This is a genomic window from Pseudanabaena sp. PCC 9330 (genome assembly GCF_055795045.1).
On sequence record NZ_JAYFES010000070.1, the window covers coordinates 1 to 57,671 of the forward strand.

The following is a 57,671-nucleotide window of genomic DNA, read 5'->3' on the forward strand; positions in this document are numbered from 1 at the left end:
AAAATCGTTAGGACATGACCGATACCCCTGAAGCGATGGCTATACGCCATTGCGCCGCCCCAGTTCTCAACCGAAGCCGAGGCGTATGTCCTAAGCGAAATGGCCATCGCTATATATTCTTTTCTGGAAATCACCTTAGGCTGGATGAATGACGCGATCAACCAACGACCAGAGGCTAATGGAACAAATTCGAGCGGTAGTTTGTGGGGTGGTGCAGGGGGTTGGGTTTCGCTATCACACCTGCCAGATCGCCCAACAGCTGGGGGTAAAGGGTTTTGTACGCAACCAGCCAGATGGCACTGTTGAAATTGTGGCTGTGGGCACCAGTGACCAGCTGAAAGCTTTGCTGCAATGGGCTAATCAGGGGCCAGCGGGTGCCCGAGTCGACCAGGTAAAGGTTGAACCCCATAGCGGGTCAGCTCATTTTGATGGGTTCACTATTGAGCGATAACAGCCCTGGTTTAACAGGAAGAAGTTTAGGCAAGGGGGGTGGGGTCGAGGGGGGCCAACAAATTCGAGCGGTAGTTTATGTGGTTGTGCAGGGGGTTGGGTTTCGCTATCACACCCGCCAGATCGCCCAATGCAGTGTCTGGCGATTTTTGATCGGGACTATGGGCAAAATTCCTAGCACAGAATTGTTATTCCAGATACACTAAAGCTCGAAATCGTTCGTCATCCCGCATACAGTCAAAATCTGGGTTGTACTTAGCTTCCCTTCGACTAAGACGAGGTGCAAGCTCAATCGATTTTTGCAGGTTACTAATTGCTTGTTCAAACTCACCTCGCAGTGCGTAATAGCAGGCTTTGGCATAGTAGCCGCCCTCATGCTTAGGGTCTTGCTGAATTGCTTGGTCACAGTCAGCAAGGGCTTCGGCATAGCGCCCTGCCCTCGCCAGAACAATGCCGCGATTCGCTTTACATAGAGATTCTTCAGGATTTAAATGGATTACTTGGTCAATCGCAGCGATCGCTTTATCAAACTCTTTCAAGAAGCTCAGTGTTAATGCTTGAGAATTCAGTGCATTGGAATCTTCAGGAGTAATTTCAAGCGCTCGATCGCAAGCCGCAAGCGCTTCACTATACCGCTTCAGCATTTGTAAGGCAACCCCACAACTACTCCACGCATCAACAGATTTAGGATCGAGGTCAAGTGCTTTTTGAAAGCTTTCCAATGCTTCCTCATAGCGCTCTAGACGAAAGAGTACAGTGCCTCGAATTATCGACGCATCAACAGATTCATGGCCGAGGTCAAGTGCTTTTTGAAAGCTTTCCAATGCTTCCTCATAGCGCTCTAGACGAAAGAGTACAGCACCTCGCTTTATCCACGAATCAACAGACTTAGGGTTGAGGTCAAGTGCTTTTTGAAAACTATCTAGTGCTTCCTCATGACGCTCTAGATTGCCGAGTACAGCACCTTTATTTATCCAAATATTAACAGATTTAGGGTCGAATTCAAGTGCTTTTTGGAAACTTTTCAGTGCTTCTTCATAACGCTCTAGATTGCTAAGTGCAACACCATTTTCAAAAAAAGCCTGTGGATTATTTTCCCATAACTCTAGGGCTGTCTCACAACAATTCAGTGCATCTTGATAGCGTTCTACACCGTTCAGTAAATTACCAAGATTTAAAGAAAGACTGTGCAGTAGTTTTGAACGGCATTGAGTCGTTAGCTGTTCAGCCTGGCTTTTTGCTTGCAAAAGTGAATCAATTTTTTCCCTGGATCGATTACATCGTAGAGAATTATAGATCAGTCCTATACATTTGCCAAAGCCATCTGGCACATTACCTATCTGCTCCAGCAAAACTTGCAAAGCATCCTCAATATCCTGCGAACGTGCTTCAATTGCCTCTTCTGATAAATCATCCTCACCTTCAAACTTAAGCTTGTAGCTTTTTGGAGGTTGATCTAGGAAAAACCAGCCGAATCCGAGCGCGATCGCAGCATCCTTGAAAAATTTATCTGTTGTATTAGGGAGTAGATTTTGGCTTTCTCCACTCATTTCTGCATAAATAAAAGTAAAGGGTGCCATAAATATGTCCGGCTCACGCAGATACGCTGCGATCAAAACCTGCTCAACATATAGGTGAAGTCCTTTTCTGCCTTTACCAAACAGACTGTAATAAAGAAACTCAGCGATTAGCCTCCGCCACTCCTCATCTTCATATGAATCGGGTAAAGGAATATGAGGCTCAACCAGATCATCTGCTTGCTGCTTGAAGTAATCCGCGAGGAGTGCATTGGTTTTACGAAACTGATTTTGGTCGTCCTGAAAATAGGACTGCCGAAAGACATCTCGCGCCACATCATCTAAACGATAATGTTCTTTGCTAAATTCAACGAAATCTGAGCGTTTCAACCACTCAAAATAATCTTCTGGGGTGTCATTCGCCTGCTGTAAGCCGGGAATGTTGCACTCCAGCAAATGCCGTATCATTGCCAGATCAAACCAGCGGCAACACGCCACGACCTGCAAAATCTTGCGCTGCTGGGAATCGGTGCCCTGCAAAAGGAGTTCAGCGATCGCCTGATTCCCTTTAGAAAAGTCAGGTTCTTTACCGTCCTCTCGTTGTTTCCTTACCCAGTCCAGATAATAGGGTAATCCCTGGGTTGCTTTGTATATCTTGGCGCGTGTTCCCCCATTTTGGATGCCAATTTGCTTGAGGTAGTTTTCTGTATCGTTTTTGCTGAACCGTTGGAGTTGTGTTATGTGAAGTAACGTCCGATCCTGGTTGAGCTTGCGCCAACCTTCATCGGCTTGCAGCGATCGCCGCCCTACCACCACCAGTCGTACTGGAGAAGAAGCGAGCGGCGTATCTTCCACCAAATACTGCCATAGCCATTGATTTAAGTACGCCTGCGCTTTTTCATAGGTATCTAAAATCAGCACAAGCGATTGCGCTCTATGTTGTGCAACTTGCATTAAGCTCTCAGCAAATGCCTGCGTCAGCTGAGAAACAGGTTCCAGCATGAGTGCCTGTAGCTCAGGCTGGTCTTTGGTTGCAGGGTGATTCCGCACTCGCTGCTGAATCCATTCTTTCAAGCCTTCGGCATCCTCACTGACTGCCCCTGAAGGCGCAAATTCAGCTCCATAAAATTTTGGGTGATTTGAAGTCGATGCAAAGCTGGCTGTCCCTAACCAGATAAATCGTTCAAACCAGCTAGTGATCTTCCTCGCGTCTTCACTACTGGTTTCTTTACCATCTACTGAACGATGACTCAATTCAAAAAGAGTGTTCTCAAAAAGTTGCTCTCGTTGAGTAAACGCACCGGTGTTCGTTTCGGTACCCAAAAGATCCCTCGCCTGCTGATGAATCTTCCGCATGAGCTTTAGCGGTGTTTCGATATCAGGCGTTTTTGCAAAACAAACCTCCAGAAAATCAACGTTGCCTGTATGAGCTTCTCGCAATCGACCCAGCAAGGTCGTTTTACCCACTCCGCCAATGCCGCAAATATTAAATAGTAAGGTTTGTCCGTCAGGTTGTTGTAGTACGCTCTCAAAGCGGTCTAAGAGCCTTTTCGCCTCATCCCGCTCGATATAACGCTCATCTGGAACACGCGATCGCATCGGAGACTGACGCGTTAATTCCCTAGATTGAGCAGCTTGCCTTACCTCTTTTTCCTGCTGAATCTCATTGACGACTGAACGGATACCCCTTGCAACTTCGACATAGGCTTCATCCCGATTGTCCCATTTAGTAATTGGTTTGCTAGGTTCTGGCAATCCTTGTAAAGTTTGTAGCGGTGTTCCTTCCAGAGCCTCCAGATCGAGCGGTCTGAGAAAAATAGGAATGATGCGAACTTCTCCAGCATCATGACGTTTTCTCGCCTGCTCCAGTTCGGTGCAGTAGCAAAAATCTGAATCGACAAAGCTGGGGCTGACCAGCAGCAAAACAATATCTGCCGAGTTCAGTTGACTGTCAAGCTCCTTACGCCAATCTGTACCGGGGTCAATCTTGCGATCGTGCCACGTTTCAATCTTATTTTGACGTTCTAGCGGCTTTAAGTGTTTTGCCAACTCATCACGTAAACTTTCATCTTCGTGAGAGTAGGAAAAAAATACCTTGACTTTGACATCAGTCATCTAGCAATCAACCCAGAACCTTTGACACCGTAGCCTCTATTTTGAATCATTTTATTCTCAGGCATCACCTTAGCTTTACAGTGCCCATGCCTAGAAGCGAATGCTCCTAAGGACTCCAAGGCACTGGTCTGCTAACAGGAGATAGATGGCTAAAAGCCTCTCTAGGCAAGCACTTTTAGGATTCTAGGGGTAATTGCCTCAAACTACTGTGCATAGGGGTTTCAGAGCTTTATCATCGATTAAGAGACCAGTGCCTCCGTTGCTGCCACGGCATCTTGCCCGGCGATCGCCACCTGAATATCAGCCATAGGAGATATGCCAAAGTTTGGTCAATTCTAACAAGCGGATTAGCGACAGTCATCAGGTGAAGGGCGATCGCGCCCCCTACAGCGGTTTCGAGTAGCCCAGGGCATCCTTCACCCGTGCCAGCGTGGCATTGGCCACTTCCCCGGCCCGCTCGCGCCCCGTTCTCAAAATGCTCTCTAGATAGGTGCGATCGCCCATCAGCTCATCAAACCTTGTCTGAATGGGGGCCAGGTGGGCCACCGCCGTATCGGCCAGCAGGGGCTTAAACTGACCCCAGCCCATCTCTTTGCACTCTGCCGCCACCGCTTCTTTAGTTTGCCCCGACAGCAGCATATACAGAGTCAGCAGATTGTGGCACTCGGGTCGGGCCGGGTCGTCAAACCACAGGCCCCGCTCGGGGTCGGTCTTGGCCCGCTTGATCTTTTTGACGATCGCATCGGGGGTATCGGTCAGATCAATCCGGCTTTGCTCCGACGGGTCAGACTTCGACATTTTTTTGGTGCCATCGGTGAGGCTCATCACCCTGGCCCCCTCAGCGCGAATCATCGGCTCCGGCACCTTGAGCACCGGCTGTTCTTCGCTGCCATACTGAAAGTTGAGCCGAGCCGCAATGTCGCGGGTCAGCTCTAGGTGCTGCTTTTGGTCTTCGCCCACGGGCACCAGGTCAGGCTCGTAGAGCAAAATATCGGCGGCTTGCAGCACCGGATAGTCGAGCAGGCCAATGCTGACATTCTCTCCCTGCTTGACCGCCTTCTCTTTAAATTGAATCATCCGCTCTAGCCAGTTGAGCGGAGTGATGCAGTTAAACAACCAGGCCAGCTCGCTGTGGGCGCTCAGGTGAGACTGCACAAAGATGGTCGCCTTGTCGGGGTCGATGCCGCAGGCCAGGTAGGTGGCCGCCACTTTGTAGGTGTCTTCTGCCAGGCGAGTCGGGTCGTGGGGCACCGTGATGGCGTGCAGATCGGCCATAAACAGGTAGGCGTCGTAGGCCTCTTGCAGGTCAACCCAGTTGCGAATGGCCCCCAGATAGTTGCCCAGGTGCAGGTTGCCCGTCGGCTGAATGCCCGAAAGAATGCGCTGTTTGGCCATGGTTTAGTAAATAGGGAGGCAGCTAAAAGGGGTGATGGCTAGGCCAGATCTGGTAAAGCCCCTTAAGAATCTACCCTAATCTCTGCCCGCCGCCGCCTGCAAAAATCAGCCATCAGCAGGATATCCTTGTCGGCAGGGGCTAAATTGTTTAGATTTGTAACAGTTAATCATAACGTTGTTTCTCCCAGGCAAGTTGCCATGAGCCAGCCCACCGATCTGTCGAGCCGTTTGCAAGCTGCCATCAGCCTGGGTCGGCAGGTGCAGCAGCACCCCGAAGCCCACCAGGCGTTTCAGGGGGTGCTGGGGGAGATCAAAGCCGAAAGCCCGATCGCGGCTGACCTGCTAGAGCAGCTTTGGGGAGAGTACATCGGCACCCAGCGCTCGTCGCAGTTTTGGGAGCAGCTGTCTGAGGTAGAAAAAAATCTGTCCAGTCGCCTCAGCGAGAGCCACATTCAGCTCAAGCAAAACTATCTGCGGCTGATGCAAGAACAGTAGGCTGGGTCGGGGTCGGCGATAATAGCTTCGGCTTCTCTGACCCCGCTTACCCATGCTGAACTACGTGCGATCGCGCCTGTTGCCCTACCTGCGTACTACAATCTTTCCCTCCAAGCCAGCTCAGCTGTTGGTGCAAACCTGGCTCAAGTGGGATCGTGACAACGTTCCCGGTATGGCGGCAGCGCTGTCGTACTACGCTTTGTTTTCACTGTTTCCGCTGCTGCTGGTGGTGCTCAGCGTGGTGGGGGCGCTGGTCGGCCCCGACAGCGACGCTTTTGCCTCCATTCAGGAGGTGATCGTGCGCTATCTGCCGTCAGAGGCCCACGATCTGATCCGCGAGACCATGATTTCGCTCAATGAAAATAGCGTGGGGGCAGGGCTGATCGGCTTTGGCATTTTGCTGTTTGCCGCCAGCACTATTTTTGCCATTTTGAAGCGATCGGTGAATAAAATCTGGGAGTCGCCCAGCCGGGTGAGCGAGGCCGGGTCGCCCACTCGCATGGTGCTGTTTTTTGTCGTCAACAAGCTGTCGGCCTTTTTGCTGGTGCTCGCCACCGCCCTGCTGCTGCTGGCCTCGCTGCTGTCAAATATTGTGATTAAGATCATCCTCCGCTTGGTTAACACCTTTCAGGAGACCTTTGCCTTTGTCGATATCGATGCCGATGCGCTGAGCCAGGGCCTCCAGGCGGGCTGGTCATTTGTGGCTCTGGGCCTGGCGATCGCCGGGCTGTTTCGCATTCTCCCGTCGATTCAGCTCTCGTGGCGCGACATTTGGCCCGGTGCCCTGCTCACCACCCTACTGCTGGCGGGGCTGCAATGGCTGGTGAGCAACAGCGTGATTAGCCTCGGCAGTCGCTTTGTCTCCTACGGCGTCATCGGCAGCGTGATGATCTTGATGCTGTGGATTTTTCTCGCCTGTCAGATTTTCTTCGCGGGCTGTGAGTTTTCCTTTGTCTATGCCCATATGTTTGGCACCAAGCGCCGCGCCGCCCGCTTTGGCGAGATGGGACAATAAACTGTCGTCAGCGAGGTATTTTCTAGGTCAGAAATCACCTAAGCTGATGCGTTACCCTGGCGCGATCGCGCAGCTTGCGAATAATTAGAGCTTCATACTGAGTTCTATGGCAACCTATGGCAAATCTTCAAGGCGTGCTGATCAGTCTATGGCTAGGGGCTTTGTCAGCTTGTGCGGCGCAGTCTCCGGCCAACAGCCCGGCCTCTAATCTGTCGGCTCAGCAGCGGTTTGGCGATCGCCCCGGCATTACCGTTCTCGCCGCTGTCCCCGATGCCCCAGTGCAGGGGCAAACCCTGTACGTGCCGGTCTATTCTGAAGTGTTTGACTCTGAGTCAAACCGCGCCTTTCAGCTGGCGGCCACCCTCAGCCTGCGCAACACCGACCGCACCCAGCCCATCGTCATCGACACCATTGACTACTACAACTCGGGCGGCGATCGCATCGTCGCCTACCTCGACCAGCCGATTCAGCTGGGGCCGCTGGCCTCGACCGAGGTTGTGGTCAATCGCGGCAACATTGCTGGCGGCTCGGGGGCAAATTTTATTGTCGAGTGGCAGGCGGCTACCTCGGTCAGCGAGCCTATCATTGAAGCCGTGATGATCAGCACCGCCTCTCAGCAGGGCGTGTCGTTTGTCACCACGGGCCGAGCCATCGAAACCCTGCGCCCCTAGCTCTCACCCCGCTGCATCCTTTACTCTCCTTTTCTCCCACCGCCATGGCCACCATTCACCCCTCCATCGACTTTCGCTCTGACACGGTGACCTGGCCGACCCCTGCCATGGTTGAGGCCATGGCCCAGGCGGAGCTGGGCGACGATGTCTACGGCGAAGACCCCACCGTCAACGAGCTCGAAGCCCTCGCCGCCAGTCTTTTGGGTAAGGAGGCGGGCCTCTTTGTCACCAGCGGCACCCAGGGCAATCTGATTGCCGCCCTCACCCACGCCCAGCGCGGAGACGAGGCCATTCTCGGCGAAGACGCCCACACCTTTTGCTGGGAGGCCGGGGGCATTGCCGTGCTGGGCGGCATTACCCCCCGCCCGCTGCCCACCGACAGCCGGGGCCGCATGCATCTCGACCAGATTGAGGGGGCGATTCGCAGCGACAACCCCCACCTGCCCAAGAGCCGCCTGATTTTGCTAGAAAATAGCTCTGGCGGCAACCATGGCGCGGCGATCGAGCCGGAGTATTTTGAATCGGTGAAGGCGATCGCCCAAACCCACGATCTCAACGTTCACCTCGATGGGGCGCGGCTATTCAACGCGGCCACAGCCTTAGATCTAGACCCCACCGCCATTACCACCCACGTCGATTCGGTGAGCGTGTGTCTCAGCAAGGGCCTGTGCGCCCCAGTGGGCTCAATGCTGGTGGGCAGCGAAGCCTTCATTCACCAAGCGCGTCGTTACCGCAAGCTGCTGGGGGGCGGCATGCGCCAGGCGGGCGGGCTAGCCGCCGCTGGCATTCTTGCCCTCAAGACTATGACCCAGCGGCTACAAACCGACCACGACAATGCCCAGGCCTTGGCCCAGGGGCTAGCGACGATTCCCGGCGTCGAAATTGACCCGGCCGTGGTCGAAACCAACATGGTATTTTTTGCGCTGGCGGCAGAGGTCGCCATCTCCCCAGAGCAGTTGATCAAAACCCTGCGGGTAGACCACGGGTTGTATATTGGCGGCTACGGCAATCGCACCCTGCGAGCGGTGACCCACTACTGGATCGAGCCATCCCAAGTAGAGCGGTTGGTAGCCGCCATTCGCGCCATCGTGGCAGGGCGGTAGAGGGCGGTCTACCCCTCCACCCATTGCACTACATCCCACAGCTGGATACACTTAGCCCATTCAACTGACCCCAATTTTTCTAATGTTATGGAATGGCACGTGACCGACGCCCAGAGCCTGCGAGTCATTGACTCTGAAATCGGCGACCACAGCTTTTCGCCTTCGGAATATGAGATTGTGCGCCGGGTCATCTACGCCACCGCCGATTTTGACTTTAAAGACTGCATTCACTTCTCCGATCAGGCGCTACAGTCGGGGGCCGCAGCCCTGGCCGCTCGCACTACCATCATTGTCGATGTGCCCATGGTGCAGGTGGGCATTACTCCAGTCATTCAAAACACCTTTGCCAACCCCGTCTACTGCAGCATGGATGCCCTGACGCGGCCCCAGAAGGGCAAAAGCCAAGCCACCTGGGGCATTGAGACCCTGGCCCAGCGATACCCCGAGGGTATTTTTGTGATTGGGGCCTCGGAGGCTGCCCTGACTGCCCTGGTCGATCTGATCGATGCTGAGAAGGTGCGTCCGGCCCTGGTGGTCGCTACGCCAGCGGGGTTTATCAACACCGCCGTGGTCAAAGAGCGTCTGCAAGACACCCTGGTGCCCAACGTGCGCATCAATGGTCGCAAGGGCAGTGCCGTGGTGGCGGCGGCGATTGTCAATGGGCTGGCTGACCTGGCTTGGCAGGCCTACGGCAAAGAGAGCCCCTGACCACAGCGTGCCCGCCGTACCGAGCGATAAACGATCGGGCTAGCTTATTCAAACAGCCGTCTGAAGCCAAAAATGCTGTTGATAATGCTGGTAAATGGGTTGAGTAAGGTGCTGGTGGTGTCGCCGAAGACGGTCAGCCCTGAGCGGTCAACGACAATCACGTCGCGATCGCTCAAAATCGGGTTACTGGCTGAGCCAACATCTTGGGCAAAGTCGACCGTAATCTGCTGCTTGATGGCGGTGCCGTCGGGGGCCAGGCGAATCAGATCGACGGTGTTGATATTGGCCCGGCGACGGTCAAAGCCGCCAGCATTGAGCAGTACCTCGTTGAGGGAGGTGTTGAGGGCCACCTGGAGGGGGCCAGGACGGGCGACCTCTCCGGCGACAAAGACATTGATCGAGTCAGGGGCAAAGTTGGCGGCGGCTAGGTCGTTGGCCTCTTGGGGCGTCATCGCCGTTGCCGTGGGGATAAAGATTTCATCGCCCCCTTGCAGCACGATGTCTTTGCTTAGATCGCCTGACTGAATTAGCTCCCACAGGTTGTAGCGGATGGTCTGCACCTGGTTATAGCCCGTCGGGCGGCGTAGGGCCACCTCGCCAATATTGGCCCGAGCGGTAATGCCCCCCGCCTGAGAGATCGCCTCGGTCAAGGTGGGAAAGCGAGCATCAAAGGCGTTGGGGTTGTTGGTGTCGCTTGCCTGTTGCACCGTATAGGAGCCGGGTCGGTTGACTTCGCCGGAAATGGCAATGCGCACCGGGCGCAGGTTAACCGGCGACACCGAAACGATGGGCTGGCGCAAAAACACGCCGTAGCGAGTGGCGATCGCCGCCTCGGTCTCGCGCAGGGTCAACCCCTGCACTAGCACTGCCCCCACCCTGGGCAGATTGATCGCGCCATCTTGCAGCACGATCGCCTCAGTGCTGTACTCTTCGGCACCAAAGACCTCGATGGCAATTACGTCGCCCGTGCCCAGGCGATAGGTGGCGTCTAGGCTTTGGGGAACAGCCGATCGCAGCGGCAAACCCATGGTGGTACTAGGGGTCGCCGGGGCAGTCTGCGTGACCTGCTGCATCGATTGCGCTTGGGCCGGTGGGGCAGCAGATGGGGCGATCGCCCCCAAACCCACCACCAACCCTAGCCCCACAGACCTGAGCCAGTAGCGCTGTACGCCCAACGTAGAAATCATAAAACCAACCATAAATGAGCGACTTGCTGTGCTATCTCTCGGCCCTTTGCCTGGGTCTTGCCTTTACTAACGAAGGCCAAACGCTGGCATCCGGACTGTTTGCCTGCACCCCAGGAGTCAAGGCCCTGGCTGATTGACACAACGCCGAAAAGTCTTGATCTCTCGTAGGTTGGGTGGCGCGATCGCAGAACCCAACCAGCCCGAAATTCTCGGCGGGTGTTGGGTTCCGCTTTGCTGCACCCAACCTACTTTGGAGATGTGTCAGGCACTCAGACCAAGACCTGGGTCATCGGCAACCCAAACTAGAAGGGGTACCCCTTGCAAGAACTAATCAGGCCGAGATAAGTTCCTCAGGAGCTTTTCGGTAGCTTGCATCAAAACTTTAAGAACCTGTAAATGTCGTCCTTAAATTCACGGATAAAAGCGGCTGGTTTCCGGGCTAACTCTACGATGTCACTACAAGAAGGTGTGCCTCACTCTGCTGTTTTAGCGTCTACCCTCAGTCATCTACTGCATCCACCCCCGTCACCCTATCGTCAAAAATTGGTCAAACATCAGCAGCCGACTGCATCTACAAGTGGCCATTTAACTGCCTGAGACAACTGGCGTTTAGGCGGCTACCACCGCCATATTTTTCGCTGCTGGGAACTTTCTACTAACCTCGGCGGTCTTTAGGGTTCAGGTCACACGCCTGTCGCTACTAAAGTTCTCAACTCAGCGTTAGACCGCTGCATTTTTCACTAAGTCACTAACCATTCGCGTTGCGATCGCCCCCTGGCCGTCGCGCTGCGTTGTCCCTCCAGGTCAATTGGTGCTCTACCCACACGTGCCTTAAGCCCCAACACCTGCCTAGGAGAAAGCGCTGCGATGAAAATTGCGCTAGTCCATGACTACCTCACCCAGCGGGGTGGGGCAGAACGAGTGTTTGAATTGCTCTGCAGACGGTTTCCCGATGCCGATATTTTTACGTCGCTCTACGACCCCGAGCGCACCATCGATCTGCGCGATCGCATTGTCAATACCACCGCCCTCCAGGCCATCCCTGGCGCGTCCCGGCACTTTCGCATGTTTGCGCCGCTCTATTTCCCGGCCTTTCGGCTGCTAGAGCTAGACGAGTACGACCTGGTATTTAGCAGCACCACCAGCTTTGCCAAGGCGGTGCGCACCCGCGAAGATGCTCTGCACATCTGCTTTTGCCACAACATCACCCGCTTTTTGTGGGATACCCAAACCTACCTGCGGGGTTACAAGGAATATCAAATGCTCTCGCCTCTGCTAGAGCCGATCTTTCACCAGATGCGGCGACTCGACCTGCACTATGCCAGCGAACCCGATATGTATGTGGCCAACTCCAGCACCGTGGCCGAGCGCATCCAGCGCATCTACGATCGCCCCGCTTCCTTCATCAACTACCCCATCGACGGTAGCCAATTTAAATTTTCTGACAAGAAAGAAAACTTCTACCTCGTTTCTTGCCGGTTACTCAGCTACAAGCGCGTAGACATAATCGTCGAAGCCTTTAACTGGCTAGGTTGGCCCCTGGTGATCATGGGCGACGGCCCCGAACGAGAACGATTGGAGGAACTGGCCTTGGACAACATCACCTTTATTGGCCATGTCAGCGATGAAGAGCGTACAAGCCTGTTTTCCCAGGCCCGCATGGTGATTGTCGCCGCCCTCGAAGACTACGGTCTGGTGCCCATTGAGGCCAACTTTAGCGGCACTCCGGTGGTGTCGTTTGGGGCGGGGGGGGTGCTCGACACTCAGATTCCGGGTGTTACCGGCGTTTTCTTTGAGCGCCAGACCCCCGACGCGGTGCAGGCCGCCCTGCTCAAAGCCCAAGACTATGCGTGGGACTACCACCGCATTCATCAGCATGCGATCGACAACTTCACCCAGACGGCTTTTTTTCGCAAGCTAGACGAGTTTCTGAACGTCACAGTTGGAGCACCCATGGCCGCTGCACTCGGCCTCCGTTGTGAACCCGTACCTCAGAGATAATCATGGTATCGACATCTACCCTAACGACCACGACCGACCAAGAGTTTGGCTACGGCCAGCTGTTTCAAATTTTGCTGCGCCGCTGGCCCTGGTTTGTGGGCGCACTAGGCCTGTCTATGGCCGGTGCCGTCTACGTCAACCTGCAGCAGCAACCCGAATACCAAAGCAACATGCAGCTTTTGGTAGAGCCTAATTTTAGAACCGACTGGCGCGTGCCAGACTTTTCGGCATCAGAGCGACCGCCTGGAGCCAACGATGGTGACTTTGCCACCCAACTCGCTCTCATGCGCAGCGACCAGTTTTTGGCAGAAGCCTCTAATCGCTTAAAAGACAGCTACCCAGAGTTAACCCCGGCGGCTATTAAAGCTAGTTTTTCCATCAATCGTTTGGCTGAAGATGATATCAACACCCGCATCTTTCAGGCCACCTTTGTGTCTGATAACCCTCTCAAAACCCAGCGCTTGCTCGAAACCCTGCAAGATATCTACACCGAATACAACGTCTTACAGCAGCAAAGCCGTCTCCAGCGAGGGTTAGAGCATATCGACGATCAACTGACAAACACCCAGCAAAACCTGCGTGAATCGCAGAGTGCTCTGGAGCAGTTTCGTCGGGGTGAAGACCTGATTGACCCTGGCCTGCAGGGACAGGTCGTGCTCGACCAGTTAAATCAATTAAGCAGTGAAAAACAACAGCTGCTGAAGGATCTGTCTGAGCTTGAAAGCCGCTATGCCGCCTTAGACAGCCAGCTACAGATTAGCCCCCAAAACCGCCTGGTAGCCTCTCGCCTAAGTGAGTCACAACGAGTTCAGGGTCTGGTAACCACAATGCAGCAAACAGGTCTGGCCCTAGCCGAGCGGCGGATTCTATTTACTGACCAAGACCCCACGGTGCAGGTATTGGCAGCGCAGCAGCAAAATGAGCTGGATCTGCTGCGCCGCGAAGTGGCCTCGGTGCTGCGTCAGCCGGTCAATGAACTGAGCCCTGAGATCGTCTCTTATATTCAGCTGAGCAATATCGATCGCACCCTGGTGGCGCAGCTAGTGGAGTTAGATGCCTCGCTGGCGGGGTTAGAGGCCAAGGCTGCCAGCCTAGAGGCAATTGAACAGGAACTTCAGAGCGAGCTAAGTCGATTCCCTGGCTTAATTGCTGAGTACGATCGCCTTCAGCCCGGTATAGAAATTGACCGCGCCACCCTAGAGCGCCTGCTGACCCAGCGAGAGCAGCTCGTTTCTGAACTAGCTAGGGGCGGATTTACCTGGGAGGTGGTGCAAGCCCCTGGTCAGGGCTACCAAACTGGCCCCAACCCAACTCAAAATCTACTGCTGGGAGCAGTGGCAGGTATCTTTTTGGGCGGCCTGCTGGTGTTTGTGCGAGAAGCCACCGACAATGTGCTGCACACCTCTGACGACCTGAAGCGCCAGGTGCCCCTGCCGCTGCTGGGCATCTTACCCCAGCAGAGCACTGGGCGCTTTAACCTGAGTGCGGCCCGGCGCGACGGCGCGATGGCCCCGATGCTGCACCCTGAGCTGGCCGAGTCGGCGCTGATTCAAACGGTGTCTAGCCCCGCCTTTCGCGAAGCCATGGATATGATCAGCAATAACCTACAGCTGCGGTCTACCGGGCCGGGCAGTAAAGTGTTTGCCATTACCTCTGGGCTGTCGGGCGAGGGCAAAACCACTGCGGCCTTGGGGTTGGCGCTAAGTCTGACCCGTATGAACCAGCGGGTGCTGCTCATTGATGCCGACCTAAGGCGATCGGGTTTGCAAGCAGAGCTGGGTCTAGACAGCGAAGGCGGTCTATCAGCCCTGCTGAAAGGGTTACCTGTGGCTAGTCGGCCCCACCGGCTCGATCTGGGCTATACCCATCTAGATGTGCTGCCTGCTGGCCCGGTGCCCGATGACCCCATACCGCTGCTAAGCTCGCCTCGGTTTAGCAAGCTGATTGCTAAAAGTCGGGAGATTTACGACGTAATTTTGGTGGATACGCCGCCAGTGCTGGGTATGGCGGACGCGGTCAAGGTGGGCTCTGTATGTGACGGCACGGTGGTGGTCACCCGGCTCGATCGCATTACCCAAAAAGAGCTGACCGAGATGCTGTCGCTGCTGGCCCCGATCAAGGTGCTGGGCATGATTGCTAACGGTGCTAAAGATAGCCCCACCCGCTACGGGAACTACCCCACACCGGCCTATGCCCCAAGCCCCATTCGGGCCTAGGGCTTGGAGTACAGAGGCTTGGAGCCTGACTAATTTACCGTCTAATTGGTAAGTTCTCACACCCCCTTGGAAACTGATTATGACTATTACTAACAACCAAACTCTAGCTAGCACGAAGGTGGCGATCGCCCCAGTTGTTCCCCCCTTGATTAACCCTGATCTGCCCTGCGTGCTGCGCTGGCGGCAGAGCCAGCTATGGGTCAGCTCTGTGGTGCGCGGGCGCGACATGCCGCTGCCAGCCCTGGCTAGCCCCGAGTGGTTTAAAGCCTGTCTGGGCAAGTCTAAAGCTAGGGTGGTGTGCATTGACCCGGCCCTGGGCACTGAGGTGATTAGCTGTTGGGCCAGAGCCTGCGAAGAGGCTGACAAGTCGCTGTATTTGCGCATTCCGGCTAGCCCTCACTCGCCGGCTAAGCAAAAGCCGCTGGCCTGGGCGGTCAAGCGAGGGTGCGATCGCATTGCTGCCCTACTACTACTGTTAGCCCTAAGCCCCATCATGGTGCTAATTGCCGGGTTGATCAAACTACAAGACTGTGGCCCTATTTTGGTGACCCAGTGGCGGGTGGGTGAGCGGGGGCGACTGTTTCAGATGTTTAACTTTCGCACTACTGTTGCCGACAGGCAAGCACCGCTACCCCAGTCAGGCATCAAAGCTCCAGATAGTAGGCCGGTGCTAACGGCGCTAGGTAAGGTGCTAAAGCAAAGCCACTTAGATAAGCTGCCCTTACTGGTCAACGTACTGCGGGGGGAGCTGAGTTTGGTGGGGCCTCACCCCTGGGCTATTTACGAAACTCTACTGCTACCCCAAAAAATGCGCACGCGGCTGCACACGCTGCCAGGCATTACAGGTACGCTGCAAAATTTTGCTCACTTTCCTATAGCTAACCCCAGGCTGGTGCAGCGGGTTACGCTGCAAGATTTGCACTATCTGGGGCATTGGTCACTGTGGAAAGATTTACAACAGCTGACGACTGCCACCCTAAGAATGTTAGATCACACCCTGTAGGCAGAATGTCATTAGGTGTGAAAGCAAGCGTAGTCACTCTGGTCATTATAGGAAAAGGGCTTGTGAAACTTGCATAATTAATGTGCCAAATCCCCTCCTGGGGGGCTCCGCCCCCTCAGCCCTCCTCGCCTGAATATAGGCGAGGAGGAGGCCAAATAAGGCTTTCTTTCCAGCGCTCCTGCTGTCAAGGCGAGAGCAGGGGTAGAAGAATGAGGAATACAAACCCGAGTCCCACAGCCCCGATTCAAAACCAATACCTCGTAGGGAGCATTGCACTGCAATGCTCCTACAAACCGGGGGTATACAGATAGGGTTTGGTATAAAAAGCCTAGTCAGCAAGGGTTTCAGGATTTATATATATACAGCGATCTGGGAGGGGCAAGGGTTGGCTAGCCTACCCTGCGAGATCCACCCATTCCTCCGAAGACGAGATGGCAAATATCGGTTTATTTAGACTTTATTTAGACAATGTTCACAAGCCCTTTATTCTCAAGATTACCCTTGAGTGAGGTGTACCTTACAAATTTTGAAGCCTCGATTAAAATCTCAAAAAACAGACTACTCTAATTGATTTTTGTTCTGATTCAATCTATCCTTTGCGAATATTAAAATTAGCAGATACCATCAGAGGAGTTGCATTTTGTCCATCAAAAACTGGCTACGCAGAATCTTTAAAGCCACCCATTTCTGGAAAGATAATGCTCTGATTTTGCGAGAGCTAAAATTTTTTCCACAGGTTGTGGCTTTAGCAATTATCTTTCCGCTGGTAGCGGCATTGTTTGAGGGGTTTGGCATTGGCTTTTTGCTGGGCTTTATGCAAAATCTGGTAAACCCAGGGGGAGAGCCCTTTCAAACCGGTGTTGAGTGGTTTGATGTAGTTGTACTTGGTGTGCAAGAGCCAGAACTAACCCGGCTGTACCGCATTTCAGGTCTCATTTTGCTCTCAACGTGGGTGCGGGCCGTATTTAACTATCTAGCAGCCATCTACCAGAGGAAGGCTGAAGTAAGCTTAGTAACATGTCTATATAAACGGATTTTTGAGCAGCTTCAGGCTCTCAGTCTTAAGTATTTTAGCCAAGCCAAAACAGGCGAAATTATTAATACCCTAACGTCGGAAGTTGGTCAACTACAAGTGGCTGTAGGTACCTTCGGATTTATTTTCTCTAAAGGCTCGGTTGTTTTAATCTACGCTGGGGTCGCCCTATGGCTTTCTTGGCCGCTGACGGTGATGGCTATACTGCTGTTTAGTTTAACCATTGCGGGCCTCTCAACTTTAAATAAGCGCATTCGTGAGGCGAGTTTTCCAGTATCGCGAGCACGAGGGCGGCTGACGTCGAGGGCTAATGAGTTTGTCAGCGGCATTCGCACGGTGCAGGCGTTTGCGGCCCAAGACTTTGAGCGACAGCGGTTTTACCTGGCCAGCGATGACTATGCCGATACGGCCATTGCGGTAGCCAAGCGCAATGCCGCTGTCAGGCCCCTGGCAGAGGCGCTTGGCTCTACCATTTTAGTTGGCATGATTATTGTGGGAATGGCGGTATTTGTGGCCAATGGCACCTTAGAGGTAGCTGCGCTGCTGACTTACCTATTTGTGCTGTTTCGCATGGTGCCTGCCATTCAAGAGCTGAATGGGTGTGCAGCTACCCTGAGCGCTATTCAAGGATCTATTCAAAATATTCAAACGCTGGTGCGTACAGACGATAAGCCCTATTTGCCCAATGGGCGTAGGCCATTTAATGGGTTACAGCAGGCGATTGAGTTTAGGGCCGTTGACTTTGACTACGACCCAGCTACGCCAATTTTGCGAGATATAACTCTAGCGATTGAGAAGGGCACCACAGTGGCTCTGGTAGGCGCATCTGGGGCAGGTAAAAGTACGCTAGCAGACTTGATTGCTCGGTTTTATGACCCCACCCAGGGTGACATTTTATTTGATGGGGTTAGTTTGCGGGAGTATGACATTGCTGCGGTGCGGCGACGTATGGCAATTGTCAGCCAAGACACGTTTATTTTTAACGCTTCGGTGCGCGACAACATTGCCTACGGGTTGCCAGAGGCGACGGATGATGAGGTGTGGCGAGCAGCAGATCTGGCTAATGCAAAAGACTTTATCAAAGAGATGCCGGAGGGATTTGACACAGTTTTAGGAGACCGGGGTGTAAGGCTCTCGGGTGGGCAGCGACAGCGCATTGCCATTGCTAGAGCACTGCTAAGAAACCCTGAGATTTTGATCTTAGATGAGGCAACTTCTGCTCTTGACTCGGTGTCTGAAAAGCTGATTCAGGAGTCGTTAGAGAAGCTAGCAGTGGGCAAAACAGTCATTGCGATCGCTCATCGACTATCAACGATTGCGAATGCTGACAAGGTGATTGTGATGGATCAAGGTCAAATTCTAGAGCAGGGCACCTATCAGCAACTGTTGTCACAACATGGAAAGCTTTGGAAATACCACCAAATGCAAAATAGCGTGAGTTAGAAGCTAGGATTTACTCTAGAAATTGAACGGTACTACTCAAATATTTAGGTGGTTAATATGTCAACATATCTAGTTACAGGCGGGACAGGGTTTATTGGCTCAAATTTTATTATCAAAGCGCGGCAGCGAGGGTGGGCTAATATTATCAATCTAGATAAACTCACCTATGCCAGCCATCCCCAAACCTTAGCTCTGCTTTCAAATGACTCTGGCTATCAGTTTGTGAAGGGAGATATTGGTGATAATGATGTTGTCAGTAAAGTGTTGGAACAATATCAGCCCGATGCAGTCTTAAACTTTGCAGCCGAGAGTCATGTTGATCGATCGATTTTAAGCCCAGGTGATTTTGTTCAAACAAACTTGGTTGGTACTTTTAATCTTTTAGAAACGAGTAGAGCCTACTGGGAGGAGCTTTCTTCAGACAAAAAAAAACTGTTCCGCTTTTTGCATGTTTCAACCGATGAGGTATATGGGTCGCTGGGGCCAACTGATTCAGCTTTTCGAGAAGATACGCCCTATGCACCTAATAGCCCCTACGCTGCTTCTAAAGCTGGTTCTGATCATTTAGTTCGGGCTTATCATCACACCTATGGTTTGCCCACACTGACGACCAACTGTTCTAATAACTATGGGCCTCGGCAATTTCCTGAGAAACTAATTCCTCTAGTTATTTTAAATGCCTTGGAGGGTAAATCCCTACCTATCTATGGCGATGGGCAAAATGTGCGAGATTGGCTCTATGTAGAAGACCACTGCGATGCCATATATCAAGTATTGTTGCAGAGTCGCATTGGTGAAACCTACAACGTCGGTGGCCGTAATGAGCTGACTAATTTGATCGTTGTCGAACAGATTTGTACAATTTTAGATGACCTTGCACCCAAGCCTGCTATCAAGCATTCATCGCTGATCACGTTTGTAAAAGATCGCCTTGGGCACGATCGCCGCTATGCCATTGATTGCAGCAAAATCGAGAGAGACTTGGGCTGGCAGCCCCAAGAAACTTTTGAAAGCGGGCTGCTCAAAACGGTGCAGTGGTACCTATCAAACTCTGACTGGGTTGAGCAGGTTCGTTCAGGCACATACCAAACATGGATTAAGCAAAACTACAGCGATCGCCCAGTTACAGTCTGACGCTAAGCCCGATCAAAGCACCGCAGCACTATAAAAGGATTCAACCATGAAAGGAATTATCTTGGCAGGCGGCACCGGTAGTCGGCTTTATCCGTTGACTCAGGTGCTCAGTAAACAGCTAATGCCCATCTATGACAAGCCGATGATCTACTATCCGCTGTCTACGCTGATGCTGGCTGGCATTCGAGAGATTTTAGTGATCTCGACCCCGGCTCATTTGCCTTTGTTTCAACAGGCGCTGGGCGATGGCAGTCAGTGGGGGCTAGAGTTTAGCTATATTGAGCAGCCCAAACCCGAAGGGCTAGCCCAGGCCTTTATCTTAGGTAGAGACTTTATTGCCGACGAATCGGTTTGCCTGGTGCTGGGTGACAATCTCTTTTATGGCCATGGTTTTGTCGATGTTTTAACTAAAGCGGCGCAGCTTCAGGAAGGGGCTTTAATCTTTGGCTACCGGGTTGCAGAGCCGCAGCATTATGGGGTGGTTGAGTTTGACGCTAGCGGTCGAGCGATTAGCCTAGAAGAAAAACCCATTCAGCCTAAGTCAAACTATGCGGTTCCTGGGATTTATTTCTACGATGCTCAGGTTGCTGCGCTGGCAGCGGCTCTAAAGCCTTCAGCTCGGGGCGAGCTAGAGGTTACTGACCTGAGCCGAGAATATCTAAACCGTGGTCAGCTCAGGGTAGAGTTGTTGGGCCGAGGCTATGCCTGGCTAGATACTGGCACCCATGAGGGCTTGCACCAAGCCTCAAGCTTTATTCAAACCTTAGAAGATCGCCAGGGCTTTAAGGTTGCCTGTGTCGAAGAGATCGCCTATCAGCAGGGTTACATAGATGCTGAACAGCTCTATCGCTTGGCTCAGCCCATGGCAAAAAGTAGCTATGGCAAATATCTGATGGCGTTGCTTAAGGCTGAAACCGACCCGGCAATTTTGCTAGAGCACAATCTGAATACTACGATGACGTCTCGGTTAATGCCTGAAATGGTCGGAGGTCAAGGACGATGAAAGTACTGCCTACAGAACTGCCTGACGTATTAATCTTTGAGCCTCAGGTCTTTGGGGATGAGCGAGGGTTTTTCTTTGAGAGCTATAACGAGCAGACTTTTTTAGAGAAGCTAGGCACTACCACGCACTTTGTGCAAGACAATCACTCTCGCTCGGCAAAAAATGTGCTGAGGGGGTTGCACTACCAAATTCAGCAGCCCCAAGGCAAATTGGTGCGCGCAGTGGTGGGTGAGATTTTTGATGTGGCGGTCGATTTACGCAAGCACTCTAGGTTTTTTGGTCAGTGGGTTGGCGTGCAGCTAAGCGCCAGCAACAAACGGCAGCTGTGGGTGCCTCCTGGCTTTGCCCACGGGTTTGTGGTGGTGTCTGAGGTGGCTGAGGTGCTTTATAAAGCTACTGATTTTTATGCCCCAGCCCATGAGCGCAGCTTGCGGTGGGATGACCCTACTCTAGCCATTGCCTGGCCGCTCGATGGCGAACCAATAGTATCGGCTAAAGACAAGGCGGGTAAGTTTTTAGGCGATGCGGAGGTGTTTGCATGATTAAAATTCTGCTTATCGGTAGCACTGGGCAGGTGGGCTGGGAACTACAGCGCACCCTGATGACTCTTGGTACAGTGATTACTGCCAATCGCCACAGTGCTCAACCGTACAAAATCGACTTGGCTCAACCAGACACTATTCGTACTGTCATTCGCGAGGTGCAACCTAGTTTGGTTGTCAATGCGGCGGCCTACACTGCTGTAGATAAGGCAGAATCTGAGCCCGCTTTAGCGATGGCGATCAATGGGGTTGCGCCTGGCGTTGTTGCAGAAGAGGCTAAGCGCTGTCGAGCAGGGCTAGTGCACTATTCAACTGACTATGTGTTTAGTGGCGACCAAACTCGACCCTATACAGAAGATGACTCTACTAATCCGCAGAGTGTGTATGGGTCAACTAAGCTGGCGGGCGAGCGAGCCATTGCGGCTGTTAGTGAGGCCTACCTGATTTTTAGAACCAGCTGGGTATATGGTTTGCACGGCAAAAACTTTTTGCTAACTATGCTGAGGCTGGCGCAGGAGCGTGAAGAGATAAAGGTGGTGGATGACCAAGTGGGATCGCCAACTTGGAGTCGGATGATCGCGGAGGCTACGGCTCAGATTGTTTCGCAAGGGGTGTCAGACCTATATGAGTTTATGGCTGACAAGCATGGCGTTTATCATCTCACCTCTACTAGCCAAGTGAGTTGGTATGGGTTTGCAAAAACAATTTTTGAGCTTTCTGGAAGCTTTGAAATAGGAAAACTTAGAACGCTTACGCCGATTCTTTCTAGCCAATATCCGAGCCCTGTTCAAAGACCTACCTAAATGCATTAATTTCGCATCCTTAAATCGTGTATTTATCAGTAATAGTGAGTAAATTATGATTGGTCAGTTTGGTACATTTGATGTGGACAATTATGGCGATCTTCTCTACCCAGTAGTGTTTGAGAAGATACTTAGGACATATGGAGTATCTGCTAAAGTTCAGAAATTTTCTTTTTTATCCAATGTATCTTTGCAAAACTCTGGATATATTACAAAGTCTATTCAAAGCTTACTGTCTTCTAGTAAAGATCAATCCCTAAAGTTTCGAGAAAAACTTAAGTTGGTTGTAGGTGGTGGAGATTTATTAAGAACAGACTGGGATGTGATGGCTTCTCACTATTACAGCGCAAATAAATTTAAAGAACAGAAAACTCTTCTCCAGCAACTAGAAAAGCTAATCCTGAAAAGTAGTGAAATGGAGATTTTTGTTAGAAAATTTCAATCCCAACACATGAACTACTCCGCTGCGGGACCTTTTATTCTCGATTCCAGGAATGTGGAGAATATTGATTGCATTGCCTACTGCTCTTGTGGAGTGCCATTTGAGTTCAATGAAGATGTTAAAGATCAGATCGTTCAGTCATTTGAAATGGCAGATTTTATTTATGTTCGCGATCAACAATCTCAAGAAAAACTGATTAATGCTGGTGTAAATCAGAAGATCTATATGGCCCCTGATTTAATCGTTACTCTCAGTGATTTCTTTGATTACACCTCAGAGAAAAATAAAGGACGTGAAATCTTGAAACGATTTGAAGTCAATATCGATCAACCTATCGTTTGCTTTCAAAGTAATCCTCAGCCTGAAGAATCTCAGATAGAAGTACTAAAACAGTTCGAAATGTATCAGGCGAGAACTGGATGTGAGATTATTTTACTACCTATTGGACGATGCCATGCAGATGATCAATATTTGAAGGAACTGTCTAGAAAGTCGGGGGGAAAGCTAAAGTACATTGACATCTATTCAATTTTTGATGTAATTTCTGTAATCGCTGCCAGCAATACATTTCTGGGAACCAGTTTACATGGCAATGTAACTGCATTTTCCTTTGGAATTCCTCACTTATTTGCTCCAATTCAAGTAGATAAAGCCGAGGGTTTTTTGAGTATTGTAGATTTGACATTGGATCTAAAACTTAAGTTTTGGTCGGAGATTGACGAAAAACTTAATATGTTGAGTGATTTTGAGCCAACATATTTTAGCGATCGAGCTGTGATAGCAAAAAAAAGAGTCTATGAAGTGACTGATCTTTTAGTGAAAGTCTTGCAAGCTTAAATAGTTGTGGCTGGAGATAGTTGAAATCATTAATTTTATCTTTTGACTAGTATCCAACTGCAATCATATATCAATTTTTAAAGTGACTTAACTCAAGTGATTATCATGCCATCCTTAATCAGTGTTTGTGTCCCAACATATAATGGGGAAAAGTATCTTAGAGAATGCCTAGATAGCATTCTTCAGCAGAGCTTCACAGACTTTGAAGTTATTGTCGTTGATGACCAGTCTACAGATGGCACTACTGCAATTGTCGAAGAGTATATATCTAAAGATTCTCGGATTAAACTATTCAAAAATCCTCAAAATCTGGGCCTTGTTGGCAACTGGAACCGATGCATCGATCTGGCTAAAGGGGAGTGGATAAAATTTGTTTTTCAAGACGACTTGATTGCTCCCACCTGCTTAGAAAAAATGCTGGCCGCAGTTAAACCAGATACGGCTATCATTTTTTCCCGTCGCGACTTTATTTTTGAAGAAGGTATACCAGAATCAACTAAAAAAATATATTTAGACCTTGCATTGCCTGAAAAACAGTACATTCCCTTCAAAACAAAAATATTAGCTGACGATTTTTGCAAAGCAGCATTTAGAAGTTTTGGTATTAACTTTATCGGAGAACCGACTGTCGTTATGACTCGAAAGAGCGCATTTGAACAGTTTGGACTCTTCAATCCTTATCTGGTTCAAATCTGTGATTTTGAAATGTGGGCGCGCATTGCTAGCAACGTAGGAATCATTTATATTCCGGAAGCTCTAGCAACTTTTCGAGTCCACTCCGGAGCAACAACAAATAGCAATTATACTAGGCGCGAATATCGGATGCGGCTAGATTTTGTTGTGCTTAAATATAACTTCTTATTTGCTCCGGTATATGAGAAGTTACGAGCGTTTAACTCTAACCAATTGTTTCCGAAGAACTTGCTAGAATCGATGAAACTAGATGCCTATTCTGCTTGGATTATTGCTAGCCGTGCAAAGAATGAGCAGACTGATGCAAATCAAAAAATTAATAGTGAATGGGAAAATATTTTAGCGTGCCATCCACACCTGGGTTGTGTAACAGAGCTCAGTAGTTTACAGAAGGCCCATTATTTACTTTTACGAAGAATTATTCATTGGAAAAGGCACATTAAAAAAATATTTACAGCACAACTTCAAACATGATGCTGGTTATATTTTTTGCCCTGTAAAATTTCTTGCATTCTTATTACTTTACAAACTCATCTCAAAAACAAAATTGTATGACTAATGTTAGCGTTGTGATTCCAACCTATAATCGTTCCTGGGGGCTAATTCGCTCTATTGATAGTGTTCTTTCCCAGTCATTTCAAGATTTTGAGTTAATTATTGTTGATGACTTTTCTTCAGATGACACTGAAGAGGTTGTTCGTTCTATTCAAGATCATAGAGTGCGTTATTTTCGACAATCTCACAATGTTGGGGTCGCCGAAAATTGGGGAAAAGGCTTAGAGCTTGCCCAGGGAGAATTCATCACTTTTTTAATGGATGATGATTACTATAAAACCGATTTCCTAAGTAATCGTATTGCTCATTTAATATCTAATTCAAAGCTTAATGTCGTTTTTTCTAGCTACGAAGTTCGAGATTTAGATGACCAACTAGTCAGCAAGTCAAATATAGACTTGACTGATCAAACGGAACTTTTATCGAAAGACTTATTAAAGTGCATTTTGCAACGAAATTGGTTTATTGGTGCTTCCATGTATCGACGTACAGCCGTGCAGGCAGTCTGGGAGAAAGCAAAGCGTGATTATATGGTTGTTGATTTTTCTTTAGGTATTTATCTAGCACTTCAGTCAACAGGAAATGGTCTTTATGTTGATACTCAAGATTTTGTTATGTCTCAGCATCCAGGTCAGAATAGTCAAGCTAAAATTAAGGAAGTATTGTTGCAAACAGATAACGCTCTGTCTAGAATTTTGACTGAGTTTCCTGCTCACCCCTATGCTCAATTAATTCGCAGAGAACAATCTTGCTGGAAAGTTCTGCAAGCGCGCCATCTAGATTTAAAAACCCCACCTAATTATGAAGTAGCGCGTAAACTTATATTAGATGCTTTGCAAGTAGATTTTAGGAATATTTGGGCATGGAGACAGCTTTCAAAGTTTTTACTTTTGGGCAAACTTTAGACAACACCAATTTAAATTTATTTTCACCTATTAAATCCGGTAAGCATAATACATCAAAGTATTTATTCTCTAAGCTTGACAATCTCTAAAAGGCTATCTTGGGTTAGTCGATAGGCACATATATTTTGACGTAAACTAAATTACTTCTGGCTAATTTGCTCTCTTTATAATAATTGGCTGATAAAAGTTTTCCTCATAGGTTGGGTTGAGGTAACGAAACCCAACACCAGTAACGGTTTCTTTGGGTTAGCGATAGCGTAATCCAACCTACAGCAGAATGAGAGTTCCAAGAGTTTTGTCAGTCAACCAGTTCTTTATACCCTCTAAATTCTGCATTACATTAGATAGCTTTGGCAACTTTATTCCCATGACAAATCAACAGTCCCAGCACATTTTTTCGTGCAGTGCATCCTATGGTGCCGGTGGCCTAGGGCAACACTTAGCCCAAATTCTTGTTGCTAATGTTGAGGCAGGTCACACATGTCAGTACTATTGCTCGCAGCCCGCACCCAGTACACCTAACGGCTATGCTGTCGATCCAATGTTACCCAAACTACTGCCTTATACTCCCTACCGCTATAGCCCTGGGTGGCTCAACTATTGGGATATTGATAGTTTTGACCGGGCAGTTGCCAAGCAGCTACCGGCCGCCCAGATCTTTGAAGGGTTTGTTGGGCAAGCCCTGCATAGCTTTAGCAGAGCCCAAAAACTTGGCTACCAATCTCTGCGGCTACAAGCCGCCAATAGCCATGTCAACAACGTAGCCGTTCAACACCAAAAAGCCCTTCAGTGGTTTGGCCTTGAAACTAGCTGGCTTAACGAAGCCCAGCGCCGCAAAACCCTGCAAGAGTATTCCATGGCCGATGTTATCTACGTCGCCTCTGAATATAGTCGTCAGACCATGCTAGCTGAGGGCATACCCGCTGAGAAACTACGCCGCATTGAACTTAAGGTGCATCCTCGTTTTCAGCCACCAGAAATCCGCTCCGACGATGGCAAGTTTCGCATTGTCTACGTGGGCAGCCTCACCGTAATGAAAGGCATTCCAGTTTTGCTAGAGGCATTTTCCCGGATCGCGGATAAAAATGCTGAATTAGTTTTAGTAGGTGGTTGGGCAACACGGGGCATGCGCCGCTATCTTCAGCGGTGGATGGCCAAAGACCCTCGCATTCAGGTCGTGCCGGGCGACCCGCTACCGCATTTGCACCAGGCCAATGTCTGTGTGCACCCCACCTACGAAGATGGCTTTGGCTACGCCCCAGCCGAGGCCCTGGCCTGCGGGGTACCTGTCATTGTGACCGAAGATACTGGCATGAAAGAGTACGTTCAAGAAGGAGCAAACGGCTACGTAGTGCCGACGGGCAGTTGGGAAGCCATATTTGAGCGGATTGAAACTTGTCTCCACCTGTTACCCGTAGGAGGTGCAACGTGATCATTGCCCACTACGAACACGACATCTGGGCTAGGGGAGGATTAGCCACCTATATCTACCGCATCAGCCAAGCCCAGCGCGATGCAGGAAACCAGGTCTACCACTTTTCTAGGGAGCTTTCTACGCCTCCAGAGGGGTTTGAGCCACCGATAGTGGTGTGTAACGATGAGGATTTGTTTCGGCAGGCGATCGCCCTCAATGTTGACCTGCTACATCTGCACCGATCCATTTGGCAGGTTCCGCCTAGGCAATTGCCCACAATACTTACGCTGCACGAGCATACTCCCTACTGCCCGAGCGGTGGCCGCTACCTCAAACGGCAAGGGTGTCCCTGCGATCGCCCCTACAGCCTGCACGGATGTTTGTGGGGGCATTTTGTTGATCGCTGCGGCAGTGTGCGCCCTCAAAAGCTCAAGGCAAGTTTTCAAACTACCTGGCATGAAAAGGAGTTTTTAGCACATATCCCTGTCATTACGGTTAGCCAGTTTTTGAAAGATCAGATGGTAAGGTCGGGCTTCAAGGCTGACTCTATACATGTTCTACATTTGTTTTCCCCCCAGGAGCGACAAGAAATTAAGCCTTCACCTAGAGATCGAGCAAGGTTTGTTTTTTTAGGTCGAATAGTACCTCATAAGGGTTTAGGATGGCTGATTCGTTCGCTGGCAGAGGTGACTTCTGATTGCCATCTCGATATTGCGGGAGAAGGTGATCAAATAAATGAACTTATGGATCTTTCAAAGGAACTCAATATTGATGATCGCCTGACCTTTCATGGCTGGATAAAACCATCAGCTGTTTCAGAATTAATCCAAAAATCTAGAGCTCTTATCTTTCCCTCTCTTTGGCATGAACCAGGTGGAACAGTAGCCTTTGAGGCAATGGCTCATTCTCGGGCCGTCATTATGAGTCGTGTGGGGGGTATGCCTGAAGTTGTCAAACATGGTGTAAATGGTTTGCTGGTAGAGCCTGGTAATCTGACAGAATTAGGCCAAGCCATAGATACGCTAGCCTTAGACTGGGAGTTAGCCAAAAAATTAGGAAACAATGGCAGAAGCATGGCTTTGCACGATTTCACACTTCAACAACATATGGATGAATTACATCAGTTGTATGCACAGGCGATCGAGAGCAAGCAATCAGCTTAACTGCTTGACCAACAAAACAATACTTTTGCTATTTTGTTTTTATACTACCTGAACTCATGTCCTATTGCATAGACGAAAAAGTTTTTTTCTTCCTTCACCCACCAAATTTTGGAAAAGATGGTAGTTACACTAAGGCTTACCACTATTATCAGCATGCTCCTATTGTGTTAGCCGAAGGCTTACAAAAACTGGGCATAAAATTCTATTCCAACATAAACTACTGGCGAACATCCTGGGAAGAAGAAAGCTATTTATTTAACTGCGATCCCAGTATATCGCCCCAAGACTGCTCGATTATTGTTGTTGATCACGTATCTTTTTTGTGCACGGAAAGCTTGCCTTTAGAGATTTCTGAGATCAGCAAAAAAAGCAAACTCATCTACCTAGATTTATCAGATGAAGATCCAAGAAAGGATATCTTTCACGAAGATTTTAGAGTCTTTGACTATATATTCAAAGCCCATGTCAATGCGCTTTCCTGGTATCCCAAAAACGTTAGGCCGTGGATGTTTGGCTTGTCAAGCCGGATATTGCAATCACTAAATTCTATTCCTGACTTTGATAGCAGAAAGAAAGAGATGCTAATAAACTTCAGGCATACCCAGCACCCTCACACCCTGCGAAAATTTGTCGAGAAAAATTTTGTTGATGATGTAAAAACTATTTTGCCAATAAATAGTACTCTTGACAAGCCAATTAATCCCTCTAGTGATGATTTTGATTTACCTTCCTGCCCTCTCAGCCCTGATGATCTAATGCACTGTGTTCAAACTAGCGGTCGGCATTTTCCTGGTTATTATCAGCGGCTTACTCACACATTAGCCTCTGCCTGCTTTGGTGGCTTCTTTATTTCTCCCTGGCCCAGCAATCAGTCAATATCTCTCAGCAAAAACCTAAGACGATTGATTACTCGGCTCAACCTTCGCACATCCCGCATCATTCAGTGGGATAGCTGGCGTTTGTGGGAGTCTCTAGCCGCAGGATGTGTTACATTCCACGTTGACTTTGACAAATATGGGTTTTGTCTACCTGTCATGCCTCAAAATTGGAAACACTATGTCGGTATTGACTTAGATAATATTCAAGCTGACATAGAGCGTATCGCTGATGAACCAGAAATCCTGAAAAATATATCTATTGAGGGCAGAAACTGGGCACTGAAGCACTACAACCCAATTGCGATTGCAGAATACTTTTTAAATACAATCTCGGACACCTAGGCGCTGGATCGACATCTTTGAAAGACTCAGTGACGCAAGGCCACGCACAATGAAAATCTGTATTATTACCCACAGCATTACCCTCGGCGATGGCCAGGGTCGCGTCAACTATGAAATTGCCCAAGAAGCTCTCCGCCGGGGTCACTCCGTTACCTTTTTAGCCAGTCAGGTTGCCCCAGAGCTGCAAAATCGAGTGTCTTGGATATTGGTTAATGTCGGCAAATTGCCTACCGAACTTTTGCGAAACCTAGCCTTTGCCCGCCAGAGCGATCGCTGGCTGCGCCGCCACCGCGACCAGTACGACTTAGTGCTCAGTAACGGAGCCATTACCCCCTTCCCTAGCCATATCAACACGGCCCACTTTGTCCACAGCACCTGGCTCAGGTCGCCTTACCACACCCTTCGCTACCGCCGCGACCCCTACGGCCTCTACCAATGGCTCTACACCGCCCTCAACGCCCGCTGGGAACAGACTGCCTTTAACCAGGCCAATACCGTCGTGGCCGTCTCCCGACAGGTAAAGCAGGAGCTAGCGTCCATCGGCATTCAGCCCAGCGCCATCGAGGTTATTCTAAACGGCGTAGACATCGACGAATTTCAGCCCGGCCCTTCAGATTGCAAAGGGCTTGATCTGCCAGAAGATGCCGTGCTGGCCTTTTTTGCAGGCGATATTCGCACCCCTCGCAAAAACCTAGAAACTGTTCTGCAGGCGCTAGTTCAGGTGCCCCAGCTCCATCTGGCTGTAGCGGGCGACACCACCAACAGCCCCTACCCCAAGCTAGCTAAAAGCCTAGGACTGGGCAACCGCGTCCATTTTCTCGGCTTTCGGCGCGATATTGCTCAGCTTCTAAGGACCGTAGATTTTTTAGTGTTTCCATCCCGCTACGAAACCTTCGGGCTGATTGTGCTAGAAGCGATGGCCTGTGGGCGACCCGTTGTTACCGCTGCCACCACCGGAGCCGCAGAGCTAATTACTCCAGACTGCGGGTTTGTGCTGGCCGACCCCAACGACGTCCAAAGTTTAGCCAAAGCCTTGACCCAGCTCAGCAACAATCTAGACCTACGGCAGTCTATGGGCCAGGCTGCCAGAGCAATCGCAGAAAAGCGATCGTGGCAGGTAGTTTCGCGCCAATACCTCGATCTGGCCGAAAGGCTGTACCGCCAAGAGCCCATCCCCGCCGCCTCAACCTAGAACTGCCATGCTGCCCATTGCTGCCATTAGTCCGCGCCTGCCGCCCATGGTCGATGGGGTGGGCGACTATTGCTTTAGGCTAGCTTCACAGCTCGATAAAGATTTTCAGCTCAAAACGCGATTTGTCGTGGGCGATCCGACCTGGGCTAGAAGTGCTGAATCAGTAGATGCCATGGCTCTGTCAGATCGCTCTGCGGCCTCCTTAGTTAGGGCTTTAGCCCTGTCTACCACAGTCATTTTGCACTACGTGCCCCACGGCTATGCCCCCAAAGCCTGCCCTTTCTGGCTGCTAGATGGGCTGCGGCAGTGGCACACCCAAACCCCAGAGGCGCAGCTTGTCACCATGTTCCACGAACTCTACGCCCTCGACTGGCACCGCCCCTGGAGCAGCGACTTTTACCTGTCGCCGGTGCAACAGCACCTAGCTGCTCAGCTTGCCCAAATGAGCGACGTCGCTCTGACCAGCACCGATCGCTATCGGGCTGCCCTCAATAGGCTGAGCCGGGGTAAACACAGAGAAGTTCCAGTTTTGCCGGTGTTTTCTAACGTTGGGGAAGTAGCTCAGCCGCGATCGCTGGCTAGTCGTCGTCCTTGCCTGGTGATCTTTGGCCAGCGCCACAGCAAGCAGCTGATCTATGGTCAGTCTTTACCCTTGCTCACCCAGGTTTGCCGCCACCTGGGTATCGAAGAAATTTGGGATATTGGCCCGGCCACAGGGGATGCCCCCCGACAGGTAGGCTCAACTCCCCTGCTCGAACTGGGGCAGCGATCTCAGGCCGATATTAGCGATCTGCTCTCCCAGGCGATCGCAGGCTTTTTGAACTATGACCCCAGGCGGCTGGGCAAATCTGGCATTTTTGCCGCCTACTGTGCTCACGGGGTCTTACCCATCAACCAGCGCGCTGCCGCCACTACCATTGACGGCTTAACAACAGGGGAGCACTACTGGGTACCCACTGCCGCCAGCGGCCCCAGTTCTCTCAACGCCCTGGCCACCATTGCGACCCATGCCCATGTCTGGTATCAGGGTCATTCCCTAGCAGCCCAGGCCCGCACTTTTGCTCAATGTCTACCAACCAGCCGCTGCACCTACCCATGACTGCTAATCACACTGACTTGATCACGCCACGTCGCTCCCCTCTTGGGGCGCTACAGCCCCTCGACGCCTGGCTGCCCATGCTGGCGCTAATTCTGATAACTACCCTGTTTCTGGGGGTGGGGGCAGGGCGTTTTTTACAGTTAGGGTTTCCGCCCATGGCATTGGCGGTGGGGTTTGTGCTCTATCAGCGTTACCCGCTCATCTATGTTAGCTTTACCTGCTGGCTGTGGGTGCTGACCCCCTTTGTGCGCCGCCTGGCCGACTACCAAGCGGGCTATCAAGAGCCCAGCCCCATATTGTTAGCCCCCTACCTGGTGGCCTTTTTATCGGGTATGAAATGCCTCGCCTACATCCGCAGACTGCCCCGCGAGGGGGGCATGCCCTTTTATCTAGCGCTGGCTGGCATTGCCTACGGCACTATGATCGGGCTCATTCAACAGTCTCCTAAGGCAGTGCTATTGCCTCTGCTCAACTGGGTGACACCGGTGCTGCTGGGGCTGTTTGTCTACACCCACTGGCGTGAGTACCCGGCCTACAGCAAAATGCTGCGGCGTACATTTTTGTGGATTGTTTTGGTCTGCGGCACCTACGGCATCTACCAGTATGTTGTTGCCCCCGGTTGGGATACCAGCTGGCTGATCAACAGCGGCCTGATCTCATCCGGGGGCGACCCAGAGCCCTACGGCATGCGGGTGTTTAGCACCATGCACTCGGCAGCCCCCTTTTCGGTGGTCATGCTGGCGGGGCTCATGCTGCTGTTTTCTACCGAGAGCCCGGTGCAGTTTCCGGCTACGGCGGTGGGCTATCTGTCGTTTTTGCTGACGCTGGTGCGATCGGCCTGGCTAGGTTGGATAGTAGGTCTATTGGTGCTGGTGACCTCCCTCAAGCCCAGGCTGCAAATGCGGCTATTTTTGGTGATGTTGGTGATGATGCTCTGTGTGGTGCCGTTGACGTTTATTGAGCCATTTGGCAATGTCATTGGCGATCGCATAGACAGCTTTACCAACTTAGAAGGCGACGTTAGCTACCAGGGTAGACAGGGCATCTATCGTACTAATCTAACCAAGTCAATGAGCAACCCCCTAGGTTTGGGCCTAGGGGGCACAGGTACCCACGTAGATAGCGCGGTCATTGACACCCTCCTATCCCTAGGGTGGCTTGGAACTGGGTTGTATGCAGGTGGTTTAGTTGCCTTGCTATTTCAACTATTTCGGCACTCTGAGGCAAAAGCTGATACCTTTGCCAGCGCCAGCAAGGCAATTTGTTTAAGCATATTCTTTATGCTGCTATTCAGCAGCCTCATGCTTGGCCTTGCCGGTGCAGTCCTTTGGATTTTTGCTGCGGCAGGGCTGGCATTTAACCGCCACAACTTGAATTTGAGGAAACAAACAAACTAAAAAGTAATTTATGAAACCTACCCAGCCTATTGTATGGATCGATATTCTTCGGGGTATTGCCTGTCTGGGCATTGTCCTCTACCACGTGCGAATTGACCTCTGGGTGGGCTGGGTTGAGATTGCCAGCAATCCTCAGGCCTACAGCGGGTTAGATCGAGCAGCCGCTCTACTGTCGATTCCAATTCCATTTTTGCGGCCCACCGTGATGATTTTTTTTCTCATCAGTGGGTTCTGCATCCACTTTCCTCACGCTGCAAGGGGGCGAGAAATGGATCTCAAAAACTTCTTTATTCGACGAATTTTTAGAATCTACCCGCCCTACGTTTTCGCGATTTTTTTGGGTGTTTTTGTGTTGTGGTTGCAGTCGATGCTGGTAGCCATTCCTGCTGATGTCAACCTGGGAAATAGGGTGGTAGAGAGTTTATTTTTAGTCCAAAACTGGTGGGGCGGTTTTGGGCAAGTTGTCACCAACCCATCTCTATGGTTTGTGCCGGTGCAGATTGAACTTTACCTCGTCTACCCGGTGTTTTTATGGCTGGTGTTGCGCTATGGGTTTCGCCGGGTGCTGCTGGGGGTAGGGTTGGTCTCGCTGGGCAGTCTGGCGCTGCTAATGGTGCAGTCTGGTGACGACCCCAGGCGACACCTGGGCAGCGTCAACCACTTCCCTATGTTTTGGGTGATTTGGTGCGCAGGGGCGCTGCTCGCTGAGGGGCTCAAGCGCGATCGCCTGCCCCGCTGGCAACCCTGGTTTTGGGCGGTGGTGGCGGTGTTGTTGGGTGCGGCTATGGGCACTTCAGTGACCAAGCAATACATCGGTCTGCAAGAAATGGTGTGGTCGAGCGTCTACTTTATGCTGCTGCTGTGGGGGCTGACCCACCAAAACCCTACCCGCTGGCTACCCAAGCCAGTGGTGGCAACCAGCCTGTTTCTAAGCTTGGTGTCTTACTCCCTCTATTTAATTCACTTTCCCCTATTTAAGCTGACTGGCACAGTCTGGGTGAGCTACTTTGGTACCAAGCCCGCCAACTTTTTAATTCCGCTGGGCTTCAGCGTCCTGGCGGTGGTGGTGGCCTACGGCTTTTTTGTGGCGATAGAGCAGCCAACCCAGCGGGTGACTCGTTGGTTGTCAACGCACCTGACCCCTGCCAGGCCGTAGCTCTAAGGCTCAGTAAAGCAAAAAAACGCTCGGGGCGCAGTGCCCCGAGCGGTTGTGCCATTCAACAGATGGAAAGCCCCTTGAGGTTATGCTTCGGCAGCCTCCTCTTCGCTACGATCGCGCTTCCGCAGGGCAGCGACCCCCAGCCCCAACAGCCCCGGTAGCAACGCAGGCGTTGGCACCGGAGTAACATTGGCGGGCAGAGCAGCGCTCAACGAACCATTGCCAACACTCTGGAACCGCAACCCAAAGGTGTCGAGAGCAATAGTGCCGTCAAAAGTGCCATTCAGCAGGAAGGTAAACACATCGTAGTTACCGGAGAAGATGCCGCCGCCGCCGCCGCCGGTGCAGCTATTGGCCGAGGTGGCACAGATGATGTTGCCGGGCAGGGTGCCCGTCAGGTTGTTGCTGGTGTTAAAGCCAGTCAGTAACGTGCCTGCCGTCGATCCAGGGGTATTGAGGGCGACATTATTGCCGACACCAAGACCAAAAGAGGTGATGCGGTTGATGTTTGAACCCGCGACGGGTACGGTAGATAAGTTATCGACCCGGACAAAAACCTTGGCGGTGGTTGTCGTCAGCTCTTCGACACTCAAAAAACCGAGGGCTTTGAGAAATTGCCCATTGCCCAGGTCGAAATTCCACTTCAGGTCAACTGCATCGCCCTGGGCCAAAATGGCCTGGAAGATGTCTTGGTTCGCCAAGGTGCCACTAACTTCTCCGCCATTACCGATGTCAGTAATGGTGAGCGCGCTGGCGGTAGGGGCGGTGATCGCTAGGGCGGCCACAGCCACAGAAGCTGCTAGAGCCCCTGCTACAGGCTTAAAACTAAACCAATTCATTTTATTTGTGTCTCCAAAAAGAGCAAGACTAATTTGTTGGTAGAGCGGCCTGATTCGAAGGGTAAGGATGCAAGTCTGCACGAGTGTATTATCAACTACACTGGGCCAAGTCTAAGTATTACCACTGGGAACTTTTTAGAAGCTTCAACATCGTGAATAAGGTTAAGGCGAGGCCTGCTGAAATTTTACCGATCGTCCTGATGGCGAAGGGCGATGGCCGTAGGTTAGTAGATAGTCAGCGTCAAACAAACGTAGCCAGTGATGTCGCATTCCTCTTCAAAAATTGCACTGGTTGGCAACAACTGGTTTCCAGCCCAGCCGGGCGGGCTCGATCGCTACGTCTATGAGTTGGTTCACAGCTTAACTACCAGCGGTCACAGCGTAGAGCTTATGGGCCTGGAGCTGCCCAGCCATAGCCTGGTGCCGGGGCTACACCTAACCACCCTCACCCATGGCGATCGCAGCCTGCCTCAGCGCCTCTACGAGACCTATTACCACAGTCGCCACCTGGTGAGAGATGAGGCAGCAGTGGTCAATATTCACTTTGCTCTATACGGTCTAGGAGTGCTGCCCAACCTGCCTGTAGATGTGCCCGTGGTGGGTAGCTTCCACGGCCCGTGGGCGTTGGAGAGCCAACAAGAGGGGGCTGGACGCATCAGCGTTGCCTTCAAACGGTGGGTCGAGCAGCGGGTGTACAATCGCTGCGATCGCTTCATTGTGCTCAGCAAAGCTTTTGGCACCGTGCTGCACCAGACCTACGGCATTCCGTGGGAGCGCATCCACGTCATCCCCGGCGGGGTTGATACCAATCGTTTTCAAAATAACCTCACCCGCGCAAAAGCCCGTACCCAGCTAGGCTGGCCCCGCGACCGCTTCATTCTTTTCACCCCCCGCCGCCTGGTGCAGCGCATGGGCATTGGCCCCTTGCTCAGCGCCTTGGTGCAGGTGCGCCAGCAGGTGCCTGAGGTGTGGCTGGCGATCGCTGGCAAAGGCCCCCTGCGCGAAACTCTAAAACACCAGGCAACCGAACTGGGTCTAGGCGACTGCGTGCGGTTTTTGGGCTTTGTGCCTGACGACGACCTGCCTGTGGCCTATCAGGCCGCCGACCTCACAGTCATCCCCAGCCAGGCGTTGGAGGGGTTTGGCCTAGTGCTGCTAGAGTCATTGGCCTGTGGTACCCCAGCGGTGTGTACCCCCGTGGGCGGCATGCCCGAGGTGCTGCTGCCCTTTTGCCCAGAACTGGTGCTAGCCAGTGGGGAAGCTGGGGCGATCGCCCAGCGGCTAATCGAGTTTGGCCAACAGACGATACCGCTGCCCAGCAGCGAGGCCTGCCGGGCCTATGCCGAGGGGTTTGCCTGGAGTGCGATCGCCCCCCGTGTGGTCCATGTACTGCTAGCAAACAGGTCGACGTTGTGAACCTTGCGTAAACTCCCCCGAGCGCAATTAACACATCTCGTTGAAATTATGTAACATTATGCTTGATATGTAACCTAGGTTCCATTCGGGTATGCAGTTTCCGCGGGGTTGCATCGACCAAAGGGTGTCTATTAATTCTGTCAACGGTGCATTGCCGAACCTACCATCAGTGCTGCCCTCCGCTGGGAAGTACGTTGTGATCCCATGCTCAGCACGTTACCCAGTCTATCTAATAGGAACCCTATGACCTTCTTTCAAAATCGCGTGCTTCCCCTAGCCGCCACCGTTGCTCTTTCCGTAGCCGCCCTTGTTCAGGTCGAGGCTGCCCATGCCTTCATTGTTACCAGAACGGACGCCACTGTTCCAGCCACTGGTATTAATGCTCCTTTTCTTCTCCCACCCACAATAATTAATTTTGACGGTTTAACTGGCACTGTTGGAAGTAATGTTGCTAGTTCTATTGGCCCCGGTGGCGTTGCCAAGGGGGCAGCTACTATTCAAAGACTTTCGTCTGGTGGTAATTCTGTGTCCTATGGGGGTAGTCAGCTAACCATTGGTGGTGGTGCTACTGCCAATTAGCAGGGTCAAGTTGCCTTCAATTTTCTGGACTCACGGGGCATGGGCTACTTTGGCTTTAACCTAGTTTCTGTCCCTACCGAAGCAGTTCGCGCATTGATAACGGTTCAGTTATTGCAGGGTGCTAACGCGATTCGGAGCTTTACCCTAAACTCGCTCCTCGCTTCAGGAAGTGGCAACTACACCAACAACTACTTCAACTTCTTTGTCACTAACGATACTGGAGCTTTCAATAGAGTTGTCATTACCAACAGCTCTACAGCCAACCTCATCCTCGACAATGTGGCGTATCAAGCGATTCCTACCCCAGCGCTTCTGCCTGGGCTAGTGGGTCTGGCCTTTGGCGCCGTGCGCAAGCGTAAAGCCGAAGCAGAGGCTTAGTCGCGATGGCTAAAGGGATCTTCGAATAATTAAGTAGAGTTCGAAATTATCCGTAGGCAGCAACCATCTAAGGTTTATTGGCGCATAGTCTAGGCTCATCTCGTTAAGTCTAATTCAGGGCTAGCCTAACTTTTGGATAAATGGCAAAGTCCTTCTCTGAAAAGAGAGGGGCTTTTTGTATTAAACTCCATACAAAAGCTCTACAGTAACAATCCGGATAATACTTGTAGATTAAATTCAAACTTTATAGCCTAGACTTTGTTTTTTGTATTTTATAAAGGTTTACTATGATCGCTCTTGCCTGTAGAGAAAATCTCTAAGGTAGTAATCATATAGCTAAGTAATTGTCTCTAAAGAAAAGACTACTGGCGTTTAGTCGTAGTAGAAACAATGAGAATATCTTACTCATTTGCTTAGTTAATATGATTTGAGTGCGATCAAAGGTCACAGTAATGTTAGATATTGCTGTGACGACTAGATAAGTTATATTGCGTACTTTGGTTAACTATGACAATGCGTAATCTGCTAATGCTCACCGCTACGGTTACACCGAAGACTGGAGTGCCTAATCTCAAACGTTCTGATCCTCAAGAACGTCTTAAAGACTATGCCAATGCGCTAGAGTTTTACCTAGGGCAAATAGGTAAGTGTTGTGATGGCATTATTTTTGTGGAAAACTCCAATTCTGATCTATCTCTGCTGCAGTCATTAGTAGATAGCTACAATCTTGCCGACCAAGTTGAGTTTCTTACCTTCAACGGCTTAGACTATCCGCCCCATTACGATCGAGGGTATGGCGAGTTTAAACTACTTGACTACGGCATGGCCAATTCTCAACTGTTGCAAGCTGATCAAGCCAGAACCGTCGTCTGGAAGGTCACGGGTCGCTACATCGTGCGCAACCTGAACACAGTTATTGCTCATCAACCGCCCAATTTTGATGTTTACTGCAACTGCCGCAACCATCCAAAATACTGGGTTGACACCTACTTCATGGCCTGGACTCCTGCGGCTTATGAGACTTGCTTTCGAGATGTGTATCACCGATTAAAAACTAATGTTTTTGGCATTCCTGAGGGCATTGCCGCTGAAGAACTCTTGAGAAGCTGGCTTGATCAACTGTTAATAAAAAAGACTGTTCGACTCAAGCGTCGATTTCATATCACGCCTCAGATAGATGGTATTCGTGGAGCAGATAATAAAGGATATAGCACCGATGAAGTTTGGAAGTTTCGGCTACGGAATATTCTAAATAAAGCCATACCTTGGATATGGGTTTAATTTTGCTTAAAGTGCAACACCTCTAGAGCCCCTCTGGTCAGTAGAAAAGCCAGTTGGAACAATCTCCTGCCTAACTCAGTCTTTCTACGTTAAGGATAAGTTAATGGAACGCCAATGGTCGACTCTGTAGCAACCACTGCTGTTTGACGATTATCAGGCTCACTACCCAAAATTCTGTGCTTAGCCGCTATCGCTACCAAAACCAGTGAAGATTTTTTTTCTAGATCAAAGTGGCAAGCCCGGTGGTGCAGAGCTCTGCTTAGCAGATATTGCTTTGGCTTTCCACTCCTCCTGTTTAATCGGGCTGTTTCAAGATGGGGCCTTTAGAACTCGTCTTGAGAATCAAAAGACGCCTGTGCAGATTTTGGCCAACGGGAAATTGTCGGTGCGTAAACACAGCAGCCTAGGGGCGGGGCTAGGCAGTTTGGGGCAGTTGTTGCCTTTGGTGTTTAGCACGGCCCAGATTGCAGCTGACTACGATCTAATCTACGCTAACACCCCAAAGGCGCTAATCGTCGGTGCTCTGGCCAGCGCCCTGGCCCGTCGCCCCTTGGTCTACCACCTGCACGACGTTATTTCGCCAGAGCACTTCAGCACCACCAACCGTCGCCTGCTGGTAGGCCTGGCCAACCGCTTTGCCAAGCTCGTGATTGCCAACTCCGAGGCCAGCAAGGCCGCCTTTATCGCCGCTGGGGGGCAGGCCCACAAGGTGGCAGTGGTCTACAACGGCTTCTGTCCAGCTACCTACCAGGTGCCCCCAGCGACCGTAGACCAGCTCCGTCACGATCTCCAGTTGGCAGGCAAATTTGCCATTGGCCACTTTAGTCGGCTGTCACCCTGGAAGGGGCAGCATGTGCTGATCGAAGCGCTGGCCAGCTGCCCAGATAATGTAGTGGCCCTGCTGGTGGGCGACGCCCTCTTTGGCGAAGACGACTATGTGCAGCAGCTCCACGATCAGGTAGCTCGGCTAGGGCTCGGCGATCGCGTCAAATTTCTCGGCTTTCGCAGCGACATTCCTCAGCTTATGGCCGCCTGCGATGGGGTGGCCCACACCTCCACTGCGCCAGAGCCCTTTGGCCGGGTGATCGTCGAAGCTATGCTCTGCGGCCGGCCCACCATTGCCGCCCAGGCGGGCGGTGCCGTGGAGTTAATTGACCATGGTCGCACAGGCTGGCTCTGCCCCCCCGCCCACAGCGCCAAGCTGGCCGAGCTGATTGGCTACCTCTACCAGCAGCCAGAAGATACTCAGCGCGTGGCGATCGCCGGACAGACCCACGCCAGCCAGCAGTTTGACCTGGCCACCACCAATGGCCAGATTCAGACATTGCTGCGATCGCTAGCATAGGGCCAGTGCTTTCCCAGTGCGCCTCGTCTTTCTCCGCACACCTACCGCCGTGGTTAACGCATCCGGATATTTTCCGAGAAAACAGTCGAAACCTAATTCAACGGCTATGGGCTTGAGCATTTCTTAAAGCTTGGTCATCAACGAGAATTGGCGATTGCACCCTTCTATATCATGGCCGAAGAGTCAGGCACAGCCCCATTGCCTATGTATCTGTGCTGATGACCAAACTCGAGTTTGTATATAGAAACAGAAACAGCTCCTTAATCTCTACCTTTACAATTGCACCTCTATGGCTACCTTATCTGCCCGAAATACAAGCAATGCCAGCAATGCCAGCATCGCCAGCAGCCTTTGCCTCATCGTTGGGCTGGCCTGTCTCGCTGGTTTTGCGGTAGATCTTTTTATTCTTACCGTCCCTCCCAGCCCACGATCGATTCAGTGGCGCGTCGGCGTAATGCAGCAGGTGGCCGAGCGCAGCATCGTGCTGCTGTTTGGCATGGCCCTTACCTACTACGGCACCCTGGCGTCTCGTAGCTGGCGCAAGCTAATCCCTTACATTTGCCTGGCTATGGGGGCGCTGTTTCTGCTCTCAGGCTTGTTTGTGCTGCGCGACAGCAACAAGCTCCACCGCGAAACCATCGGCCAAATCGAAACTCAAGCCGCCCAGATCAAAACTCAGATTGAGCAAGCTACGGCAAACCCCCAACTCGCTCCCAACGTCACCCCCGATCAAATTCAGCAGGCCTCAGACCTGCTGGTCACCAGGGAGAGTGAGCTCAAGGCCAACACCAAGCAATCCATTCTCAAAGCTGGGGTGTCAACCGTTGGCAACCTGGTGGTCATTGGTCTCTCCTTTCTAGGTTTGGGGCTGTTTGGCAGCCGTACCGCTCGGTTCTAGTCAAGAAAGTCAAAAGGTAGCTCTATGGCATCCCCAAAAGCATCAAAGAGTACAATGCTAAGCCAGCTTCAGAGGGGCCTGCAGACTGAAGCTGGCCTGGTGGCCGTCTGGGTTGCCGTTATGGCTGTAGTCTACTATGGAGCTTGGGGCGGCCTCACCCTGACAAATAGCTCCATCAGTTTTGGCTTTATCGCCCTTGGCGCTAAATATATTTGGGATAGCAAAGCTCATCTCCCCCGACAAAATCAGTATCCAGAAGAGCGCTTTGTTGGCTATGCCCTGGCAACTTGCGGGCTGGCACTATTTTGGGCACTGCGATCGTCGGCATCGTTTCAATACCTAGCGCTTGTGATTGCCCTAGCTGGGTTGGCCCTGGCACTTTGGGGAGCAGGTTTTTTTGTTAACCACTGGTTTGCCAGCCTGCTGATCGCGATTGGCCTCTATCCCGACCTTATTTTTGTGGCCAATGCCCTCTGGCGCTTCGCTACTCCCCCCTTTATCCTCGAAAATTTGATGGGTAAATGGGCTGGGCAAGCGCTAAATTTAGTTGGCCAACCTGCCACCGTAGAAGGACGCTTCATTGCGACCGGCAATGGAGCGGTAGAGGTGGCTTCGGGTTGTAGTGGTTTAGCAATGGCTGTCTCGATGGCTGGAGTAGGGTTGCTCATGGGGATGTTCTTCCAGCAGCCTTGGACAAAAGTTTTGGCGGCGACTACGCTCGGTATTTTCCTAGCGCTTCTTATCAACATCCCTAGAGTAATGTTGCTAGCCTATGTGGTTGGCAACTACGGCGAAGGTGTCTTTAATTTTTGGCATGGCCCGTGGGGCGGTCAAATTTTTATGCTTATACTGTTCACACCCTACTACTATTTAGTGACGGCTTTTTTTGAAGCCAAGATCTCTAGCAAATAGCTCTCATGCACTACACTTACAGATCGATAAAAAACAAGTAAACCTTAAGCAATAAACCTACAATCTCTGAGAAATTACTTAAAGTAGAGGTATAGCAGGCCGAAGTGATTCGTGGAGGTATGACAGGCATTTTGCCTTTTCTGAGGGGATATCTGTCATGCTGATGTTCACAATTGACGCAGGGTTGTTATATGTCACCTAGTATCAAATTCTATCTGTGTACCCACAGCTTGCAGGGAAATTTCAGTGAAATACACCTACGAGATATCGGTTTTGAATCGAGGTTTTGTGGGTTAGATTAGGTGAAATTAGTCTTCTGGATTGTCAGGTTTTTTTAGGCAGAAATCCAGACCTCATTCATCTACCGCTAGTGCACTACCAAGTCAGTTCAATGATTATTTGTTTCAGTCTCTGAAGTTTAGTAGTTACTAACGATGATGAAAACCAATCCTTTACAAGTGCTGCTAGGGACAGGTGCTCTAGTCACTGTTGCACTCTCAACGGCCAACCCAGTCCACGCTTTTACACTGACAGTCGATACGGTCAATGCTTTTAGCCAAGTTGCAAACATTACAGAGGTCTTATTTGAGGGGGTAGTTATTTCCACCGATGTCACGAACGCTACTCCGTACACTGAAAATGGGGTGGTGTATAGTGGTGATGGCTTAATCACTAATGCGCCCAGCGTTCCCGGTCGTTACGCAGCTCCCCCTGCCAAGGGTAGCTACACTCAGGGCACTAACTACCTTACCCTGGGGGCAACACAAGAACCTGGTCCTATTTTCATCAAGTTGCCTTCCCTGTCTGATTATTTTGGGCTTTATTGGGGCTCGGTTGATACCTTCAACTCTATTCAGTTCTACCGAGGCGGCACTCTCGTCACGGGCGGCGTTTTCTCCGGTGCAAATATATTGCCCTTGCCAAGTGGCGATCAAAGTGCGCTCGGTGCTGTTTATGCCAACTTTTTTGCCAGCGACAGCAGCCAGTTTTTTGATGAGATTCGCCTGTTTTCCTCCAATGCTGCTTTTGAAACCGACAACCACGCTTTCCGGGCTATTCCTACGCCGGCGTTGCTGCCTGGTTTCATTGGCCTAGGCGTTGCCGCTCTGCGCCGTAAGAAAGACGAAACTGCTGAAGAAAACGCCTAGTTTTCCGAGCTGGTGGCTGGCTAAGACTCTCCCAGTGTTTTAGCCAAGCACTAGTCTTTATCAGTGGGTTCTCATCTAAGCCGCTCTTCGGGGCGGCTTTTTGTTGGTTTCGCGACAGTACCGTTAGGTTATTGCCTTGCCCACCGCACCCCACAGCAGCATCAAATTTCGGCTTCTTACAAAAGAGGGCGATCGCACAAGTTCACGCGATCGCCCTCCAATTCTCAACTCACCCTTATCTACCCAAGTTTGCCCCAGGCTAACCCGCCATCGCCACCGCCTTACGCTGGGGCCGCTTTCGCTCCGATTGCCGCACACCCCCGCCATCTCATACTCACGGCTATCGCGGCCAAACGTCACATTCACCCTGCTCAGCATCTGCTCCGACATCTCCCCATCCGTTTTTCCCTCCGGCAGCCTCAGACAGACGGCCCCGGCGTGAAAGGGCAGAGGGAGAAATGCGGGTAGAATTAGCACAGGTGCTGATGCAGGGTGGCCATCCCTAAGCGAGATTCGTCAGAATGGCGGCTCATCCTTCCCAACACTCCATCTAACCCTAGGGAAACACCATGAGTGAATGGCTCGATCACAGTGTTTTAGTCGATGTCGATGTGCCGGTAGAAGCCGCCTGGGATCTGTGGTCTGACCTAGAGCAAATGCCCCGCTGGATGAAGTGGATCGACGGCGTTAAGATCTCAGCCGACGATCCTGAAATTTCTGAGTGGCGGCTGGCTTCGCGGGGGCTAGAGTTTACCTGGCGCTCTAGAATCACCAACCTGGTCACCCACCAAATTATTCAGTGGGAGTCGATCGACGGCCTGCCTAACCGGGGGGCGATTCGCTTCTACGATCGCAAAGAAGGCCAATCTAGCGTTAAGCTCACCGTCTCCTACTCGGTGCCTGCCGTGATTAGATGGATGGATGGCCTATTTTTAGGCCGCCTGGTAGAGGCCACCCTACAGGATGACTTAAACCGCTTCCGCGACTATGCCCACGCGGCCAAACAGGCCTCGTCTACCTAACGGTCATGGGTCTGACGGCAGCACAGCTCACCCCCCTTTCTGCCGGGTTTCACCACAGCTGGCAGACGCTCACCGAAGCGCTAAGGCTGCTGCCGGGGAACGATCGCTGCCACTATGCGGCCTTGCTGCTCACCCGGCTGATTGCCGTGGTAGCGCTACAGCGGCGGGGCTATCTGGGGGGTGACGAGTGGTATTTGCACAACCAGTTTGGCCAGAGCCAGCAGCGGGGGCTCGATCAGTTTTTTGCTCAGGTCTTGCAGCCCCTTTGCCAGCAGGGCTTGACGCTGCCTGCCGAAGAACGCGCCCCGGCGTTGCAGCAGCGGTTGGGGCCGTTGCCCTTTGTGCCCAGGGGGCCGTTTCGGTTTGCCGAACTCGACCAGCAGTGGGGCCATGTGTCTTTGCCCGATGCCGCCTTTGAGCCTGCGCTCAACTGGCTGGCTGACTTGGTGGCGACTGCTGCTGGGCTGGAGGCCACCCTGGAGGTGCTGCTGGAGCAGGGGGTCAATGGCTACGATGGGGCGGCGATCATCACGCCAGAGCGGCTGTTAGATGGGCTGTGCGATCGCACCCTCCACGCCACCCTGCTCGATCGCGCCGCCGTCATCACTGGGCAGCACTACAGCTCTACCGATCGACTGCTGCAAGCCCTCTCCCCCAGCGAGGCTGGGAAGCTCTTGACCGAGCTGGGCCAGTTTACCCTGCTCGACCCAGCCTGCGGGTCGGGCCGGTTTTTGGTGGCGGCACTGGGGCATCTGGTGGCGTTAGCCGAGCGGTTGCGGGCGATCGCCAGCCAAAAATCTACCAAGACCATTCCCGACTGGGCCAAGCTGTCTCCCGAGCATTCTACCCTGGGCCTCTATCGTCACTTCGCTACCCACGCTCTCTATGGTCTCGACCTGTGGCCCCCGGCAGTAGAGCTGGCCCGACTCCAGCTGTGGCTGGTGGGGGTGCAGCACACCACTGGCCCGGCAGAGCTGACCAGCCTGCCCGACCTGACCCTGACCATACTGCACGGCAATGCTCTGGTCGGCCTAGTGCGGGTAGACGACGAGCGCTTTGATCAGGTACCTGCTAAGCGCGGCGTTAAGGGAACCCTGACTGACGACAACACCCCGCTCCAGGGAAACCTGCTCCAGCCGTTGATTGCCGACAGCTACCAGGCGATTTTGGCCGAGCGCCAGGTGCGGCTAGAGCACTACCGCAGCCAGACCGAGCTGCTGGCCGAGGTGGGCAGCGTGCCCGCCTATGCCCAGGCCGACTTTTTGCGCGATCGCCTCGATGAGCTCAACCACATTGCCCAGGGCAAGCTCACCCACCTGCTGTGGCGCGAAGGCAGCCAGCAGCTGAGTCTGCGGGTGCCCGACCCCGCTGGCCCCCGGCCCACCCGTCCCCTGAGCTTGCCCGATGTCGAGGCGGCTCAGCCCTTTCACTGGGGGTTTTACTTTCACCAGCGGCTGCGCGAGGGCGGTTTTGACATGGTGATCAGCCATCTGCCCCACGGGGCGATCGAGGCTACCCAGGCAGGCTTTGTCGAACGCTACGCCACCCTGTTTGAGCAAAAGCACGTCGCCCCTTCTACCTTTTTGCACAACCAGCAGTCGGTGCTCACCATTGACCCCGACCTCACCCAGGCCTGGGCCGAGTACCGAGGCGAGTTTGCCTGGCTCAGCCAGTATCTACGCCGGGCTGACGCCTACCCCCACAGCACCACCACCACCGAAGGCCAGGGCCAGAGCCGCCTCTACTGGTCGCGGCTGTTTTTAGAGCGCAGCCTGCAACTGCTGCGGCCCGGCGGTCGCTGCGCCGTGCTGCTCGACCCCTTTTGGGCGCAGGGCAACAGCGCTCCCCTGCGCCACTGGCTCCAGCGAGAGACAGACTTAGCCACCGTGCTCGACCTCTCCAACTACCAGGGTCTCTGGGGCAGCGCCCCGGCCCGCACTACCCTCTGCGCCCTCTGGCTGCACCACCAGGGGCCTACCCAGGGCAGCCCCTACCTCGCCTACGCTAAACCAGCTCAGGCCCTCGATCTAGAAGCCTTAGAGGGCTTGCTGCAGCGCCTGATCTACCCGGCAGAAGAGGGTCGGTAGATCGGCCGCATTATCGATCGCCACATCGGCCCGAGCGACTTTTTCTGTCAGGGGCATCTGGCTCTGAATGCGGGCATTGGCCTGTTCGGCGGTGAGACCGTTGCGGGCCATCAGCCGCTGGCGCTGGAGGGTGGCTGGACAGGTCACCACCCAGATTTCGCCCACCTGATCGGTCAAATTTGCCTCAAATAGTAAGGGAATCACCTGCACAACCGTCGAAGCCTCACCCAGCGCTGCCATCGCGGCGGCAAAGCACTGGCGCACCACCGGGTGAATCTGCTGCTCTAGCCAGGTTTTCTCAGCGGGGTCGTGGAAGATAATCTCCCCCAGATGGGCGCGGTTCAGAGTACCGTCTGCTTGCAGAATGGCGGGGCCGTAGCGTTCCACAATGGCAGCCAGAGCGGGAGAACCCGGCTCTACGGCCCGCCGCGCGTACACATCGGCATCCAGCACGGGCAGCTGATGCTCGCGCGCCAGATACTCCGCCACGGTCGATTTGCCCGTGGCAATGCCCCCGGTTAGCCCAATGATGCGCTGGCCCATGCGGCGATCGCCTCCGTCAACCCATCCAGCGTATATTCTGCGGGCTCAATATCGACTCGGCCCAGCCGCTCTCGGCAGGTGTCCGAGGTTTTGGGGCCAATGGAGGCGATCGCCACTCGGTCTAGAACGCTCCGCCATTGAGAACCCAACCCCTGTTCCAACAGGTAAGCCGTGTGCGTCACCGTCTTAGAACTGGCAAAGGTAATCACATCCACCCGCCTATGTTTCAGAGCCTCCAGCGCCTCGGGGTCAGGAAATTTTGGACAGCCCGACTCGTAGGCCGCCACCTCTACCACCTCGGCCCCCGCCGCAGTAAACTCTTGCACCAGCACCTCGCGCCCGCCGCTCTGCACCCGAGGAAAGAGCAGCCGCTGCCCCGCCACCGCCTCAGGAAAATGTTCTATCAGCGAATCGGCCACAAAGTCGGGCGGCACAAAGTCGGGCACCAGCCCCCGCTGTCGCAGCACCGCCGCCGTCTTGCGACCCACCACCGCAATTTTGAGCCCGCTCAAAGCCCGCAGATCCTGCCCCTGCTCTAGCAGCCGATCCACAAAGAAGTTCACCGCATTGGCCGATGAGAGAATCAGCCAGGAGAAGGTGGGGAGGGATGCGATCGCCCCATCCAGCCCGGCCCAGCTTGAGGGCGATCGCATCTCCAACGCCGGAAAATCTACCACTGTTGCTCCCTGGGCCGTGAGCAGATCAGCAAAGGCGCTAGATTGCTCGGCAGCGCGGGTGATGAGAATGGTTTTTTGGGTGAGGGGTAGGGGGTGGGGGCTGGGGGGGTGAGGGGATGAGGAATTGTGGTTTTTGGAGGTCGCTTCATCCCCTCCTCGGAGGGGTAGGGGTGGGTGGGTAGAGAACTTTGGATTTTGGATTTTGACTTTTGGATTGTGATCTGGAGATGGCCCCAAATATCGCCGCAGCCGCACCACTTCCCCAAACACCATCACACAGGGCGACAGCGTCTGCCCCCGCGTCACCTGGCGAATAGTGAGCAACGTGCCCTCCCACACCTGCTGCTGGGCGTGGCCCCCCCAGCGAATGATCGCCACCGGCCGGTCGCCCCGGCAGCCGTTGGCCCGCAAGCGGTGGACAATCTCATCTAGATGTCGGCTGCCCATCAGCACCACCAGGGTTTGCAGTCGCGCCAGGGTCGGCCAGTCGAGCAGGTCGGGGTCGTGGGCTGTAACCACGCCAAAGCCGTGGCTCCACACCGGGTCGGTGACGGGAATGCCCGCCAGCAGCGGAGCCGCCAGGGCCGAAGAGACACCGGGCACCACCTCTATTGGGCAGCCCGCTTCGTTGAGCGCCTGCACCTCGGCAGCAGTGCGGCCAAACACGTAGGGATCGCCGCTTTTGAGCCGCACCACCGAGCGACCCTCTCGCGAGAGTTGCACCAACAGCTGGGTGATCTCGCTCTGGGGCGGGCTGGGCTGGCCGCCACGCTTGCCCATGTCGATGCGATCGCACCCCTCGGGCAACAATTCCAGCAATTCCTCATCTACCAGGGCGTCATACACCAGGCACTCGGCCTGCTGCAACAGAGCGCACCCCCGCAGGGTAAGGTAGGCCAGGCTCCCCGGCCCCGCCCCCACGATATAGACCGTCCCCGGCTGAGTCATGATCAAAAACTACCCTGTCGCGTACCTTAGATGGTGCCTGCTCTCGCCCGATATCAATCCACGACATCTTCTGTATGAGAGAGTCGCCATGGGTCACCTCTCAACAGACTAGAGCCTGACAGAGCGCTAGCGGCGACCTTGACCAAACAAAATTTTCTTGGCTTCGTCGGTCATAGAGGCTGCGCTGCGCCAGGCGTCGGCCACTGCATAGGCTTGCTGCACCGCTGGCCGGGCTGCGATCGCCTCAAACCAGCGCTTTAGGTGAGGAAAATCGTCGATATTTTGCTGCTGGGCCTCGTAGGGCACAATCCAGGGGTAGCAGGCCATGTCGGCGATCGAGTAGTCGCCCGCAATAAACTCGCGATCTTTGAGCTGGGTGTTGAGCACGCCGTAGAGGCGCTCGGTCTCTTTGACGTAGCGGTTGATGGCGTAGGGAATTTTTTCGGGGGCGTAGATGCCAAAGTGGTGGTTTTGGCCCAGCATTGGCCCCAGGCCTCCCATCTGCCAGTAGAGCCACTGAAGCACGTTGGCGCGATCGCGCATTCCTGTTGGCAAAAACTGCCCGGTTTTCTCGGCCAGGTACTGCAAAATCGCCCCCGACTCAAACAGACTCAGGGGCTCACCGCCGTCAGCAGGCTCGTGGTCAACAATGGCGGGAATGCGGTTGTTAGGCGCAATGGCAAGAAAGTCGGGGGCAAACTGGTCGCCCTTGCCAATATTGATGGGCTTAACGGTGTAATCGACATCGGCCTCTTCGAGAAAAATGGTGATCTTGTGGCCGTTGGGGGTCGTCCAGTAATACAAGTCGATCATAGTTAACATCCTTAAATGTCGTGGGGATAGTGAGCCTAAGGAGATCTTTGGGTAAAGAGCCACCTCCATGCAAGGGCCTGCGCCCTCAGGAAGAAGCAAAATCCTTAGATGTTTTCCCTGTAGGAGGCATTCTAAGGCGATCGCATAGTCGGTCAGGGTTGTCATTGGTTCGGCCATAGGAGTGCCCAGCCATCGGTTGAGCGCTTCAACGCAGCAGCGCCAGAACTAAGACGATCAAAGCACCACAGAGCGAGAGGGCAAATAGAAGCAAATTGCCCACCCGACGGTTCAAAAGACCCACGGTGAGGATAACCACCACAAAGAGTAATCCTGCCAACAGATACATCTCTGTCTCTGTCGCCTGGTCAATCAGGGGATCCTGGGTATCGGCGCTGCCCCCAGATAATCGAGCGATCAACGGCATCAGCCATAGCATCATAGAGTGTCTTCCTTATAACCGTCGTGTCTGGCTGGCAAACCCTATGGTGAGCGATCTTTTGGCGAACGATCTATGGATTCCTGATATCTCGATTCTAGAGAAAATGGTTCGGCCAATTTTGGTCTACTTCTTTTTGCTGATGGCTCTGCGGCTGGGGGGCAAGCGCGAACTGGGGCAGCTCACCGGCTTTGACCTGGTGGTGCTGCTAATGCTCTCCAACGCGGTGCAAAACGCCATCATCGGCAACGACAATTCGGTCTCTGGCGGGCTGATTGGGGCCACGGCCCTGCTGGTGACCAATTATTTGGTGGTGCGTCTGGCCTACCGCCATCCGCGCATCGAGCGCCTGGTGGAAGGCCGGCCCACCCTGCTGCTGCTCGATGGGCAAATCAACGCCGAAAACCTGGCCAAGGAACTGATTAGCGAGGCCGAGTTTCGTGCGGTGCTGCGCCGCCAGGGGTTTGAAGATCTGGCCGAGGTCAAGGCCGCCATTCTCGAAACCAGCGGCAGCCTCACCGTGGAGCGGGCGACGGATCTGCCCACCCCCGTGGAGGCGGAGTTGCTTCAGCGCTTAGAGGGCATTGAGCAGCAGTTGCAGCGGCTGACTCACCCCCTGGCGTGAATCCAGGGTCGCCTGAGCCTATTGGATTTGGCCTTGCACAGCACTTCCTTGGCACCAACGATGGATTTACTGACGGGTGAAAGGGTGCGGGTGCGGCCTGGGATACAGCTTCAGGTTTGTTACCACGGGGGAGATCCCCCGGCGATCGGAGGGCCAGGGCGGACAATGCCTTCACCCAAAGAGAGGGCCAGCCTTACCCGCCGCTCAGCTCACCCAGGCGATCGAGGGGCCAAAACCGAAACACCGCCCGCCCAATCAGGTGATCCTGCGGCACAAAACCCCAGTAGTGGGAGTCGAAGCTCTCGTTGCGGTTGTCGCCCAGCACCAGGTAGGCCCGGCGGAACCGATAGCGCAACCATCGCAAACACCTCAGTGAGTGATTTCCCCTCACTGTAGGGAGTCTGCGTGGCTAACCTGTGGCTAGGCTGTGTCAATCTGGGCCCATACCCCATCCGATCAGGTGAACCCCGAATTTATCATCGGCACCCCCGATGCCCCTACACATCGGGGACGTACAGGTGGGATTGGGGATCACGCCTGGGGCAGGGAAAAGCGAAAGGTGCTGCCCTGACCCAGGGTGCTTTCCACTTCGATGTGGCCGCCGTGGAGCTCGACCAGGCGTTTGGCGATCGCCAGACCGATGCCGGTGCCGCCCGCCCCAGAGGTTTGGGCCTGGGGCGATCGCCAAAACCGCTCAAAGACGTGGGGCAGTTCCTCCGGGGCAATGCCGATGCCGGTGTCGGTGACCGCAATCCAGACCTGGCTGCCCTGGGCCTGGGCGCTGAGGGTAATGTGCCCCTGGCGGGTGTGTTTGATGGCGTTGCCCAGCAGGTTGACCAGAATTTGCTCCAGGCGATCGCCGTCGGCCAGCACCGGGGCCAGATCGTCGTCGCAGCGCCAGCCCAGCTGGGGGCCGTCTTCGGCGATCTGGCTATCGAAGCGCAGCAGCAGCTTGTCAAACAGGGGGGGGAGCGCGATCGCCCGGAGATGCAGCGGCAGCTGACCGGCTTCGGCCTTTGATAACTCTTGCAGGTCGTTCACCAGGCGCTCTAGGCGACGGGTTTCGCGCACCAGCAGGTGGGTGGTTTCGGAGGTGAGCGGCTGCAACGCGGCCTCCGACTCCTCCAGGTAGCCCCGTACAATGGTCAGAGGCGTTCTCAGCTCGTGGGTCAGGTCTTCGATCAGCTCCCGCCGTCGCTCTTCCACATCCTGCAAACTCAGGGCCAGGCGGTTAAAGCTGCGGCTCAGCCGCGCCAGCTCCGGAATCTCGCTGCGGGGCACCTGCTCGGACCAGTTGCCCGCCGCAAACTGGCCGGTAATGCGCTCCATTTCGGTCAGGGGCTGGGTGATGCGGCGGGCCACCCAGTAGCTCAGCGCCGCCGCCGTCAGACCGCCGACCACCAGGGCCAGAGCCGTGCTGCCACTCCAGGCGTTTTCAAACCCCGACAGCAGCTCTTCCCGCAGCTCGTCCACCACCCGCCCCACGCTGGCCAGTTCATCCAGGTGGCCCGAAAACAGGTGATGGGAGGCCGCCCGGCTGATCACCACAAAACTGCCCACCCCCACCACCATGACCACCAGGTGAGAGAAAAACAGCCGTCCCCGGAGCCCTACCCGCATCAGGCCTCATCCTCAAACTTGTAGCCCATGCCCACCACGGTTTTGATGAACTGGGGCTGCTTGGGGTCGATCTCAATTTTTTTGCGCAGGCGGGCCACGTGGGTATCGACCACCCGTTCTTCGCCAAAAAAGTCGTTGCCCCAGAGCTTTTCCACCAGGTAGGCGCGGCTCCAGGCCCGGCCCGGATGGCTGAGAAAGGTGGCCAGCAGGTCGAACTCGATGGTGGTCAGCTCTAGCTCCTGGGGGTGGCCATTCACCAGGTGGATGGCCATGTGGCGATCGAGATCGACGGTAAAGTGGGCGGTGCGGTACAGCTGGCTCTGGGCTTCCTGGCGCAGGCTGCGGCGCAGCAGGGCGCGCACGCGGGCCACCAGCTCGATGGGGCTAAAGGGTTTGACCAGGTAGTCGTCGGCCCCGGTGGACAGGCCAATCACCCGGTCAACGTCTTCGCCCTTGGCGGTCAGCATCAAAATATAGGGGTCGTAGGTGCCCGCCGCCTTACGAATGCGGGTGCAGACCTCGATCCCGTCGAGGCCCGGCAGCATCCAGTCGAGGATGACCAGCGGAGGCTGGTGGGTTTGCACCTGGCGCAGGGCATCGGAGCCGTCGGGGCTGTGCAGGCAGGCAAAGCCTTCTTTTTCGAGGAGCTGTCGAACAAAGCGGGCAATCTCGACCTCGTCTTCCACGATGAGAATAGTTTGCGCCATGGCCTACCCTGAGGGCTGATCGGTAGCTGTAGATGCCAATACCCTAGCACTGTGCAGCCCAGGCTAGACCGGCCGCTGAGGGGCCGCCAGATCAACCCAAGTGCGGGATCAGCCCGGCATCGAAACCGCTCCGGCACCCTGGTGGTGCAGGGCCAGGGCATTGCCGAGGTGATGGCCACGGGGCTGCTGACCGAGATGGGCAAGCTCGGCAGGGCGCTGCAAACCGTGAAGCTTCCTACTGGCGATCGCCCCACCATCCTCTCATTCCAGGGTAAAGGTAACCGACACTACGGCGGTGATGTCTTTGTCGATGGAGCTAGTGTCGTAGACGCCGTAGTCGCTGACATCGGTGGAGTTGCGCGAGGTAATTTGAAACACCCCCGTATTGGCGCTGCGCACCTCACCCACCCTGGCTCCGGTGCTGTCGGCGATCGCCTCTGCCCTGGCCTTAGCATCCTTCGTGGCCTCGGCCACCATCTCAATCCGCACCTGGCCCAACTGCGTGTAGAGGTACTGGGGCGGCTCAGACACAATATTGATATTCTCATTGAGCAACTCCGCCGCCTGCTGAGCGAGTTGGGTGTAGCGATCGACATCCTCGGCACGCACCTCAAACCGCTGGGTTAACCGATAGGCCACAATTTGGCCGGTATCGCGACCGTTGGCATCCACCGCTGGAATGGCGTAGGACTCGATCGCCCCTGGCGTAATCGCTGCTTCGGGTACCTGCTTGGCTTGAAAGTAAACCCCCAGGCGATCGGTCTGGCGCTTTAAATCTTGGTAAGCCTCCTGGGCTGTCGGGCGCTGGCTAGACACCGATACCCGCCAGATCATGGCGTCTGAGCGAATGGGCCTTTTGGCCGATCCCGTGACCACCAGCACATCGTTGGCCCGCTTAAAATCGCGAATGGCCTGGCCCCCAATAAAGGAACTGACTACGAGCGCCAGAGATAAGGCCACTAAACCAGCAAACAATTCTGGAAAAGATTTTAGGGAAAAGTCTTTCATGGGAGCCTCCGCAGCGAAGAAATCAGTCCCAATTGGTCACAATAGCGTTGAATTTATCTTGGACGTTCCTAGAGGAAAGGCGCGATCAACCGTTGGTCTGGCTCTATTACCATCGCCTCTGCACCCAGCGTCTCAACGTGCGCCCCAGACTGCGCGACAAATGCCTCAAACTCTATTTTAAAGACAGAATTTTTGCCCATAGGCACAATGCCACAAGACAAAACAATTCGGTGTTTTGGGCTTGAGCCCACCGCTGAAAGCCTTGTGTAGGACCAACCGCACCCGGCCCTCTACGATGTCGATCGCCGACGGGGGAGCCGCAGGCACCAGAACGCTTGCCGCGCCATCGGCCTGCATTCGCTCTGGCAGAGCTTGCCCCGGCGACGCCACGATTCCCCACGGTAGAAGCTGGGTTTACCAAACCGATGTCAAAGCTGAGTCATTGCGGTTGCACGACGGTTTCCCCCATGGTGCGGGCGCTGTCGTTTAGCCCCGGCGGCAAAGAGCACCACAGCAACAGCGGCCTTAACCCGGCTGGCTAGGGCTACATTCCCCCCGCTTGGGTCTTCACTGTGCAAATAATTCCAACGAAACTACGCTTTGACAAGCGGCTGCGGCACTGTTGAGGAATCTCGATTCACGGTGGGAGTCAGGGCCATGCTGTCAGCGGATCCTCAGGCCTGGGTGGGGTTGTCGGCATCGGAGGTGGCGGAGCGGCTGGGGCGGGAGGGCTATAACGAGCTGCCCAGCACCGAGCACCGCACGTTCTTGGCTCTGGTGCTGGAGATTGCGCGGGAGCCGATTTTTTTGCTGCTGGTGGGCTGTGGTGCCATCTATTGGATCTTGGGCGACGCCCAGGAGGCGCTGATTTTGCTGGGGTTTGTGCTGTTTATCGTCGGCATCAACCTGTACCAGGAGCAAAAGACCGAGAAATCTCTAGAAGCGCTGCGGGATCTGTCTAGCCCCCGTGCCCTGGTGATTCGCGATGGTGAACGGCGGCGCATACCGGGCCGCGAGGTGGTGCGGGGGGATCTACTGGTGCTGGCGGAGGGCGATCGCATTCCTGCCGATGCCCTGCTGCGCTGGTCTACCCACCTCACCGTCGATGAGTCGCTGCTGACTGGGGAATCGGTGCCCGTACGCAAGCGCGAATCGGCGAGCGAAACCCGGCTGTCCCGGCCCGGCGGCGACGATCTGCCCGCCGTCTTTTCCGGCACCCTGGTGGTGCAGGGCCAGGGCATTGCCGAGGTGGTGGCCACGGGGCTGCTGACGGAGATGGGCAAGATCGGCAGGGCGCTGCAAACCGTGGAGCCCGAAGACACCCGCCTACAAAAGGAAACTCGCCGGGTAGTGGGGCGGCTGACCTGGATTGCGATCGCCATCTGCGTGGCCGTCGTCGTCATCTACGGCGCTACCCGAGGTGACTGGCTGAACGGGGTGCTGGCGGGGCTGGCCCTGGCCATGGCGATCTTGCCCAACGAAATTCCGGTGGTGCTGACGATCTTTCTGGCCCTGGGGGCCTGGCGGTTTTCGCAGCAGCGGGTGCTGACCCGGCGGGTGCCCGTGGTGGAAACCCTGGGCTCGGCCACGGTGCTCTGCGTCGATAAGACCGGCACCCTGACCCAAAACCGGATGGCGGTGCAGCAGTTGTTTGTGGAGCGCGACGAGTTTGACCAGCCGCGCCCGGCCCTCTACGATGTCGATCTCCACGGGCGCGAGCCGCTGCCCGAGGCCTTTCACCGGCTGATCGAGTTTGGCATTTTGGCCAGCCGCCGCGACCCCTTCGACCCCATGGAGAAAGCGCTCCAGCAGGTGGGGGATGACTACCTGGCCACCACCGAACACCTCCACGGTGACTGGCAGATACGCCAGGAATATCCCCTGTCGCGGGAGCTGCTGGCTATGTCCTGCGTGTGGGAGTCGCCCCAGGGGGAGCTGACCGTGGCGGCGAAGGGTGCCCCGGAGGCGATCGCCGAACTCTGCCACTTTGACGGCGATCGCCAGCAGGCCCTCGCCATCCAAATCCAGGCCATGGCCGCCGAGGGGCTGCGGGTGTTGGGGGTGGCGCGGGGGCGCAAGGCGGCGGGCCACCCCCGCACCCACGACGCGGTGCTCGATGACTCTGACCCGCTGCCCGACAGCCAGCACGCCTTTGAGTTTGAGTTTGTCGGCCTGGTGGGCCTGGCTGACCCGGTGCGGCCCACGGTGGCCCCCGCGATCGCCGAGTGCTACCGGGCGGGCATTCGCGTGATTATGATTACCGGCGACTACCCCGCCACTGCCCGCACCATCGCCGAGCAGATCGGCCTCACCCCCACTACCGAGGTGCTCACCGGCCCAGAGCTAGATCAGCTCAGCCCCGAGCAACTCCAGAGCCGCATGGCCAGCGTGAATATCTTTGCCCGCGTGGTGCCGGAGCAGAAGCTGCAACTGGTCAACGCCCTCAAGCAGCGGGGCGAAATCGTCGCCATGACTGGGGATGGAGTCAACGATGCCCCCGCCCTCAAGGCCGCCCACATTGGCATTGCTATGGGCGAACGGGGCACCGACGTGGCCCGCGAAGCGGCGGATTTGGTGCTGCTCGACGACGACTTTTCCGCCATTGTGGCCTCGGTAACCCTGGGCCGCCGCATTTTCGACAACCTCAAAAAGGGCATGGCCTACACCCTGGCGGTGCACATCCCCATCGCCGGGATCTCGCTGATTCCGGTGATCTTCCAGTGGCCCCTGGTGCTGATGCCCATCCACATCGCCTTTTTGCACCTGATCATCGACCCCGCCTGCACCATTGTGTTTGAGGCCGAACCGGCGGAGGCAGACGTGATGCAGCGGCCCCCGCGCCCCCCTAGGGAACCCCTGTTTAGCCGCCGCACCCTGGGCCTGGTGTTGCTCCAGGGGCTGAGCGTGCTGGCGGTGCTGGTGGGGGTATTTGCGATCGCCTACTACCGGGGCCAGGGCGAGTTCGATGCCCGCACCCTGGCCTTTACCACGCTGATCATCGCCAACCTCAGCCTGATTCTCACCAACCGCTCCTGGTCGCGCCCGGCCCTGGCCACGTTGAACACGCCCAACCCGGCCCTCTGGTGGGTGCTAGGGGGCGGCGTGGTGTTTTTGGGGCTGATTCTCTATGTGCCGCTACTGCAAAATCTGTTTCGCTTTTCGACACTACACCCCGTTGACCTGGCGATCTGCGTCGGGGCAGGGGTGCTCAGCACCCTCTGGTTTGAGGTACTGAAGCTGTGGCCCCGCCAGGGCAAGAAGCGCTTTGGTTAGGGCTGACCCAGGGGATGCCGCAATGGGTGTCTGGGAGCTGGCGACCTGATGAGTGACGCCTGTTGTGGAACAAGATGTAGCGACGAATCGGTCAGTACAGATTTCCTCTATTGAATTCGAGGAAAAATTGGAAGGTATACGGATCTTGTCTGCCTATCTACCCCTGAGAGGGCTAATATGCAGATTATTCGCCGCCTATCTACCCCCTGGGGGTGATTATGCAGCAGATAATCTGCCTATCTACTCCATAGTAGGGTATAGGCAGATTAGAGCAGTCCAATAAGTTGTTATCTTGCTCCGCACAGAGATGTTGCACTCGTAGTTGAAGGTTGCTTGTTTGGAACCCGTCAGATTACGCAGGAATCTCTGAAATGTAGTTCTTCAGGGCGCTCCATGGGGTGAAAAGCTAAGATAAAGAGGTTAAGCCCAAGAAGACGAAATACTGAAGCTCAATGCCAGAACCAGCAAAACAGCAAAGCAACCCCTTTTCTACGGGAGGCGGTGGAGTAAATTTTGAAACACGGGTTCAAGCAGCCTTTACCGTTCTTATGCTGTCGGGTCGGCTTGCGCCCTGCCTACCACCATTTCCAATTACAAAAATAAAACTTCAAGGGCGCTATGCGGGTTTTAATACTGATGATTTTATCGTGTTTGCCAAGCAGCCAGAAACAGAGAGAGAAGTAAGGCTACTAGCTCAAATCAAGCACGACATTAGCATCACAGCGAAAGGTGCAACTTTTGCTGAAGTCATCCAAAGTACCTGGAATGATTTCAAGGACGAAAGTTTCAATCCTAGTACCGATGCTCTCGCTCTTGTCACAGGTCCTCTAAGCGCAACTGACATAAACGATGTGCGACCTATTCTGGAATGGGCAAGACACTCTGCAAATGAAGAAGAATTTTTTGCCAAAATTAATACTTCCAACTTTAGTAGTGATGCAAAAAGGAAAAAGTTGGAAGCGTTCAAGACGCACTTGAAGACGGCTAATGGTGAAACGGATGTTTCTGATAGTCAGTTCTGGGAATTCCTAAAAGCCTTTCATCTCATCGGTTATGATTTAGATACAGAGTCAGGGAGCACATTATCCTTACTTCATTCTCTAATTGCTCAATATTCAAATGAAGCTGCATCCTCTTTATGGACGAGAGTTGTTGATGCTGTTCAAGTTGCCAACCAAAATGCAGGAACTCTCACATTAGAGACTT

General features: G+C 53.5%; 49 protein-coding genes and 1 pseudogene (1 of these 50 running past the window's edge). 37 read left to right on the top strand and 13 right to left on the bottom strand.

What is annotated here, in order from left to right; translation table 11 throughout:
• The first annotated feature begins 178 nt into the window (after positions 1 to 178).
• Complete coding sequence (locus AC0QKW_RS04765; RefSeq protein ID WP_473149912.1) at positions 179 to 451, top strand: acylphosphatase; 273 nt, start codon at positions 179 to 181, stop codon at positions 449 to 451.
• A 187-nt stretch (positions 452 to 638) separates the two neighbouring features.
• On the opposite strand, the gene AC0QKW_RS04770 is transcribed toward AC0QKW_RS04765, so the two are convergent.
• Together AC0QKW_RS04770 and trpS are read right to left on the bottom strand one after the other, a co-directional pair.
• A complete protein-coding gene (locus AC0QKW_RS04770) occupies positions 639 to 4,082 on the bottom strand; it encodes a toll/interleukin-1 receptor domain-containing protein (RefSeq protein WP_473149913.1) in 3,444 nt (1,147 codons plus the stop codon).
• A 384-nt stretch (positions 4,083 to 4,466) separates the two neighbouring features.
• Entirely contained in the window at positions 4,467 to 5,477 is a 1,011-nt protein-coding gene (trpS, locus tag AC0QKW_RS04775; RefSeq protein ID WP_473149914.1) for a tryptophan--tRNA ligase, read from the bottom strand.
• A 198-nt stretch (positions 5,478 to 5,675) separates the two neighbouring features.
• On the opposite strand from trpS, the gene AC0QKW_RS04780 reads away from it, so the two are divergent.
• The 5 genes from AC0QKW_RS04780 to AC0QKW_RS04800 all read left to right on the top strand — a co-directional run bounded on the left by AC0QKW_RS04780 (position 5,676) and on the right by AC0QKW_RS04800 (position 9,469).
• Positions 5,676 to 5,972 carry a hypothetical protein gene (locus AC0QKW_RS04780; RefSeq protein WP_473149915.1) on the top strand — a complete coding sequence of 99 codons (297 nt, stop codon included), beginning with the start codon at positions 5,676 to 5,678 and terminating at the stop codon, positions 5,970 to 5,972.
• A gap of 52 nt (positions 5,973 to 6,024) precedes the next feature.
• A complete protein-coding gene (locus AC0QKW_RS04785) occupies positions 6,025 to 6,987 on the top strand; it encodes a YihY/virulence factor BrkB family protein (protein WP_473149916.1) in 963 nt (320 codons plus the stop codon).
• A 116-nt stretch (positions 6,988 to 7,103) separates the two neighbouring features.
• On the top strand, positions 7,104 to 7,658 hold the full coding sequence (locus tag AC0QKW_RS04790; protein ID WP_473149917.1) for a DUF3124 domain-containing protein: 555 nt from the start codon (positions 7,104 to 7,106) through the stop codon (positions 7,656 to 7,658).
• Positions 7,659 to 7,702: 44 nt separating this feature from the next.
• Positions 7,703 to 8,761 (top strand): low-specificity L-threonine aldolase, encoded by a 1,059-nt coding sequence (gene ltaE, locus AC0QKW_RS04795; protein ID WP_473149918.1) that lies wholly within the window; start codon positions 7,703 to 7,705, stop codon positions 8,759 to 8,761.
• Positions 8,762 to 8,848: 87 nt separating this feature from the next.
• Positions 8,849 to 9,469: a precorrin-8X methylmutase gene (locus AC0QKW_RS04800; RefSeq protein WP_473149919.1), complete on the top strand. Its 621-nt coding sequence runs from the start codon at positions 8,849 to 8,851 to the stop codon at positions 9,467 to 9,469.
• Between the two features lie 44 nt (positions 9,470 to 9,513).
• Here the strand turns inward: AC0QKW_RS04800 and AC0QKW_RS04805 are convergent, their stop codons facing one another.
• Entirely contained in the window at positions 9,514 to 10,656 is a 1,143-nt protein-coding gene (locus AC0QKW_RS04805; protein WP_473149920.1) for a polysaccharide biosynthesis/export family protein, read from the bottom strand.
• 867 nt (positions 10,657 to 11,523) lie between these two features.
• Between AC0QKW_RS04805 and AC0QKW_RS04810 the strand changes: the two genes are divergently transcribed.
• The 18 genes from AC0QKW_RS04810 to AC0QKW_RS04895 all read left to right on the top strand — a co-directional run bounded on the left by AC0QKW_RS04810 (position 11,524) and on the right by AC0QKW_RS04895 (position 33,907).
• A complete protein-coding gene (locus tag AC0QKW_RS04810; protein WP_473149921.1) occupies positions 11,524 to 12,657 on the top strand; it encodes a glycosyltransferase in 1,134 nt (377 codons plus the stop codon).
• 2 nt (positions 12,658 to 12,659) lie between these two features.
• Entirely contained in the window at positions 12,660 to 14,873 is a 2,214-nt protein-coding gene (locus AC0QKW_RS04815; RefSeq protein WP_473149922.1) for a GumC family protein, read from the top strand.
• A 79-nt stretch (positions 14,874 to 14,952) separates the two neighbouring features.
• Positions 14,953 to 15,876: a heterocyst development glycosyltransferase HepC gene (gene hepC / locus AC0QKW_RS04820; protein ID WP_473149923.1), complete on the top strand. Its 924-nt coding sequence runs from the start codon at positions 14,953 to 14,955 to the stop codon at positions 15,874 to 15,876.
• A gap of 640 nt (positions 15,877 to 16,516) precedes the next feature.
• Positions 16,517 to 18,352, top strand: coding sequence for a heterocyst formation ABC transporter subunit HepA (gene hepA, locus AC0QKW_RS04825; protein ID WP_473149924.1), 1,836 nt, complete (start codon positions 16,517 to 16,519; stop codon positions 18,350 to 18,352).
• 57 nt (positions 18,353 to 18,409) lie between these two features.
• On the top strand, positions 18,410 to 19,486 hold the full coding sequence (gene rfbB / locus AC0QKW_RS04830; protein ID WP_473149925.1) for a dTDP-glucose 4,6-dehydratase: 1,077 nt from the start codon (positions 18,410 to 18,412) through the stop codon (positions 19,484 to 19,486).
• 46 nt (positions 19,487 to 19,532) lie between these two features.
• Positions 19,533 to 20,489: a glucose-1-phosphate thymidylyltransferase RfbA gene (rfbA, locus tag AC0QKW_RS04835; protein ID WP_473149926.1), complete on the top strand. Its 957-nt coding sequence runs from the start codon at positions 19,533 to 19,535 to the stop codon at positions 20,487 to 20,489.
• Positions 20,486 to 21,031 carry a dTDP-4-dehydrorhamnose 3,5-epimerase gene (gene rfbC / locus AC0QKW_RS04840; RefSeq protein ID WP_473149927.1) on the top strand — a complete coding sequence of 182 codons (546 nt, stop codon included), beginning with the start codon at positions 20,486 to 20,488 and terminating at the stop codon, positions 21,029 to 21,031. The genes rfbA and rfbC overlap by 4 nt, the downstream gene beginning before the upstream one ends.
• The gene (gene rfbD / locus AC0QKW_RS04845) at positions 21,031 to 21,834 is read left to right on the top strand and encodes a dTDP-4-dehydrorhamnose reductase (RefSeq protein ID WP_473149960.1); all 804 of its coding nucleotides are present in this window, start codon (positions 21,031 to 21,033) and stop codon (positions 21,832 to 21,834) included. Before rfbC ends, rfbD begins: the two co-directional genes overlap by 1 nt.
• A 55-nt stretch (positions 21,835 to 21,889) precedes the next feature.
• On the top strand, positions 21,890 to 23,113 hold the full coding sequence (locus tag AC0QKW_RS04850) for a polysaccharide pyruvyl transferase family protein (protein WP_473149928.1): 1,224 nt from the start codon (positions 21,890 to 21,892) through the stop codon (positions 23,111 to 23,113).
• 105 nt (positions 23,114 to 23,218) lie between these two features.
• A complete protein-coding gene (locus AC0QKW_RS04855; protein ID WP_473149929.1) occupies positions 23,219 to 24,280 on the top strand; it encodes a glycosyltransferase family 2 protein in 1,062 nt (353 codons plus the stop codon).
• Between the two features lie 77 nt (positions 24,281 to 24,357).
• Positions 24,358 to 25,266: a glycosyltransferase family 2 protein gene (locus AC0QKW_RS04860; RefSeq protein ID WP_473149930.1), complete on the top strand. Its 909-nt coding sequence runs from the start codon at positions 24,358 to 24,360 to the stop codon at positions 25,264 to 25,266.
• A 541-nt stretch (positions 25,267 to 25,807) separates the two neighbouring features.
• Positions 25,808 to 26,698 carry a glycosyltransferase family 4 protein gene (locus tag AC0QKW_RS04865; RefSeq protein WP_473149931.1) on the top strand — a complete coding sequence of 297 codons (891 nt, stop codon included), beginning with the start codon at positions 25,808 to 25,810 and terminating at the stop codon, positions 26,696 to 26,698.
• Positions 26,695 to 27,843, top strand: coding sequence for a glycosyltransferase family 4 protein (locus tag AC0QKW_RS04870; protein WP_473149932.1), 1,149 nt, complete (start codon positions 26,695 to 26,697; stop codon positions 27,841 to 27,843). The genes AC0QKW_RS04865 and AC0QKW_RS04870 overlap by 4 nt, the downstream gene beginning before the upstream one ends.
• A 56-nt stretch (positions 27,844 to 27,899) precedes the next feature.
• Entirely contained in the window at positions 27,900 to 29,063 is a 1,164-nt protein-coding gene (locus tag AC0QKW_RS04875; RefSeq protein WP_473149933.1) for a glycosyltransferase family 1 protein, read from the top strand.
• A 49-nt stretch (positions 29,064 to 29,112) separates the two neighbouring features.
• Positions 29,113 to 30,255, top strand: coding sequence for a glycosyltransferase family 4 protein (locus AC0QKW_RS04880; RefSeq protein ID WP_473149934.1), 1,143 nt, complete (start codon positions 29,113 to 29,115; stop codon positions 30,253 to 30,255).
• Positions 30,256 to 30,262: 7 nt separating this feature from the next.
• Entirely contained in the window at positions 30,263 to 31,354 is a 1,092-nt protein-coding gene (locus tag AC0QKW_RS04885; RefSeq protein WP_473149935.1) for a glycosyltransferase family 1 protein, read from the top strand.
• Positions 31,351 to 32,751 (top strand): O-antigen ligase family protein, encoded by a 1,401-nt coding sequence (locus AC0QKW_RS04890; protein ID WP_473149936.1) that lies wholly within the window; start codon positions 31,351 to 31,353, stop codon positions 32,749 to 32,751. Before AC0QKW_RS04885 ends, AC0QKW_RS04890 begins: the two co-directional genes overlap by 4 nt.
• Positions 32,752 to 32,761: 10 nt before the next feature.
• Entirely contained in the window at positions 32,762 to 33,907 is a 1,146-nt protein-coding gene (locus tag AC0QKW_RS04895) for an acyltransferase family protein (protein ID WP_473149937.1), read from the top strand.
• Between the two features lie 86 nt (positions 33,908 to 33,993).
• Here the strand turns inward: AC0QKW_RS04895 and AC0QKW_RS04900 are convergent, their stop codons facing one another.
• Positions 33,994 to 34,749, bottom strand: coding sequence for a cistern family PEP-CTERM protein (locus AC0QKW_RS04900; protein WP_473149938.1), 756 nt, complete (start codon positions 34,747 to 34,749; stop codon positions 33,994 to 33,996).
• Between the two features lie 261 nt (positions 34,750 to 35,010).
• On the opposite strand from AC0QKW_RS04900, the gene AC0QKW_RS04905 reads away from it, so the two are divergent.
• The 8 genes from AC0QKW_RS04905 (at position 35,011) to AC0QKW_RS04940 (ending at position 42,706) form a co-directional block, all read left to right on the top strand.
• Positions 35,011 to 36,165, top strand: a complete 1,155-nt coding sequence (locus AC0QKW_RS04905; protein WP_473149939.1) for a glycosyltransferase family 4 protein — start codon at positions 35,011 to 35,013, stop codon at positions 36,163 to 36,165.
• A gap of 243 nt (positions 36,166 to 36,408) precedes the next feature.
• Positions 36,409 to 36,744 (top strand): hypothetical protein, encoded by a 336-nt coding sequence (locus AC0QKW_RS04910; RefSeq protein WP_473149940.1) that lies wholly within the window; start codon positions 36,409 to 36,411, stop codon positions 36,742 to 36,744.
• A 39-nt stretch (positions 36,745 to 36,783) separates the two neighbouring features.
• Entirely contained in the window at positions 36,784 to 37,122 is a 339-nt protein-coding gene (locus AC0QKW_RS04915) for a PTPA-CTERM sorting domain-containing protein (protein ID WP_473149941.1), read from the top strand.
• A gap of 507 nt (positions 37,123 to 37,629) precedes the next feature.
• Complete coding sequence (locus AC0QKW_RS04920; RefSeq protein WP_473149942.1) at positions 37,630 to 38,403, top strand: mediator of RNA polymerase II transcription subunit 11 family protein; 774 nt, start codon at positions 37,630 to 37,632, stop codon at positions 38,401 to 38,403.
• Between the two features lie 205 nt (positions 38,404 to 38,608).
• On the top strand, positions 38,609 to 39,748 hold the full coding sequence (locus AC0QKW_RS04925) for a glycosyltransferase (RefSeq protein ID WP_473149943.1): 1,140 nt from the start codon (positions 38,609 to 38,611) through the stop codon (positions 39,746 to 39,748).
• Positions 39,749 to 40,037: 289 nt separating this feature from the next.
• Positions 40,038 to 40,646 (top strand): HpsJ-like protein, cyanoexosortase C-associated, encoded by a 609-nt coding sequence (gene hpsJ-C / locus AC0QKW_RS04930; RefSeq protein WP_473149944.1) that lies wholly within the window; start codon positions 40,038 to 40,040, stop codon positions 40,644 to 40,646.
• Positions 40,647 to 40,766: 120 nt separating this feature from the next.
• A complete protein-coding gene (crtC, locus tag AC0QKW_RS04935; protein WP_473149945.1) occupies positions 40,767 to 41,558 on the top strand; it encodes a cyanoexosortase C in 792 nt (263 codons plus the stop codon).
• Positions 41,559 to 41,992: 434 nt separating this feature from the next.
• Positions 41,993 to 42,706 carry a PTPA-CTERM sorting domain-containing protein gene (locus AC0QKW_RS04940; protein ID WP_473149946.1) on the top strand — a complete coding sequence of 238 codons (714 nt, stop codon included), beginning with the start codon at positions 41,993 to 41,995 and terminating at the stop codon, positions 42,704 to 42,706.
• 123 nt (positions 42,707 to 42,829) lie between these two features.
• Here the strand turns inward: AC0QKW_RS04940 and AC0QKW_RS04945 are convergent, their stop codons facing one another.
• Positions 42,830 to 43,183 (bottom strand): hypothetical protein, encoded by a 354-nt coding sequence (locus AC0QKW_RS04945; RefSeq protein ID WP_473149947.1) that lies wholly within the window; start codon positions 43,181 to 43,183, stop codon positions 42,830 to 42,832.
• A 92-nt stretch (positions 43,184 to 43,275) separates the two neighbouring features.
• On the opposite strand from AC0QKW_RS04945, the gene AC0QKW_RS04950 reads away from it, so the two are divergent.
• Together AC0QKW_RS04950 and AC0QKW_RS04955 are read left to right on the top strand one after the other, a co-directional pair.
• The gene (locus AC0QKW_RS04950) at positions 43,276 to 43,728 is read left to right on the top strand and encodes an SRPBCC family protein (protein WP_473149948.1); all 453 of its coding nucleotides are present in this window, start codon (positions 43,276 to 43,278) and stop codon (positions 43,726 to 43,728) included.
• Positions 43,729 to 43,733: 5 nt separating this feature from the next.
• On the top strand, positions 43,734 to 45,815 hold the full coding sequence (locus tag AC0QKW_RS04955; protein WP_473149949.1) for a DNA methyltransferase: 2,082 nt from the start codon (positions 43,734 to 43,736) through the stop codon (positions 45,813 to 45,815).
• Here AC0QKW_RS04955 and coaE read toward each other — a convergent pair.
• The 4 genes from coaE to AC0QKW_RS04975 all read right to left on the bottom strand — a co-directional run bounded on the left by coaE (position 45,765) and on the right by AC0QKW_RS04975 (position 49,235).
• Positions 45,765 to 46,358, bottom strand: coding sequence for a dephospho-CoA kinase (gene coaE, locus AC0QKW_RS04960; RefSeq protein WP_473149950.1), 594 nt, complete (start codon positions 46,356 to 46,358; stop codon positions 45,765 to 45,767). The genes AC0QKW_RS04955 and coaE overlap by 51 nt on opposite strands.
• Positions 46,334 to 47,983, bottom strand: a complete 1,650-nt coding sequence (gene cobA, locus AC0QKW_RS04965; protein ID WP_473149951.1) for a uroporphyrinogen-III C-methyltransferase — start codon at positions 47,981 to 47,983, stop codon at positions 46,334 to 46,336. The genes coaE and cobA overlap by 25 nt, the downstream gene beginning before the upstream one ends.
• 126 nt (positions 47,984 to 48,109) lie before the next feature.
• Entirely contained in the window at positions 48,110 to 48,796 is a 687-nt protein-coding gene (locus AC0QKW_RS04970) for a glutathione binding-like protein (RefSeq protein WP_473149952.1), read from the bottom strand.
• A gap of 205 nt (positions 48,797 to 49,001) precedes the next feature.
• On the bottom strand, positions 49,002 to 49,235 hold the full coding sequence (locus tag AC0QKW_RS04975; protein WP_473149953.1) for a hypothetical protein: 234 nt from the start codon (positions 49,233 to 49,235) through the stop codon (positions 49,002 to 49,004).
• Between the two features lie 43 nt (positions 49,236 to 49,278).
• Here AC0QKW_RS04975 and AC0QKW_RS04980 point away from each other — a divergent pair, with 43 nt between their 5' ends.
• Complete coding sequence (locus AC0QKW_RS04980) at positions 49,279 to 49,857, top strand: DUF421 domain-containing protein (RefSeq protein WP_473149954.1); 579 nt, start codon at positions 49,279 to 49,281, stop codon at positions 49,855 to 49,857.
• Between the two features lie 193 nt (positions 49,858 to 50,050).
• Here the strand turns inward: AC0QKW_RS04980 and AC0QKW_RS04985 are convergent.
• The 4 genes and pseudogenes from AC0QKW_RS04985 to AC0QKW_RS05000 all read right to left on the bottom strand — a co-directional run.
• Positions 50,051 to 50,188 (bottom strand): annotated as a pseudogene (locus AC0QKW_RS04985) (S26 family signal peptidase); the annotation flags it as partial.
• Between the two features lie 200 nt (positions 50,189 to 50,388).
• A complete protein-coding gene (locus AC0QKW_RS04990) occupies positions 50,389 to 51,477 on the bottom strand; it encodes a sensor histidine kinase (RefSeq protein ID WP_473149955.1) in 1,089 nt (362 codons plus the stop codon).
• Positions 51,477 to 52,184 (bottom strand): response regulator, encoded by a 708-nt coding sequence (locus AC0QKW_RS04995; RefSeq protein WP_473149956.1) that lies wholly within the window; start codon positions 52,182 to 52,184, stop codon positions 51,477 to 51,479. Before AC0QKW_RS04995 ends, AC0QKW_RS04990 begins: the two co-directional genes overlap by 1 nt.
• Before the next feature lie 261 nt (positions 52,185 to 52,445).
• Positions 52,446 to 53,192 carry an SIMPL domain-containing protein gene (locus tag AC0QKW_RS05000; RefSeq protein ID WP_473149957.1) on the bottom strand — a complete coding sequence of 249 codons (747 nt, stop codon included), beginning with the start codon at positions 53,190 to 53,192 and terminating at the stop codon, positions 52,446 to 52,448.
• Between the two features lie 657 nt (positions 53,193 to 53,849).
• Between AC0QKW_RS05000 and AC0QKW_RS05005 the strand changes: the two genes are divergently transcribed.
• Together AC0QKW_RS05005 and AC0QKW_RS05010 are read left to right on the top strand one after the other, a co-directional pair.
• Positions 53,850 to 56,465: a cation-translocating P-type ATPase gene (locus AC0QKW_RS05005; RefSeq protein ID WP_473149958.1), complete on the top strand. Its 2,616-nt coding sequence runs from the start codon at positions 53,850 to 53,852 to the stop codon at positions 56,463 to 56,465.
• Between the two features lie 452 nt (positions 56,466 to 56,917).
• Positions 56,918 to 57,671, top strand: the 5' end (the start) of a protein-coding gene (locus AC0QKW_RS05010; RefSeq protein WP_473149959.1) for an ATP-binding protein. Its footprint extends 4,376 nt past the window's final position; 754 of the gene's 5,130 nt are visible here — the first part of the coding sequence; it begins with the start codon at positions 56,918 to 56,920; the stop codon falls past the right edge of the window.

What these genes read in the sequence shown, in the direction of transcription:
- AC0QKW_RS04765 (WP_473149912.1), top strand. Translation starts at nt 179, where the DNA reads ATGGAACAAATTCGAGCGGTAGTTTGTGGGGTGGTGCAGGGGGTTGGG.
- AC0QKW_RS04770 (WP_473149913.1), bottom strand. Translation starts at nt 4,082, where the DNA reads ATGACTGATGTCAAAGTCAAGGTATTTTTTTCCTACTCTCACGAAGAT.
- trpS (WP_473149914.1), bottom strand. Translation starts at nt 5,477, where the DNA reads ATGGCCAAACAGCGCATTCTTTCGGGCATTCAGCCGACGGGCAACCTG.
- AC0QKW_RS04780 (WP_473149915.1), top strand. Translation starts at nt 5,676, where the DNA reads ATGAGCCAGCCCACCGATCTGTCGAGCCGTTTGCAAGCTGCCATCAGC.
- AC0QKW_RS04785 (WP_473149916.1), top strand. Translation starts at nt 6,025, where the DNA reads ATGCTGAACTACGTGCGATCGCGCCTGTTGCCCTACCTGCGTACTACA.
- AC0QKW_RS04790 (WP_473149917.1), top strand. Translation starts at nt 7,104, where the DNA reads ATGGCAAATCTTCAAGGCGTGCTGATCAGTCTATGGCTAGGGGCTTTG.
- ltaE (WP_473149918.1), top strand. Translation starts at nt 7,703, where the DNA reads ATGGCCACCATTCACCCCTCCATCGACTTTCGCTCTGACACGGTGACC.
- AC0QKW_RS04800 (WP_473149919.1), top strand. Translation starts at nt 8,849, where the DNA reads ATGGAATGGCACGTGACCGACGCCCAGAGCCTGCGAGTCATTGACTCT.
- AC0QKW_RS04805 (WP_473149920.1), bottom strand. Translation starts at nt 10,656, where the DNA reads ATGATTTCTACGTTGGGCGTACAGCGCTACTGGCTCAGGTCTGTGGGG.
- AC0QKW_RS04810 (WP_473149921.1), top strand. Translation starts at nt 11,524, where the DNA reads ATGAAAATTGCGCTAGTCCATGACTACCTCACCCAGCGGGGTGGGGCA.
- AC0QKW_RS04815 (WP_473149922.1), top strand. Translation starts at nt 12,660, where the DNA reads ATGGTATCGACATCTACCCTAACGACCACGACCGACCAAGAGTTTGGC.
- hepC (WP_473149923.1), top strand. Translation starts at nt 14,953, where the DNA reads ATGACTATTACTAACAACCAAACTCTAGCTAGCACGAAGGTGGCGATC.
- rfbB (WP_473149925.1), top strand. Translation starts at nt 18,410, where the DNA reads ATGTCAACATATCTAGTTACAGGCGGGACAGGGTTTATTGGCTCAAAT.
- rfbA (WP_473149926.1), top strand. Translation starts at nt 19,533, where the DNA reads ATGAAAGGAATTATCTTGGCAGGCGGCACCGGTAGTCGGCTTTATCCG.
- rfbC (WP_473149927.1), top strand. Translation starts at nt 20,486, where the DNA reads ATGAAAGTACTGCCTACAGAACTGCCTGACGTATTAATCTTTGAGCCT.
- AC0QKW_RS04850 (WP_473149928.1), top strand. Translation starts at nt 21,890, where the DNA reads ATGATTGGTCAGTTTGGTACATTTGATGTGGACAATTATGGCGATCTT.
- AC0QKW_RS04855 (WP_473149929.1), top strand. Translation starts at nt 23,219, where the DNA reads ATGCCATCCTTAATCAGTGTTTGTGTCCCAACATATAATGGGGAAAAG.
- AC0QKW_RS04860 (WP_473149930.1), top strand. Translation starts at nt 24,358, where the DNA reads ATGACTAATGTTAGCGTTGTGATTCCAACCTATAATCGTTCCTGGGGG.
- AC0QKW_RS04865 (WP_473149931.1), top strand. Translation starts at nt 25,808, where the DNA reads ATGTTACCCAAACTACTGCCTTATACTCCCTACCGCTATAGCCCTGGG.
- AC0QKW_RS04875 (WP_473149933.1), top strand. Translation starts at nt 27,900, where the DNA reads ATGTCCTATTGCATAGACGAAAAAGTTTTTTTCTTCCTTCACCCACCA.
- AC0QKW_RS04880 (WP_473149934.1), top strand. Translation starts at nt 29,113, where the DNA reads ATGAAAATCTGTATTATTACCCACAGCATTACCCTCGGCGATGGCCAG.
- AC0QKW_RS04885 (WP_473149935.1), top strand. Translation starts at nt 30,263, where the DNA reads ATGCTGCCCATTGCTGCCATTAGTCCGCGCCTGCCGCCCATGGTCGAT.
- AC0QKW_RS04890 (WP_473149936.1), top strand. Translation starts at nt 31,351, where the DNA reads ATGACTGCTAATCACACTGACTTGATCACGCCACGTCGCTCCCCTCTT.
- AC0QKW_RS04895 (WP_473149937.1), top strand. Translation starts at nt 32,762, where the DNA reads ATGAAACCTACCCAGCCTATTGTATGGATCGATATTCTTCGGGGTATT.
- AC0QKW_RS04900 (WP_473149938.1), bottom strand. Translation starts at nt 34,749, where the DNA reads ATGAATTGGTTTAGTTTTAAGCCTGTAGCAGGGGCTCTAGCAGCTTCT.
- AC0QKW_RS04905 (WP_473149939.1), top strand. Translation starts at nt 35,011, where the DNA reads ATGTCGCATTCCTCTTCAAAAATTGCACTGGTTGGCAACAACTGGTTT.
- AC0QKW_RS04910 (WP_473149940.1), top strand. Translation starts at nt 36,409, where the DNA reads ATGACCTTCTTTCAAAATCGCGTGCTTCCCCTAGCCGCCACCGTTGCT.
- AC0QKW_RS04915 (WP_473149941.1), top strand. Translation starts at nt 36,784, where the DNA reads ATGGGCTACTTTGGCTTTAACCTAGTTTCTGTCCCTACCGAAGCAGTT.
- AC0QKW_RS04920 (WP_473149942.1), top strand. Translation starts at nt 37,630, where the DNA reads ATGACAATGCGTAATCTGCTAATGCTCACCGCTACGGTTACACCGAAG.
- hpsJ-C (WP_473149944.1), top strand. Translation starts at nt 40,038, where the DNA reads ATGGCTACCTTATCTGCCCGAAATACAAGCAATGCCAGCAATGCCAGC.
- crtC (WP_473149945.1), top strand. Translation starts at nt 40,767, where the DNA reads ATGGCTGTAGTCTACTATGGAGCTTGGGGCGGCCTCACCCTGACAAAT.
- AC0QKW_RS04940 (WP_473149946.1), top strand. Translation starts at nt 41,993, where the DNA reads ATGATGAAAACCAATCCTTTACAAGTGCTGCTAGGGACAGGTGCTCTA.
- AC0QKW_RS04950 (WP_473149948.1), top strand. Translation starts at nt 43,276, where the DNA reads ATGAGTGAATGGCTCGATCACAGTGTTTTAGTCGATGTCGATGTGCCG.
- AC0QKW_RS04955 (WP_473149949.1), top strand. Translation starts at nt 43,734, where the DNA reads ATGGGTCTGACGGCAGCACAGCTCACCCCCCTTTCTGCCGGGTTTCAC.
- coaE (WP_473149950.1), bottom strand. Translation starts at nt 46,358, where the DNA reads ATGGGCCAGCGCATCATTGGGCTAACCGGGGGCATTGCCACGGGCAAA.
- cobA (WP_473149951.1), bottom strand. Translation starts at nt 47,983, where the DNA reads ATGACTCAGCCGGGGACGGTCTATATCGTGGGGGCGGGGCCGGGGAGC.
- AC0QKW_RS04970 (WP_473149952.1), bottom strand. Translation starts at nt 48,796, where the DNA reads ATGATCGACTTGTATTACTGGACGACCCCCAACGGCCACAAGATCACC.
- AC0QKW_RS04975 (WP_473149953.1), bottom strand. Translation starts at nt 49,235, where the DNA reads ATGATGCTATGGCTGATGCCGTTGATCGCTCGATTATCTGGGGGCAGC.
- AC0QKW_RS04980 (WP_473149954.1), top strand. Translation starts at nt 49,279, where the DNA reads ATGGTGAGCGATCTTTTGGCGAACGATCTATGGATTCCTGATATCTCG.
- AC0QKW_RS04990 (WP_473149955.1), bottom strand. Translation starts at nt 51,477, where the DNA reads ATGCGGGTAGGGCTCCGGGGACGGCTGTTTTTCTCTCACCTGGTGGTC.
- AC0QKW_RS04995 (WP_473149956.1), bottom strand. Translation starts at nt 52,184, where the DNA reads ATGGCGCAAACTATTCTCATCGTGGAAGACGAGGTCGAGATTGCCCGC.
- AC0QKW_RS05000 (WP_473149957.1), bottom strand. Translation starts at nt 53,192, where the DNA reads ATGAAAGACTTTTCCCTAAAATCTTTTCCAGAATTGTTTGCTGGTTTA.
- AC0QKW_RS05005 (WP_473149958.1), top strand. Translation starts at nt 53,850, where the DNA reads ATGCTGTCAGCGGATCCTCAGGCCTGGGTGGGGTTGTCGGCATCGGAG.